At 72.6% G+C, this 47,141-nt stretch carries 32 protein-coding genes and 2 tRNA genes (1 of these 34 cut by a window edge); 20 read left to right on the top strand and 14 right to left on the bottom strand.

Annotated features, from left to right (window positions below; genetic code table 11):
• The 7 genes from WMF44_RS39565 to leuS form a co-directional block, all read right to left on the bottom strand.
• Positions 1–647, bottom strand: partial view of a hypothetical protein gene (locus WMF44_RS39565; RefSeq protein WP_437295221.1) — the 5' portion only. It extends 181 nt beyond the left edge of the window; the window shows 647 of its 828 coding nt (coding positions 1–647); the start codon lies at positions 645–647; its stop codon lies off the left edge, out of view.
• 63 nt (positions 648–710) lie between these two features.
• Positions 711–3,374 (bottom strand): MGH1-like glycoside hydrolase domain-containing protein, encoded by a 2,664-nt coding sequence (locus WMF44_RS39560; RefSeq protein WP_437295220.1) that lies wholly within the window; start codon positions 3,372–3,374, stop codon positions 711–713.
• 71 nt (positions 3,375–3,445) lie between these two features.
• Positions 3,446–3,973, bottom strand: a complete 528-nt coding sequence (locus tag WMF44_RS39555; RefSeq protein WP_437295219.1) for a peptidylprolyl isomerase — start codon at positions 3,971–3,973, stop codon at positions 3,446–3,448.
• A 59-nt stretch (positions 3,974–4,032) separates the two neighbouring features.
• Positions 4,033–5,409, bottom strand: a complete 1,377-nt coding sequence (locus WMF44_RS39550; RefSeq protein WP_437295218.1) for a hypothetical protein — start codon at positions 5,407–5,409, stop codon at positions 4,033–4,035.
• Positions 5,409–6,017, bottom strand: coding sequence for a penicillin-binding protein activator LpoB (locus tag WMF44_RS39545; protein WP_437295217.1), 609 nt, complete (start codon positions 6,015–6,017; stop codon positions 5,409–5,411). Before WMF44_RS39545 ends, WMF44_RS39550 begins: the two co-directional genes overlap by 1 nt.
• Before the next feature lie 67 nt (positions 6,018–6,084).
• Complete coding sequence (locus tag WMF44_RS39540) at positions 6,085–7,197, bottom strand: trypsin-like serine protease (protein WP_437295216.1); 1,113 nt, start codon at positions 7,195–7,197, stop codon at positions 6,085–6,087.
• Between the two features lie 189 nt (positions 7,198–7,386).
• The gene (leuS, locus tag WMF44_RS39535; protein WP_437295215.1) at positions 7,387–9,951 is read right to left on the bottom strand and encodes a leucine--tRNA ligase; all 2,565 of its coding nucleotides are present in this window, start codon (positions 9,949–9,951) and stop codon (positions 7,387–7,389) included.
• Positions 9,952–10,491: 540 nt separating this feature from the next.
• Between leuS and WMF44_RS39530 the strand changes: the two genes are divergently transcribed.
• Entirely contained in the window at positions 10,492–11,763 is a 1,272-nt protein-coding gene (locus WMF44_RS39530) for a hypothetical protein (RefSeq protein WP_437295214.1), read from the top strand.
• Between the two features lie 83 nt (positions 11,764–11,846).
• Positions 11,847–13,319 carry a UDP-N-acetylmuramoyl-tripeptide--D-alanyl-D-alanine ligase gene (locus WMF44_RS39525; RefSeq protein ID WP_437295213.1) on the top strand — a complete coding sequence of 491 codons (1,473 nt, stop codon included), beginning with the start codon at positions 11,847–11,849 and terminating at the stop codon, positions 13,317–13,319.
• A gap of 51 nt (positions 13,320–13,370) precedes the next feature.
• Here WMF44_RS39525 and WMF44_RS39520 read toward each other — a convergent pair whose 3' ends face one another.
• Positions 13,371–13,982 carry a peptide deformylase gene (locus tag WMF44_RS39520; protein ID WP_437295212.1) on the bottom strand — a complete coding sequence of 204 codons (612 nt, stop codon included), beginning with the start codon at positions 13,980–13,982 and terminating at the stop codon, positions 13,371–13,373.
• 163 nt (positions 13,983–14,145) lie between these two features.
• On the opposite strand from WMF44_RS39520, the gene WMF44_RS39515 reads away from it, so the two are divergent.
• From WMF44_RS39515 to WMF44_RS39500, 4 genes are all read left to right on the top strand, one after another.
• Positions 14,146–16,605 carry an MMPL family transporter gene (locus WMF44_RS39515; protein WP_437295211.1) on the top strand — a complete coding sequence of 820 codons (2,460 nt, stop codon included), beginning with the start codon at positions 14,146–14,148 and terminating at the stop codon, positions 16,603–16,605.
• A gap of 1 nt (position 16,606) precedes the next feature.
• Entirely contained in the window at positions 16,607–18,016 is a 1,410-nt protein-coding gene (locus tag WMF44_RS39510; RefSeq protein WP_437295210.1) for a hypothetical protein, read from the top strand.
• Positions 18,013–19,368, top strand: a complete 1,356-nt coding sequence (locus tag WMF44_RS39505) for a hypothetical protein (protein ID WP_437295209.1) — start codon at positions 18,013–18,015, stop codon at positions 19,366–19,368. The genes WMF44_RS39510 and WMF44_RS39505 overlap by 4 nt, the downstream gene beginning before the upstream one ends.
• Positions 19,369–19,706: 338 nt before the next feature.
• Positions 19,707–20,129, top strand: coding sequence for an RNA recognition motif domain-containing protein (locus WMF44_RS39500; RefSeq protein ID WP_437295208.1), 423 nt, complete (start codon positions 19,707–19,709; stop codon positions 20,127–20,129).
• Positions 20,130–20,243: 114 nt separating this feature from the next.
• Here WMF44_RS39500 and nhaA read toward each other — a convergent pair whose 3' ends face one another.
• Complete coding sequence (nhaA, locus tag WMF44_RS39495; RefSeq protein WP_437295207.1) at positions 20,244–21,650, bottom strand: Na+/H+ antiporter NhaA; 1,407 nt, start codon at positions 21,648–21,650, stop codon at positions 20,244–20,246.
• Positions 21,651–21,805: 155 nt separating this feature from the next.
• Between nhaA and WMF44_RS39490 the strand changes: the two genes are divergently transcribed.
• From WMF44_RS39490 to rpsI, 7 genes are all read left to right on the top strand, one after another.
• Complete coding sequence (locus tag WMF44_RS39490; RefSeq protein ID WP_437295206.1) at positions 21,806–23,152, top strand: MFS transporter; 1,347 nt, start codon at positions 21,806–21,808, stop codon at positions 23,150–23,152.
• A 58-nt stretch (positions 23,153–23,210) separates the two neighbouring features.
• A complete protein-coding gene (glmS, locus tag WMF44_RS39485) occupies positions 23,211–25,046 on the top strand; it encodes a glutamine--fructose-6-phosphate transaminase (isomerizing) (RefSeq protein ID WP_437295205.1) in 1,836 nt (611 codons plus the stop codon).
• Positions 25,047–25,197: 151 nt separating this feature from the next.
• Positions 25,198–26,958: a sensor histidine kinase gene (locus tag WMF44_RS39480; protein ID WP_437295204.1), complete on the top strand. Its 1,761-nt coding sequence runs from the start codon at positions 25,198–25,200 to the stop codon at positions 26,956–26,958.
• 188 nt (positions 26,959–27,146) lie between these two features.
• A tRNA-Ser gene (locus WMF44_RS39475) sits at positions 27,147–27,233 on the top strand.
• A gap of 104 nt (positions 27,234–27,337) precedes the next feature.
• Positions 27,338–27,422 (top strand) — tRNA-Ser (locus tag WMF44_RS39470).
• Between the two features lie 413 nt (positions 27,423–27,835).
• On the top strand, positions 27,836–28,285 hold the full coding sequence (gene rplM, locus WMF44_RS39465) for a 50S ribosomal protein L13 (protein WP_012240013.1): 450 nt from the start codon (positions 27,836–27,838) through the stop codon (positions 28,283–28,285).
• 8 nt (positions 28,286–28,293) lie between these two features.
• Positions 28,294–28,686 carry a 30S ribosomal protein S9 gene (rpsI, locus tag WMF44_RS39460; RefSeq protein ID WP_012240012.1) on the top strand — a complete coding sequence of 131 codons (393 nt, stop codon included), beginning with the start codon at positions 28,294–28,296 and terminating at the stop codon, positions 28,684–28,686.
• Positions 28,687–28,946: 260 nt separating this feature from the next.
• Here rpsI and WMF44_RS39455 read toward each other — a convergent pair whose 3' ends face one another.
• Complete coding sequence (locus WMF44_RS39455) at positions 28,947–31,034, bottom strand: peptidoglycan DD-metalloendopeptidase family protein (RefSeq protein WP_437295203.1); 2,088 nt, start codon at positions 31,032–31,034, stop codon at positions 28,947–28,949.
• Between the two features lie 117 nt (positions 31,035–31,151).
• Here WMF44_RS39455 and WMF44_RS39450 point away from each other — a divergent pair, with 117 nt between their 5' ends.
• Together WMF44_RS39450 and WMF44_RS39445 are read left to right on the top strand one after the other, a co-directional pair.
• Positions 31,152–32,012 carry a tetratricopeptide repeat protein gene (locus tag WMF44_RS39450; protein WP_437295202.1) on the top strand — a complete coding sequence of 287 codons (861 nt, stop codon included), beginning with the start codon at positions 31,152–31,154 and terminating at the stop codon, positions 32,010–32,012.
• Between the two features lie 3 nt (positions 32,013–32,015).
• Positions 32,016–33,272, top strand: coding sequence for a DUF2062 domain-containing protein (locus tag WMF44_RS39445; RefSeq protein ID WP_437295201.1), 1,257 nt, complete (start codon positions 32,016–32,018; stop codon positions 33,270–33,272).
• Between the two features lie 1,239 nt (positions 33,273–34,511).
• On the opposite strand, the gene WMF44_RS39440 is transcribed toward WMF44_RS39445, so the two are convergent.
• Together WMF44_RS39440 and WMF44_RS39435 are read right to left on the bottom strand one after the other, a co-directional pair.
• Positions 34,512–34,964, bottom strand: a complete 453-nt coding sequence (locus WMF44_RS39440) for a hypothetical protein (protein ID WP_012240008.1) — start codon at positions 34,962–34,964, stop codon at positions 34,512–34,514.
• Positions 34,965–35,495: 531 nt separating this feature from the next.
• Positions 35,496–35,627, bottom strand: a complete 132-nt coding sequence (locus WMF44_RS39435) for a hypothetical protein (protein WP_437295200.1) — start codon at positions 35,625–35,627, stop codon at positions 35,496–35,498.
• Between the two features lie 1,433 nt (positions 35,628–37,060).
• On the opposite strand from WMF44_RS39435, the gene uvrC reads away from it, so the two are divergent.
• The 3 genes from uvrC to WMF44_RS39420 all read left to right on the top strand — a co-directional run bounded on the left by uvrC (position 37,061) and on the right by WMF44_RS39420 (position 42,766).
• Complete coding sequence (gene uvrC, locus WMF44_RS39430; protein ID WP_437295199.1) at positions 37,061–39,289, top strand: excinuclease ABC subunit UvrC; 2,229 nt, start codon at positions 37,061–37,063, stop codon at positions 39,287–39,289.
• Between the two features lie 281 nt (positions 39,290–39,570).
• A complete protein-coding gene (locus WMF44_RS39425; RefSeq protein WP_437295198.1) occupies positions 39,571–40,917 on the top strand; it encodes a protein kinase domain-containing protein in 1,347 nt (448 codons plus the stop codon).
• Between the two features lie 64 nt (positions 40,918–40,981).
• Complete coding sequence (locus WMF44_RS39420) at positions 40,982–42,766, top strand: VanW family protein (RefSeq protein WP_437295197.1); 1,785 nt, start codon at positions 40,982–40,984, stop codon at positions 42,764–42,766.
• A 96-nt stretch (positions 42,767–42,862) separates the two neighbouring features.
• On the opposite strand, the gene WMF44_RS39415 is transcribed toward WMF44_RS39420, so the two are convergent.
• Complete coding sequence (locus WMF44_RS39415) at positions 42,863–43,891, bottom strand: tryptophan--tRNA ligase (protein WP_437295196.1); 1,029 nt, start codon at positions 43,889–43,891, stop codon at positions 42,863–42,865.
• Between the two features lie 321 nt (positions 43,892–44,212).
• Here WMF44_RS39415 and coaBC point away from each other — a divergent pair, with 321 nt between their 5' ends.
• A complete protein-coding gene (coaBC, locus tag WMF44_RS39410) occupies positions 44,213–45,553 on the top strand; it encodes a bifunctional phosphopantothenoylcysteine decarboxylase/phosphopantothenate--cysteine ligase CoaBC (protein ID WP_437295195.1) in 1,341 nt (446 codons plus the stop codon).
• The gene (locus WMF44_RS39405) at positions 45,550–46,353 is read left to right on the top strand and encodes a CPBP family intramembrane glutamic endopeptidase (protein WP_437295194.1); all 804 of its coding nucleotides are present in this window, start codon (positions 45,550–45,552) and stop codon (positions 46,351–46,353) included. The genes coaBC and WMF44_RS39405 overlap by 4 nt, the downstream gene beginning before the upstream one ends.
• Before the next feature lie 22 nt (positions 46,354–46,375).
• Here the strand turns inward: WMF44_RS39405 and WMF44_RS39400 are convergent, their stop codons facing one another.
• A complete protein-coding gene (locus tag WMF44_RS39400; RefSeq protein WP_437295193.1) occupies positions 46,376–47,125 on the bottom strand; it encodes a YebC/PmpR family DNA-binding transcriptional regulator in 750 nt (249 codons plus the stop codon).
• Between the last annotated feature and the right edge of the window lie 16 nt (positions 47,126–47,141).

Here is a 47,141-nt window from a genome sequence, read left to right as displayed (position 1 = left end):
CTCAGAGACGTCGCTGGGCCGCTTGCGACCGCCTCGTGCGAGAGCGCGTGCAAGAGGAGGCCCGCGACCGCGGAGAGCAGCCAGGGCTCGATCACCTCGAGGTGCTCCAGGTCGACAAGCCGCGTCGCGAAGGCGCCAACCACCGTGGCGAGCGCAATGCCCGCCAGCGCAGCGCTCATGGCGCGCTTGCCGCCGGCGTCGGCCTTCACCTCGAGGACCTGAATCGCCACCACCATGGCGAGCGGCACCGTGTGCGCGGCGATCACGAGCACGACAGGGAGCGAGAGCTGGCCAACCCGTGAGAGCGACGCCACCGCCGCGCCCTCGCCGAACTGATGCGCGAGCACCGCGGCGTACCCCATCGCGAGCGCCGTCGTCGGCGTCCGGTGAGCCCCAGCGTCCCCGAGCACGAGGCGCTCCAGCACCGCCGGCGCCACGAAGCCAGACGCCGCCGCGAGCAGCGCGAGCCAGCCGATCTCGCCGATCGCCTCCGGGAGCAGGTGAAGCAGCGCGATCGACGCCGCACCGACGAGGGCGAACGTCCGCAACGCAGACATCGCGTTCTCGCTCCGGTGACGGAACACCGCCGCAATGCCGCCCAGCATGACGGCCAACGCGAGGAGCGAGACGCCGAACGCCAGCGACACAGGCGCCCTCCTAGCACGGATCCGGGACGAACCGGTGATGAGCCGAACGCTATGTGGGGTGCGCTACGAACGCGGGTGGTCGTGCCGTTCCGTGCGCAGGATCAGGTCGCCCACGAGGGCAGTCCAGCCGGTCTGGTGCGAGGCGCCGAGCCCAGCGCCGGTGTCGCCGTGGAAGTACTCGAAGAAAAACAGGCGATCTCGGAACCGAGGATCACGCTGGAAGAGGGGGTGCTCGCCGTAGACAGGGCGGCGCCCCTCGCGGTCGCGCTCGAAGATCGCGATCAGCCGGCGCGCGATCTCGTGCGCCCCGTCGCGGAGCGTGCGAGGGCCGTGGCCGCCGAGCGACGGGATCGTGAGCACGTCGCCGAAGCCGTGGTCGAGCCGGAGGAGCGAGCGGTAGAGCAGGTAGCCGAGCGGGAACCAGATCGGGCCGCGCCAGTTGGAGTTGCCGCCCTTCATGCGCGTGATCGACTCACCCGGCTCGTAGCCGACCGTGTACTGCGCGTCGCAGGGCTCGAGCCCGAGCGAGACGGGCGCGGCCGCGTGCTCCTTGGAGAGCGAGCGCGGGCCGAACGGCGAGAGGAACTTGTCCTCGTCGAACAGGTGCGCGAGCACCCGCTCGAGGCGCCCCGGCGGCACCGCGGAGAGCACCTGGCGGCCATCGGGACGTACGGTGATCGCCTCGGCCAGCGCGGGGTTTTTGCGGAGGAACCACTCGGTCCGGCGCCGGAAATTCGCGAGCTTGCCGTAGATCTCCGGGGTGATCACGTGCACCGCGCAGAGCGGGATGAGGCCGACGGCCGATCGGATCTTCACGTGCCGCGGCTTCCCTCCGGCGATGAGGATGTCGAAGTAGAAGCCGTCCTCCTCGGACCAGAGCGGCAGCCGGCCGTCCGCCGTGTGGTGGAGCGCGTGCGCGATCCGCAAGAAGTGCTCGAAGAACTTGCTGGCGAGATCCTCGTACGCGGAGTTGTCGAGCGCGAGCTCCAGCGCGATGCGCATGAGGTCGAGGCAGTACATCGCCATCCACGCCGTGGCGTCCGCCTGCTCCAGGCGCATGCCGGGCGCGAGCCGCTCGCTGCGATCGAAGAGCGAGATGTTGTCGAGGCCGAGGAACCCGCCCTCGAAGACGTTGTGCCCCTCGGCGTCGCGCTTGTTGACCCACCAGGCGAAGTTGATGAGGAGCTTGTGGAACACCCGCTCCAGGAACACCCGATCGCCCTCGCCCCGCTGCTTCCGCTCGATCTTGTAGATCTGGTAGGTCGCCCAGGCGTGCACCGGGGGGTTCAGATCCGAGAACTCCCACTCGTAGGCAGGCAGCTGCCCGTTCGGGTGCTGGTACCACTCCTTGACCATCATCTTCAGCTGGGCCTTCGCGAGATCGATGTCGAGCGAGGCCAGCGCGACCGCATGGAAGGCGAGATCCCACGCCGCGAACCAGGGGTACTCCCACGCGTCGGGCATGGAGACGACGTCGGCGACGGAGACGTGCCGCCAGTGGGCGTTTCGGCCGCTCAGCCGCTCGGGCGGCGGCGCGTGCGCGTCGCCGCGGAGCCAGGTGTCGACGTCGTAGTGGTAGAACTGCATCGTCCAGAACAGCCCCGCCGCCGCCTGACGCTGGATGGCGCGGCGATCGTCGGACAGGGCAGGGCCCTGGACGGCGAGATAGTACTCGTCCGCTTCCCTGCGCCGCGCCCCGAGGAGCTCGTCCGCGCCGTCGAAGGGGCAGTCGACCGGCTCGGGCGCGAGCCGGAGCAGGATCCGCCGGCTCCCGCCTGCCGGCACCTCGAAGCGATGCCAGCTCGCGGCCTTCGTGCCGCGGCGCTCGGCGTTCACCCGCGCCTCGTCGCCGTGGACGACCCGGTGATGGAACGCGTCCTTGACGTACGGTGTCCGCGAAGGGACGCCATAGAGCCGCTCGCGGTTCGTCTCGTTGTTGGTGAAGAGCAGCTCCGGGCTGCCCTCGATGTACAGGTGATGCGCGCCGTGCTCGGGGTGCGCCGCGCGCAGCATCACATGACCGGCGTCGGTCTCCATGGCCCGGATCTCCGGGACCGGTCCCGGAGGCTCGGTCCAGGACCATGTGTTGCGGAACCAGAGGTGCGGGAGCACGTGGATCGGCGCGGCCTCCGGGCCGCGGTTCACCACGGTGATGACCATCAGGATGTCGCTCGGGCTCCGCTTCGCGTACTCGACGACGACGTCGAAGTAACGATCCCCGTCGAAGGCGCCGAGATCTGGCAGATCGGCCTCGCCCTCCGAGAGGCCGCGGTCGCGCGCGGCGGCGACGAGCGCCTCGTAGGGGAACGGCCGCTGCGGGTACCGGTAGAGATAGCGCAGGTAGCTGGAGGTCGGCGTCGCGTCCTCGTAGTAGTAGATCTCCTTGACGTCCTCGCCGTGGTTGCCTTCCGGCCCGGTCAGGCCGAAGGCCCGCTCCTTCAGGATCGGATCCCGCTCGTTCCAGACGGCGACGGCGAGACACAAGAGCTGGTGTCGGTCGCAGATGCCGCCGAGCCCGTCCTCGTTCCAGCGATAGGCGCGGCTCCGGGCATGGTCGTGAGGGAAGTGCGCCCACGCGTCCCCGTTCGCGCTGTAGTCCTCGCGCACCGTCCCCCAGGCCCGCTCGGAGAGGTAGGGGCCCCAGTGCTTCCAGCGCAGGAGGCGCTCGCGCTCTTCCTCGAGGCGGCGGTGCTCGGCGGTCGGCGCTGCGCGGACGTTCCTCGTCATGCGCGCCACGCTAGGCGACGAAGGCCGAGGCGTCGAGCCCGCGGCCGGCGGGCGACGATCGGGGGCGGGCGCTACTCGGTGCGCTGGATGATGTGGAAGCCGAACGGCGTCTCGATGATCTCGCTCACCTCGCCGATCTTCAAGGCGAAGGCGGCGTCGGAGAAGCCCTTCACCATCATGCCGCGCTCGAACACGCCGAGATCCCCGCCGCGCTCGGCGGCGCCCGGCTCGTCGCTGTACTCCGCGACCGCCTCCTCGAAGCTCGCCCCGCCGCGGATCTTGAGGAGCGCTTGCTGCGCACGCGCGCGGGCCTCGGCGCGCGTGCGGCGGAGGCCCTCGGGCTTGCTCTTCGAGCCCTCGTGCATGACGAGGAGATGCCGCGCGCCGATCTGCTTGGGCTGACTCGCGATCAGCGCGCGCTCCCGCTCGATCGCGGCGTCCTCCTCGGCCGCCCGGATCGGCGCGGAGACCGCGAGGCCGCCGCCGACCCACGACGGCGAGGTGGCGAGCGCCCCGCAGGCGGTCGCGCAGAGGAGCGCGAGGGGCGAGCACGCCGAGAGCGCGCGGACCAGCACGGCGCGGAGATGAGGGCTACGCATCGGCGCGGAGACTGCCGCGGGAGGAGTGCGCCCGCAACCCTCCCGTCCGCGCGCGCCGCTCAGCGGAGGACCATCACCGGGACGAAGGCCCACCCGCCCGCGGTGACGCTCACGCGGGCGCGCCTCGACTCGCCCCGGACGCCGACGACCACGTCGTGCGTGCCCGCGCGGACGCGGGTCCGCGCGATCGCGATGCGCGCGGGGAGCGTCGACCATCCGCGCGTGTCCGGCGTGTCGAGCGCGGTCAGCGTCGCGCTCGTCAGCAGGCCGACGAGCAGGCCCAGCGGCCCGGAGTCCTCCGCAGCCGCCTCGGTGGCGCCCTGCGCGGCCTCGCCGGCCGCGATGCGGGCGACGGTCCTCGTGATGGCCGACAGGATGACGGTGCCCTCGCTCTTCTTCCAGGCCGCGCGCACCTGCGCCTCGACGTCGAGCGCCTGCTCCATCGGCTGGGGGCGCCCGTCGAGCTTCAGCGTGGGAACCGAATAGCCGCCCTTGCCCCGGGCGAGCGTCGGGTAGTTGACCCAGGTAACGAGCCCCTTCGCCGCGAGCTCGCTCGCCCGCGCGCGATCCGTCGGGCTGATGTCGTTGGCCACGAGCGTGAGCGCGAGGCCGATCGGGAGGCGCTGCGGCACCTTCTGCGGGACGCGCCCGAACCCGACGACGACGATGAGCTCGGCCTCGCCGGCCTCGTCGAGGGGCGGCGGCGGGGCCTCACCCTCGATCAACGCGGCGATGCGGGGCGACCTGGGCTCGCCGCGCGTGAGCGCGCGGAGCGGGCGGCGGAGCGACGGATACGACCCGTGGCGGAGGGCGTCGTCGTAGTGGAGGAGCGCCTCGTCAGCCTGGCCGCTCTTCTCGAAGGCGAGGCCCGCGAGGTAGCTGCCGAGGCCGAGGAGCGCCGTCTCGCCCTCGTGATCGCGCAGGTATCTCTGCATGACCGCGAGGCGGCGCGCCTCGACCCTGGCCCCGCCGAGGTCGCGCTGGGCCAGGTAGTTCATCATGTTGATGGTGTTGATGAGCAGCTTCTCGTAGGCAGGCGCCTTGTACGGGCCCACGTCGTCCGAGAAGAGGTATTTGCCGAGATCGTGGGCGGCCCCGCGGGACATGTCGAGCAGGTCGATCGACTTGTCCGCGGCCCCGAGATCGCGCGCGGACAGCCGGTAGCTGTCCATGCTGAGGAGGACGTTGCCGCGGTCGAGCAGGAGGAGCGCGTTGTCGCCCCGGAGCGCCGGGAGCTGGGCCGCGGTCTCGACCTCGAGCTGCTCGTTCAGCGCGGCCACCGCCTCGGCGGGAGCGCCGCGATCGAGCGCCTGGAGCGCGGTGCGCACGCGATCTTCATGTCCGCCGCAGGCGGCCTGCGAGAGGCCGAGGAGCAGCGCGAGAGGAGCCAGGGCCGCACGCTCGCGCCCCGCGAGGCCCGCGTGCCGCCGGCGCATCACTCCTGGATGAGCGCCTTGGTGAAGGCCGCCCTGTTCTGCCAGGCCACCGCGCTCGTGGCGACCTCGATGAGCTGCATGAACATGAAGTACTGGACGCGGCGCTCGTCCTCGGTGCGCTCATCGGCGGTGAAGACCTTGCCGGTGAGGTAGTACTTCGCGCCGAGCTGGCGGTTGTACTCGGCGATGTGGTTCGGATCGAACCCGCCGCCGTGCTGCTTCTCGACCTCCGCGACCATCTGCTGCTGGCGCTCGACGCTCACCACGGTGACGAGGCTCGCCTGGGCCAGGTACGTCTCGATATCGGAAAGGAGCGCCTGGAGCTGGCTGTCGATGTGCTCGCTCGTCTGGTTCGACAGCGGATAGATGGCGAGCGTGGGCCGCGAGCCGTCGTGCGCCCACGCCTTGGCCACCGGAGAGGCCATCAGCGACGTCAGGTTCTCGTGGAGGAGCTGCTCGATGTCGCGCCTGTCGATCCCCGTGCTCATCGCCGCGTCGTCGAGCCCCTCGACCTGATTGCCGCGCACGTAGGTGGGGCCGCAGCCGATGGGGAGCGAGGCGAGCACGAGCGCCGCGAGCAGCGCGGCCGGACGGATGCTGGGCGACATGGGCATGGACACTCCGCAGGGCAGGACGCCCGCATCCTAGCAGGCGAGGTGTGCGCTGGAGCTTCGATCAGGCGGAAATCGTGCTCTGCGACGCGGCGCGCGCGTGGCGTGCGCGGTGAGCGCGGCACGTCAGCAGCGCGGACGCCCTGGCTCGCTTCAGCGCGAGCAGCGCGAGCAGCGCGAGCGCCGCCGCGGCCCCGCTGTCGTCGCCGACGAAGGGGCCGTGTGCGCACGAGAGCCAGCGCTCGTCGAGCGGCCTGCGCGAAGGCAAGCGCTCCGCGGGGGCCGACGCCGTGGCCCACCAGGGCGGGTCGTAGTCGCCGACGTCGGCGGCGCGCATCGCCTCGGTGACGAGCCAGTCGCGATGGGCGATGAGCCCACCATAGATGGGGTCGGCGCAGCCGGCCGGCCCGCGCGACGTCACGCCGATGATCCGCCCCGCGGCGTCGAGCGCCGGTCCGCCCGAGTCGCCGCTGCAGATGCCGTTCTCTCCGCGCCACTCGCCCCCTGTGACGCGCTCCTGCGTCCCGCACCCGTACCCGACGCACTCGACGTGGAGCCCATCGCGGCGCCTGCGGACGCCGCCGCCGCGCGATCTGCCCTCCGTGTCGCCGAAGCCCACCGCGGAGTAGACCTCGCTCTCCTCGGGCGGACGATCGAGGCGGGGCGCGAGCGGCGTGACCTCGCTGCCGCCGAGCGGGGAGGACAGCACGACGAGCGCGACGTCGCGCCCGCAGACGGCGTTGCCGTCGGGCGGGCTGAGCAGCGCGCGCGCGCCGATCCACGGCGTGTCCGCGGCCCACAGGGCCCCGCCGAGCGTGGCGTAGACCTGCGAGGCATCGACCGGCTCACCGAACGTCGCCGTCTTGCAGGCGATGAGCTTGGGAGCCTCCGCGATGCAGTGCTGCGCGGTGAGCACCAGGTTGGGCGCGATGACGGTACTCGAGCAGGTCCGCGCGACGCGCCCTCTGCGATCGGTGATGAGGAGTCCGGCGACCGCGCGGTCTCCAGCGTCTAGATACCCTCCCTTGATCTCCAGCGCGGCCTCGGCCGCGTCCTCCTCGTGCAGGTCCGCTTCGTCCGCGTCTCCAGCGCAGCCGGCCAGCGCGGCGGCGAGGAGGCAGCCTGCTCGGGTACACCGTGCGGTGCTGTTCCGGCACACGGCCAGCCGCCTTTGCACGGCACCTGCCAGCCTGGGCTGTGCACCGCCGCGCGCCCCGAGCGAGGAGAGGATTGCTTCCGGGGAAGCTCGCGCGCCGGGAGAGCCTCCCTCGCGCTGCTATCCCCCGCGTCCGTTCGCGACGTCGCCGCGCTGCGAGCGCTCGTTTTCTCCCGGCGGCGCCGGAGCTCTCCAGGCGGCGCCGGAGCGTCAGCCGACCACGATGTTCACGATCTTCCCCGCGACGTAGATGAACTTCTTCAGCTGCTTGCCCGCGGCGAGGGCGGCCACGGGCTCCAGGCCGAGCGCGGCGGCTCGCGCCTCCTCCTCCGATGCCGCCTTCGCCAGCATCACGCGACCGCGGACCTTGCCGTTCACCTGCACCGGGATCTCCAGGACGTCGTCGACGCAGAAGGCCTCGTCGTAGGTGGGCCACGGCTCGTAGCTGAGCGAACGCTCGTGGCCGGTGAGCCGCCACAGCTCCTCCGCGAGGTGCGGCGCGAAGGGAGAGACGAGGAGGATCAGCCGCAGGACCGCCTCGCGCGGCGGCGAAGGCAGCGAGCTCAGGTGATTCACGAAGACCATCATCGCGGAGATGGCGGTGTTGAACGCCATCCCCTCGATGTCGCCGGTCACCTTCTTGATCGTCCTGTGGAGCTGCCGGCTCGTCGCGTCGTCCATCGCGTCCGAGAGCGGTCGCGTGCACGTCGCGAACACGCGGTCCCGGAACCGGACCACCCCCTGGATCTGCCCTGATTGCCAGGGCTTCACCGCCTCGAGCGGGCCCATGAACATCTCGTACATCCGCAGCACGTCGGCGCCGTGGGCCCGCACGATGTCGTCGGGGTTGATCACGTTGCCCCGCGACTTCGACATCTTCTCGTTGTCCTCGCCCAGGATCATCCCCTGATGGACGAGCTTCGCGAAGGGCTCGGGGTGCTTCACATGGCCGAGGTCGTAGAGCACCTTGTGCCAGAAGCGCGCGTAGAGGAGGTGCAGCACGCCGTGCTCCGCGCCGCCGACGTAGAGGTCGACGGGCATCCACGCGTCGTACGCGGCCTCCGAGAACGGCTCCGCGTCGTTCTGCGGATCGAGGAAGCGGAGGTAGTACCAGCACGAGCCCGCCCACTGCGGCATCGTGTTCGTCTCGCGCGCGTACCACTTGCCGTCCCGCTGGAAGAAGCGCCAGTCGACGGCGCGCGCCAGCGGGCCCGCAGGGTCGTCGCCAGGGCGGAAGTCGGCGAGCGGCGGCAGCTCGATCGGGAGGCTGGCCTCGTCGACCGCGATCGGCTGATCGTAGCGGATCGTGTGCGCGGCGCCCTTCCTGGGATCACCCTGCGGATCGGCGAGCTCGACGGGGAAGTAGATCGGGATCGGCTCGCCCCAGTAGCGCTGGCGGGAGAAGACCCAGTCGCGCAGCTTGTAGTTCACCTCGCGCTTGCCTCGCCCGAGCGCCTCGAGGCGCGCGATGACCGCACGCTTGCACTCCTCCGTCGCGAGCCCGTCGAACTCGCCGCTCCGGACCGCGACGCCCGGGTCGACGTAGGCGGCCTCGAGCTGGTCGTGCAGGGTGCCGTCGGGGCTCACGACCTCGACGATGGGCAGCCCGTAGGTGCGGGCAAAGGCGAAGTCGCGCTCGTCGTGCCCTGGCACCGCCATCACGGCGCCGGTGCCGTAGCCGCCGAGCACGTAGTCGGCGACCCAGATCGGCACCTCCACGCCCGTGATGGGGTGGACGGCGACGAGGCCGGTGTCGACGCCGGTCTTCTCCCTCGCCGCCGCGGCGAGCCGCTCGCGATCGCTCTTGCCCGCCGCGGCCGCGACGTACGCGCGCACCGCCTCGCGGCGCGGCTCGGACGCGCCGCTCTCCGCGCTCGTGAGCCATGTCGTGAGCGGGTGCTCGGGCGCGAGCACGACGTAGGTGACGCCCATCAGCGTGTCGGGGCGGGTCGTGAACACGCTCAGCGCGCCCTTGCCCCATCCCTTGACCTCGAACGTGATGAGCGCCCCCTCCGAGCGGCCGATCCAGGAGCGCTGCATCGCCACCGTCCCTTCAGGCCAGTCGAGGAGGCGGAGATCCTCCGCCAGGCGGTCGGCGTAGGCGGTGATGCGGAGCATCCATTGCCTGAGCGGCGTCCGGTAGACCGGGTGCGAGCCGCGCTCGCTCTTGCCGTCGATCACCTCCTCGTTCGCAAGGACGGTCCCGAGCGCCGGGCACCAGTTGACGCTCACCTCGTCCTGGTACGCGAGCCCCTTCTTGAAGAGCTGGAGGAAGATCCACTGCGTCCAGCGCACGTAGCGCGGATCGGTCGTGGAGAGCTCCCGCGACCAGTCGTAGCTGAAGCCCAGCATCTTGAGCTGGCGCTTGAAGGTCGCGATGTTCCGCGCCGTCGTGTCGGCCGGGTGCGTGCCGGTCTCGAGGGCGTGCTGCTCCGCCGGCAGCCCGAAGGCGTCCCAGCCCATGACGTGCAGCACGTCGATCCCGCGCATGCGGAAGTAGCGGGACATGATGTCGGTCGCCGTGTACCCCTCGGGGTGGCCGACGTGCAGCCCCGAGCCCGACGGATAGGGGAACATGTCGAGCACGTAGCGCTTCCCGCGGGCGGGGTCCGCGCTGCGGACGGCGCGGAAGGTCTCGCCTTCCTCCCACGCGCGCTGCCAGCGCGGCTCGACGGCGGCATGATCGTAGCGCGCGGGCTCACGCGGCTCGTTGGGAGAAGGTTCGGTGGAGGCGCGGGGGTCCATCGTCTCGGCGGCCATATCGCGACGTGCCATAGCACTGTGCTGCCGCGGTCGACAGCCGCCCCGCGGCGGCAGACGCCCGCGCCCCGGCGGGAGCGCCGCGCCCGTCCACGGCGCGGCACGGCCATGTCGAGAGTTCCCGACAAGCGTGGACAGCGCCTCGGTCCGAGCTCTGCCGTCGGCGACGCCCGCGCCCGAGAGGGCTGACCTCGCGCGCCGCCTCGCGCTCTGGGGCCGCCCGCGCGCCGGAGCGTCGTGCGCGCGCCCTGCTCGCCGGTGGCGCTGGCGAAAGCGCGCGCCTCCTGAGCGCCTCGGTGGCGGGACGAGCTCGCTCCTCCTCGCGCCGACCCGAGGAGCGCACCCCTGGCGTCGCACTCCTGCGTCCGCGACGGGCGGTGTCGTCACGGCGCGGCGCTGCGTGGCGCCAGCGCCGACGAGCGGCAGCGCCTCGCGGGGCGGGGCGACGCGTCAGAAGGATGGCCGCACGCCGAGACTTGGGGGTAGATTGAGGGCGCTGTTCCGCTTCAGTGTGAGGCGGAGGGGTCGCGTGGGCGGTCCCTCCGAGGCGCGCGGATGACCGACAAACACGTTCCATGGGGAGCCCCCGAGAGTGAGAGGGCGGCGCAGCCAGGCCGGCCGCTCCCGTCGGCGCACGGCTCGGGGATCCCTTTCCGGCCGCTGCCCGTGCCGCCGCTGATGGCGCCCGGCGCCCTGCGCCCGCTCTCCGCGCAGTACGCGCTGAGCCCTCATCTTCAGCAGCAGATTCAGCAGCAGAGCCCGCCCGCGTTCTCAGGGCCGATGCCGTCGGCGCCCGCGTTTTCGGGGCCGGCGTCATCGGCGCCCGCGTTCTCGGGCGCCATGCCGGCGCCGGCGTTCTCAGGGCCAGCTCCCGCCGGGTACACCCAGCCGCCCACGGCGAGCGTCTCGGCGCGCGGAGGGACCCTTCCGCCCGGGATCGTCTCGCAGCAGGACGTGCTCTCGGCCAGCGGCGTCTTTTCTCCGAGCGCGCTCCCGTTCATCTCGGCGCCGCCGCAGTCGGATCCGGTGCCTCCGAGCCAGGCGGCCTTCCAGCCGGCGCCGATCACGGATCGGATGGGCGCGAGCGCGACGCAGCCGCCTGCGCCGGCAGCGCAGCCCGGGTTCGCGAGCCCTGGCCTCGGTGCGGCCGCGCCCGCTGCGCCAGAGGCCGCGCGCGCGCCGATGCCATCACCTCACGCCGGCCAGCCGCCTGCTCCGGCGGCGCCGCCCGGGTTCGCGAGCCCTGGCTTCGGCGCGGCCGCGCCCGCGGTATCAGAGGCCGCGCGCACGCCGATGCCCTCGCTGCATGCGGGGATGCCGGCTCAGGCCGGGCCGCCACCGGCCGCTGCGCCCGCGCCGGCGATGAGCGCAGCTCCCGGCGCGGCGGCGCACGGCGCGCCCCAGGCGGCCGGCGGGTGGGACGGAGCGGCCGAGAGCCCGTGGGCCACCACGTCGGCGCGCCTCGAGATGCCGGCGCTCCCGTCGACCTTCGTCCAGGAGCGCCCGGAACCGCAGAAGCCACCCGCCGCCGTCGCGCCGCGGCGGCGGGAGGGCGGCAGGACGCTCATCATCGTGCTCAGCGTGATCCTGGCGGTGGCCTTGCTGGCGCTCATCGGGATCACGCTGTGGCAGAGCATGGGCGGCGGAGGACCGATCGCGATCGACTACAAGGAGCCGCCGCCCACGGCCGCCGAGGCGTCGCCGGAGCCCACCGTGAGCGTGACGGCGGCCCCCAGCGCGCCCGCCGCGCCCCGCCCAGCCGCGCGCCCACGGCCGAAGAGCGACGACATCTACGACGAGGTCGAGAAGGAAAAGACCCGGCGCTGAGGCGGCGCGACGCCGCACGGACGGGGCGCGCCGCAGGCGATTCGTTGGCCCCGCGCCCGGTTCCGTGCTGGTGATCGCCCGCGATGGCGACGCCGATCCCGCACAACCTTGCCCCCTTCTCCCTCGACGAGCTGGCGCGCGCGACCGGCGGGCGCGTGCTGAGGAGCGGGCCGGACGCGCGGGGCGTCTCGACCGACAGCCGGACGATCGCGCCAGGAGCGGCGTTCGTCGCGCTCGCCGGCGAGAGCTTCGATGGCCACAGGTTCCTCGACGCCGCCGCGCAGCGCGGGGCGGCCGCGTTCATCGTCTCGCGGGAGGTCGCCCTGCCGCCCGGAGGAGGCGCGGTGCTCGTGAACGACGGCCTCGCCGCGCTCGGGGCGCTGGCCAGAGCGCACCGCGAGCGATGGCGGGCGGGCGCCCACCGCGACGGGCCGCGGGCGATCGTCGCGATCGGCGGCTCGGCCGGCAAGACGACGACGACGCGGACCATCGCCGCGCTGCTCGCGGGGGTGGGCCGCGGCGAGGTGCACGCGACGGCGGGCAACCTCAACAACGCCATCGGGCTGCCGATGACGCTGCTCGGGCTCGAGGACCGCCATCGCTTCGCGGTCGTCGAGATCGGCACGAACCAGCGCGGCGAGGTCGCGGCCCTCGCGCGGATCGCGGGGCCGGACCTCGCCGTGCTGACGTCCATCGGCGTCGAGCACACCGAGGGGCTCGGCACGCTGGAAGACGTCGCCGCCGAGGAAGGTGATCTGCTCGCCGCCTTGCCGGCCGAGGGCGTGGCCCTCGGCAACGGCGACGACGCGAAGGTGGTCGAGCAGCTCGAGCGCGCCGGCGCCGCGCGGCGGATCACCTACGGCTCCGGGGAGCGCGCGCGGATCCGGATCGTGGGGAGGCGGCCGGTCGGCGTGCGCGGCACCTCGGTGCGGCTCGAGCGCGGAGGCGAGGCGCTGGAGCTCGTCGTCCCGCTGCTCGGCGAGGCGGGGGCGCTGGCGGCGGCCGCGGCCGTCGCCGTCGTGGAAGAGGCGGTCGGCGAGCCGCTCTCGACCGAGCGAGCGGCACGCGCCGCCGCGGGGCTCGCGCCGCCGGGGGACGGGCGCCTGTCCGTCCGCGAGCTGCCGGACGGCACCGTGGTCATCGACGACAGCTACAACGCCAACCCGCTGTCGATGCGATCGTCCCTCAGGACGGCCGTCGAGGTCGCCGAGGCGCTCGGGAAGCGGCTGGTCCTGCTGCTCGGCGAGATGCGCGAGCTCGGCGCGCTCGCGGCGGCGGAGCACGACGCGCTCGGCGAGCAGGTCGGCGCCGCGCGCCCCGCCGCGCTCGTCGCCGTCGGCGGCGAGGCGGCGCGGATCGCGCGCGCCGCCGAGGCGGCTGGCGTGCGGGCGTGGTTCGCCGTAGACGCGGACGCCGCGGCGGCCCGAGCGCAGGAGATCGTCGAGCGCGGCGATCTGGTGCTCGTGAAGGGCTCGCGCGGGATCAGGATGGAGCGGATCGTCGAAGCCCTCGTCGCCAGCGCCGGGCGCGGCGCCGGCTCGTCGCCCTCGCCGTGAGCGCGCGTCCGCCGGTCGAGCGCGCTCGCCTCCCGGCGCGCTGGGCCGCGATCACGCGCCGAGCGCGGCCCGCGCCTCGGCGACGGACAGGCTGAGCAAGAGCTTCGCCTCCTCGTTGCTGCAGAAGGAGCGCGTGACCATGCGATCGATGTACAGCGTGCCGCGGAGGTGATCGACCTCGTGCTGGAGGATCCGCGCCGGCCAGCCCGTCGCTTCCCACCGGACCTCCTTGCCGTCCTCGTCCACGCCGCTCACCTCGACCGACAGCTCTCGCTCGACCAGCGCCATGTAACCCGGGACGCTCAGGCAGCCCTCGAAGAACGTCGCCCGCCCCGCGCCTGCCGCGTCCGGGAGCGACGGCGCGAGGACCCTCAGCGTCGGGTTGATGATCACCCGGAGCGGGAAGGGCACGCGTCCGCGCTCGGCGCGCTGGCCCGCTGTGAGGCGCGACATGAGCTCCTCGCTGTCTTCGAGCACGATCACCTGCTGGTCGACGCCGATCTGCGGCGCCGCGAGCCCCACGCCGGGCGCCTTGCGCATGACGGAGACCATCGTCGAGACGAGGCGCTTGAGCCGCTTCGTCCCGATCTCCTCGGGTGGGACGGGCGCGGCGGGCTTCCGCAGGACGGCTCTGCCTGCGAGGACGATCGGGGGGAGCTCCATGCTGCCGGGATGAATCGGCGCCCTCGCGAGCGCAAGCGTCGTGAGCTCGGGAGCATGGACCGTGTGGGGGGCCTCGCGGCGAGGCGGGCGTGAGGGTGGATGTCCTCGCGGCGAGGCGGGCGTGAGGGTAGAGGAGCGGCGCCGGGTACGGCCCGGCGCTTCCATGGCAGCACCTCTTCCGCCTCCGTCGGCTCGCGCGGACGCCCCCCGCCGGCCGCTCCGCCTCGTCGTCGTCGCCGCCCTCGCGGCGCTGACGCTCGCCGCGTTCGCCGCCGTGACGCTGCGGCTACAGCTCGAGCCGAACGTCGCCTCGCTCCTGCCGGAGCGCGGAGACGCCGCGGCGCTGCGCCGGTACGTGCGCGGGTTCGGGGGCGGTGACCTCGGCGTCGTGATGGTCAAGGGCGACGACCCCGACGAGAACGCGGCCGTGGCCGCGGAGATCGCGCGGGCCCTCGCGGCGCGCCCGACCGTGCAGCGCGCCGCCGATCGGATCGACGTCTCGCGCTCGCTCGATCCGTGGGTCGCGTTCCGGCACGCGGACGCGCGCGTGCGAGAGCGCCTCGCCGCCGCGCTCTCGCCCGAGGGGATGCGGGAGCGCCTCGCCGAGACGCGCGCCATGCTGCTCGCGCCGGGCGGCGGCGCCGCAGCCGAGACGATCGCGGCCGACCCGCTGCGCCTCTCGCAGCTCGTCTTCGAGTCCGCGGACATCGGATCCGGGGTGCGCACGCAGGCGGACGGCGCCTTCGCCACGGACGACGGCAAGGTGCACCTCGTCCTGGTGCAGCCGGCGGGGCAGGCGCTCCGCGGGGCCGACGCGCGGGCGTTCGTCGCGGACGCGAACGCCGTCCTCGGCCCGATCCGCGCGGCGCACCCGGGGCTCACGCTCGGGCTCACCGGCGGGCACGCCATCGCCGCGGCGACCGAGGCGATGCTCACGCGCGATCTCGCGATCTCGGGGTCGCTCTCGATGCTGCTCGCCTCCGTCGTCTTCGCGCTGCTCTTCCGCCGCCTGCGCGCCCTCGCCGCGGTGATGCCGCCGCTCGTGCTCGGGACCCTCTGGACCGCGGGGCTCGCCACGGCGCTCCCGGGAGGGCTCAGCGCGATCGCCGTCGCCTTCATGTCGGTGGTCGTCGGCGTCGGCGTCGACACCGGCGTCCACGTCTACGCCGCGCTGCTCGAGGCGCGGCGCGAGGGCCTCGATCCGGAGGCGGCCGCGCGCGCGGCGAGGGCGCGGACCTCCCGCGCGGTGCTCGTCGCTGCCGTCACGGCGGGGGCGGCGTTCGGGGCGCTCGCGCTGTCGGACATCAACGCGCTCCGGCAGCTCGGGCTCCTGTGCGCCGCGGGCGAGGTCCTGACGGCGATCGCCATCGTCCTCGTGACGCCGGCCGTGGGCGCGTGGCTCGAGCGGGGGACCCCGCCGATCGAGGCGCCGGCGCGCTGGCCCGACGTCCTTTACCGGCTCACCCGTACGCGGGGCCGCGCGCTCGCGCTCGCGGGGCTCGCCGCGCTCCCCATCGCGGCGGTCGCCCTCGGCGCCTCGCCGCCGCTCGCGGAGGCCATCGTCGCGATCAGGCCGGCCGAGCTCGAGCCCCTCAAGGTACAGCAGGAGATCTTCGAGGCGTTCGGCGGTCGGCGAGGGCAGTGGGTGGTGCTCGTCGCGGACGGCGACCAGGAGCGCGCCCGCGCGCGCGGCGACCGGATCGCGGAGCGCCTCGCCTCGATGAAGGCCGACGTGGAGGCCGTCGACGCGCTCACCGCGCTCGCCCCCGCCGCCCGGACGCAGGCCGAGCGCTTCGCCGCGCGCGACGCGCTCGACCTGCCCGCCAGGGCCGACGAGCTCGCGCGCGCGCTCCGCGACACGGGCTTCGCGCCCGAGCGCTTCTCGGCGGTGCTCGACGGGATGCGCGCGCCGCCCCGGCAGGAGGTGGCGCTCTCCGATCTCGAGCGCGGCCCCGCGTCCATCCTGCTCTCGCGCTACCTCGGGGCGGACGGGGGCGAGGCGCTCGTCGCGCTGTACGTGCGGCCCCGCGAGACCGGCTCGGTCGCGGGGATCGAGCGCGCGATCCGCGAGGAGGATCCGGGCGCCATGCTCACCGGCTACAGCCGGCTCGAGGCGTCGCTGCGCGAGACGCTCGCGCACGACATGCCGAGGATCGCGCTCGTCGCGGGCGCGCTCGTGCTGCTGGCGCTCTCCGCTTCCCTCCGCAGCGCGCGCGACATCGCGCTGGCCGCGCTCGTCGTCGCCTCGGAGATCTCCCTCGTCCTCCTGCTGATCCGGGCGCTCGGCATCCCCCTGCACGCGTACGACGCGCTCGTCATCCCGGTGCTGCTCGGGATCACGGTGGACGAGGGCATGTTCCTGCTCCACCGCGCCCGCGACATCGAGGCGGCGGGCGGCGGCGACGCCGTGATCCGCGAGACGCTGCGCCGCGAGGGGCCGGCGATCGCCGCCACGGCGCTGACCACGGCCGCGGGCTTCTCCGCGCTCGCGTTCTGCGGCTTCGACGGCCTCCGCGACCTGGGCCGGGTCGGCGCGCTGGGCAGCGCGGTCGGCCTCGTCGTCGCGCTCCTCGTGGTGCCTGCGGGGCTACGGCTCTGGCCCCGGGCCCATGGACGCGCATAACATGTCGCCGTTGTCGCCCCGGGGCCTCCTCCTCCTCGCTCTCCTCGCGCTCGCGCGTCCCGCCGCGGCGCAGCCGTCTCCTCCGCCCGCCGCGGCGCCGCCTCCCGCGGCGCCGGCGCCGAGGCCGCCGCGCTCGGCCGTGGCTCGCGCCGTCGACGCGCTCGTGCGCTCGCTCGACGCCGTGGACGGCCGCGCGCTCGTGGCCGCCGCGCCGCTGGTCTCCGACGCGCCCGCGCCGCGCGGCGCCCAGCTCGTGGCCACGCTCGCCGCCCACGTCGCCGGCAAGCTCGGCGCCGGCGTGCGCGCGCAGAAGGACCCGATCCCGCTGCCGCTCGCGCGCGAGGCGGCGCGCGACGACGCGGCGCTCGTCCACCTCGTCGTCGAGATCGCGGCGGGGAAGCTGCGCGTCACCGCGGACGTGTACCCGGTGCCGCGCACCGTCTGGGCGCGCATCCGCGACCCGGAGCCGGGGCCCATCGCCCACGCCTACGCCGAGGCGCCCATCGACGCGGAGATCCGCAGCTTCCTCGCGCCGATCCCGCTCGTCGCCGCCAGGGTCGACCGCGCGAAGAACTTCGAGGGCGACGTGGTCGCGCTCGCGTGCGGCGATCTCGACGCCGACGGGGCGCTCGAGCTCCTGAGCGTGAGCCGCCGGCGCGTGACGACGCTCCGCCTCCGCGGCGGCCGGGTCGTGCCGCTCGCGTCGCGCCCGTGGCCGGACGTCGTCGCCGTGCACCCGGCGCCGCTGCGCGAGCCGCTCGCGTTCGCCACGCTCGTCGAGCGCGCGAGGGACGGCGAGCGCCTGCCGCCGTTCGCCGACGTCGGGCTCACCGATCGCGCGCGCAGCATCCGCTTCGACGGCGAGCTGAAGGCGCTCGCCGAGCTGCCGGGGCTTTCGATCCCGGACGCGGGCGGCTCGGCCTGCACGACGGCGTGGGGGCCGCTCCTCACGGGCCCGCTCGGGCCGTGCGCCCCGGCCGATCCCCCGCCGGCGACCGCGTCGCTCTCCGGCCGGTACGACGCGCTCGCGTCCGCGCAGCTCCTGTCCGCGCAGGGCGAGCCCTTCGCCGTCTGGGCGACGCGCGAGCGCGGCGCGGTCGAGCTCCGGGACAGCGCGGGCCGCCGCAAGGTCGTGGGCAGCGCCGGGGCGCAGCTCGCGGTCGGCGATCTCGATCAGGATGGAGAGCCCGAGCTGCTCGCCAGCCTCGACGTCCTCGATCCGCTCGAGGATGCCGTCGTCGTCTGGTCGTGGCGGCGCCGGGAGGGCGGCCCGGCCCGCGCGGCGCCCGAGGAGATCCTGCGCTTGCCGGCGCCGGCGGGGGTGCGCGCCCTCGCGGTCTGTCCGCCCGACGGGGCCGGGCGCGCCCCGTTCGCCGTCGCGACGGCGGACGAGATCTGGGTGGTGCGGTGAGCCTCCCGCGCCGCGCCTTCCTCGGCGGCGTTGGCGCGCTGCTCGGCGCCGCCGCCCTCCCGGAGGCCGCGCGTGCGATGGGGCGCACCCCGCTCGGCGGCCGCCTCTCGATGCACCTCCCGTGGCCGACGAGCTCGCTCGATCCGCACGAGCTCAGCGATCCCGCCGCGGCGCTGTTCGCGCCGGCGATCGCCGACAGCCTCTACGGGCTCGATGCGTCCGGGAACCCGTACCCGACGCTCTCGTCCGCGCTGCCGTCACGCGAGGCGGAGGGCGCGGTCGTGCGCCTCCGCGAGGGGCTGCGCACCGCGCGCCTGCTCAAGCTCGACGGCCGCGACATCGTGAGCTCCGTCGAGCGCGCCCGCGCTCGCGGCGCCGCCGCGGCGCTCGCCGACATCCCGAGGCCCGAGCGGCACCCGAGGGATCCGCTCGCCGCGGTGTTCCCGCGCGCGGATCCCGCCCGCGTCGCCCGCGCGCTCGCGTCGCCGATGGTCGCGCTCCTGCCGCGCAGCTTCGACCCCGCGGCGCCGGATGGCACGGGCGCGTTCCGGGCCGACGTCGGCCCGGGGCAGATCACGCTGACGCGCAACGACGTCGCCGCGCGCGGCGCCGCCTTCCTCGACGCGATCGAGGTGATCCGCTCCGACGACCTGACGACCTCGCTGCGCGCGTTCGAGACCGAGCGCGACGACCTCGGCTGGCTCGGCGCCGGCCTGCACACGAACCGCCGCGGCGCCGTCCGCTTCGATCTGGGCGTCGCCGGGTGGATCGTGCTCACGACGGGCCCCGACGCCGGGCCCTTCGGTCAGCCTGGCGTCGCGCAGCGGCTGGTCGACGCGCTGCCGCCCGAGCGCCTCGCGCACCTCGGCCTCGTCGGTCTCCCGAGGGCGCACGGCGATCCCGCGTGGGGAGGGCCCGCGGCGTCGCTGCTCGTGGACGAGTCAGCCGCCCACCTCGTCGAGGTCGCCGAGGCGGTCGCGCCGATCCTCTCGCGGCCTGGGCACGAGGTCACCGCGGAGCCGGTGGCGCGGGCGGAGCTCGGGCGCCGCCGCGCCCGCGGGAAGGCGACGCTCGCGATCGCGCTGGTGCGCCCGCTCGGCCCCGGGCCCCTCGGCGCGCTGCTCGCCCTCGCGACCGCCGACGATCGCAGCCGCGCCCTCGACCTCGCCCGTCACCCGCCCCGCCTCGCGCCCGGCGCCGCCCCCCGCTCGCTCACCGCCACGCTCCGCCTCGGCGTGATCGCCGAGGTCCGGATCGCGGGCGGCGTGCTGCCGGACGTCGCGCTCGCGCGCGCCGCCAGCGGCGAGGGCTGGGATCTCGGCGCCACCTTCCGCCGCCCGGCGAGGCGCTGATGTGTGCCTACCCCCGCGTGGAGGCGAGCGCGACCGCGCGGCGGCTGTTCGGGACGTCCGGGCGAGGGTCGCGGTGATGGGGGCCGCTTCGAGCGCTTGCGCGGTGGGGACATTTGGTTACTATCGGCTGGTCACGAACGTCACTGGCACTCGACACGACGCTTCTCTTCTCGGGGATCGCGGATTGATCGCGGACTGGACGACGCAACGTGTGGCGCATCGGGGGCTCCTCCCCAGCGCCGCCCCCCCTCGATCCCCCACGGCTCCATCGGGGCGGCAGGGCACTGTTCGGCACCGAAGCTGACGCATCTCGCAGAGCCGTGAAGTGAATCAGTGTCATGGGTACTCGCCTCTACGTTGGTAATCTCCCCTTCTCCGCCACCAAGGCCTCCGTGCAGGCCGCCTTCGCCCAGAGCGGCGAGGTGACGGATGTACACATCGTGACCGACCGCGAGAGTGGGCAGTCGCGTGGCTTCGGGTTCGTCACGATGGGCACGCCTGAGCAGGCCCAGCAGGCGATCGAGAACATGAACGGCGCCATGATGGACGGCCGTCCGCTTCGCGTGAACGAGGCGGAGGAGCGCGTCCAGCGTGGTGGCGGCGGCGGCGGTGGCTACGGCGGCGGCGGCGGCGGCGGTTACGGCGGCGGCGGCGGCGGCGGTGGTGGCCGCGGCGGCCGTGGCGGTGGTGGCGGCGGCTACGGCGGCGGCGGTGGTGGCGGCCGCGGCGGCCGTGGCGGTCGCGGCGGCGATCGGTACTGAGCCGAGCTAGGCCGACGTTCCAGCGGCGGTGCCTCTCCCCAGAGGCGCCGCCGTTCTCGTTTGTGCGCTGCCCTGCGCGGCGACCGCCGTCACGCGCGCCGAGGCCCCGGTCGATCAGTACTCCGTCGATGCCTCCGCCTCATCGGCCGTCGCGGCGACCTGGCCTGCCTCCGCGGGGCGGAGCACGAGCTTGCCGACGGCCATCGCGACGAGGGCCGAGAGCAGCGACCCGAGCAGGACGGCGAGCTTCGCGACCCCGAGCCTTTGCCCCGTTCCGAACGCGAGCCCCGCGACGAAGATCGCCATCGTGAAGCCGATGCCCGCGACGCATCCCACGACGAGCACGCCTCGCCAGAGGACGCCGCGCGGGAGGGCGGCGAGGCCGAGCTTCACCGACAGGAAGCACGCGACCATGATCCCGAGCGGCTTGCCCATCATCAGGCCGAAGACGACCCCGAGCAGCAGCCGCGTCGAGCCCGCCGCGCCGAGGTGCACGTCGCCGAGGCGCACGCCCGCGTTGGCGAGCGCGAACGGCGGCATGATCCCGTAGGCGACCCACGGATGCAGCGCGGCCTCCAGGCGCACGACGGGCGGCAGCGCCTCGCGCCGCGCCTGCGAGAGCTGTGCGAGCGGCCCGGTGAGCTCGCGCGCGTCATGCCCGCCGGTCGCGCGCTCCTGGAAGTCCTGCAGCGCCCTCCGGGCCTCGGCGAGGAAGCCCTCCTCGCCGAACCAGGGATGCACCGGCGTGAGCAGGCCGAGCAGGACCCCCGTGATCGTGGGGTGCACGCCGGCGCTCAGCAGGCCGGCCCAGATGACGACGCCGGGCGCGGCGTAGACCGCCGGCGAGCGGACGCCGAAGCGCTGCAGCGCGAGCACGCCCGCGATGCCCAGGGCCACGAGCCCGAACCCCGCGGCCGAGATGCTCGACGAATAGAAGACGGCGATGACGAGGATCGCGCCGATGTCGTCGATGATCGCGAGCGCGAGGAGCAGCACGCGCAGCGCCGCCGGGACGCGGTTGCCGAGCAGCGCCAGCGCGCCGACCGCGAACGCGATGTCCGTCGCCATCGGCACGCCCCATCCGCTGCGCTCCGGCGGGCTCGGGTTCAGCGCGAGGTAGATGAGCGCCGGGAAGAGCATGCCCCCGAGCGCGGCCGCGACGGGCAGCACCGCCCGCTTCAGGACGGAGAGCTCGCCCTGATGGATCTCGCGCCGGATCTCGAGCCCGACGACGAAGAAGAAGATCGTCATCAGCCCGTCGTTGATCCAGAAATGGAGATCGCGCTCGACGAGGTAGGAGCCCACGCCGAGCCTCACCGGCGTGTGCCAGAGGCGCTCGTACGAAGCTGCCCAGGGAGAGTTCGCCCACGCGAGGGCCACCGCGGTGGCGATGAGCAGGACGATGCCGCTCGCCGCCTGGACGTGGAGGAACCGCTCGAGCGGCTGGAAGATCCAGAGCGCCAGGCGGCGCGCGGGCAACCAGGTTCCGGGCGGAGCGTTGCGGAGGTCCGAGGTGCCCATTCCGCGCGTACGGTAGGGCGCCCCACGGCGATCGAGAAGCGGCAATGACCCGAGCTCCGCGCTTCCGGGGCGCGGAGCTTGCTCCTTTGCCTGGCGGGCGTCAGAGAGCGGCACGCTGAACGCCCCTCGCGCTCGGGGCGGGCCGCTCACAGCCGATGCCTCCTTCCATCCCTTCAGAGCACAGGCCATCGCCGCGGGCGATCTCGCTTTACTACTTCGGTATCTTCGCCGTCCTCGGCGTGTACCTTCCGCTGTTCCCGAGCTGGCTGGAGGCGCGGGGGATGCAGGGGCTCGCGATGGGGGCGATCGCGGCGACGCTCCCGGCGATGGGCCTCGTCGCGCCGCCGGTGTTCGGCTTGATCGCCGACTCGCTCGGCGTGCGGGTGTGGCTGATCCGGGCGGCCTGCGCCGGCGCCTTCGTCGTGTTCGCGCTGCTCGCGCTGTCGTCGGCGCTCGGCGTGTCGCTCGGCTTCGCCGGCCTCTTCGTCGCGGCGCTCGCGTTCGCTTTCTTTCGATCGCCGATGTTCACGATGGCCGACGTCGTCGCGGTGGAGGCGTCGGCGAGCTCCGGCATCGCCTACGGCCGGCTCAGGCTCTGGGGCTCGATCAGCTTCGCGCTGATGGCGATCGCCAGCGGAGCCCTCGTCGATCCGGCGCGGCCGGCCGCGTTCCCCGCCACGATCGCTGCCTCCCTGCTGATCGCGTTCGCCATCTCGTGGGCCCTCCCGGCGCGCGGCGAGGCGCCCTTCCGTCGGTCCGGCGCGCGCGACGGAGCGGCCGACGCCGCCGGCGCTGCGCGCGCTCCGGCCACCGAAGGCGCCGCCGGCGCTGCGCGCTCTCCGGCCGCCGGAGGCTCCGTGCGGCAGCGCGCCCGTGCCCTCCTCCAGAGCCACGATTTCCGCCTGTTCCTCGCGGCGTCGTTCCTGGCCCAGAGCGCCACCTCTTCGTACGATCTCTGTTACACGCTGCACCTGCGCGACATCGGTTTCCCCGAGTCGCTGGTGGGGGTCGCGTGGGCCGTCGGCGTCGCCGGCGAGATCGCGCTCATGGCGTTCTCCGGCCCCTTGCTCAAGCGGTTCGCTCCGCCCACGGTGCTCGCGTTCGCCTTCGCGGGCGCCTCGCTCCGCTGGGCGCTGCTCTCGTATGTGCGCTTCTGGCCCGCCCTGCTGGCGATCCAGCCGCTCCACGCGGTCTCGTTCGGCATGATGTGGGTCGCCTCGCTCGCCTACACGCGGGATCGCTCCCCGCCTCAGATCCTCGCCACGGCGCAAGGGCTCTTCACTGCCAGCGCTGGCGCTGGATCCGTCGTCGGGATGCTCGTGTGGGGTGAGCTCTACAAGCGCGGGGGCGGCACCCTCACGTTTGGGGTCGCCTCGATCACGGCGTTGATAGCATTCGTCCTGGCTGTGACCTTCGCGCGATCCACGCGGCCAACGCGACCGACGCGGCGGTCACCGTCAGGGGGCTCGATTTTCTCTGTCAGCTCCCGGTGCCAGGAGTAACGTTCCATTTTCCGCCGCACGCGTAGGCGCGCGCGGGCACTACCTGAACGAGGCGAGCATGTGCGGGATCGTCGGATACGTTGGGTCAAAAAAGGCGGCGCCGATCATCGTCGAAGGGCTACGGAAGCTCGAGTATCGAGGCTACGACTCGGCCGGCATCGCCATTCATGACGGCAAGGGCATCGAGATCGTCCGGACGCTCGGCAAGCTGATCAAGCTCAGCGAGGCGCTCGAGAAGCGGACCCTCGACGGTACGACCGGCATCGGCCACACGCGGTGGGCGACGCACGGCCGCCCGAGCGAGGTGAACGCCCACCCGCACTCCGCGGGCCCGGTGGCCGTCGTGCACAACGGCATCATCGAGAACCACGTGGCCGTCCGGCAGCAGCTGGAGAGCCAGGGGGTCAAGTTCCTCTCCGACACGGACACCGAGATCGTCGCTCACCTCGTCCACCGCGAGCTCCAGAAGGGCGCGAAGTCGCTCTTCGAGGCCGTGCGCGGCGCGCTCCGGCAGGTCCACGGCGCCTACGCGATCGCGGTCCTCTCGCGCGACGAGCCCGACGTCATCGTCGCCGCCCGGTACGGCTCGCCGCTCGTCGTCGGCGCTGGCGAGAACGAGATGCTGTGCGGCAGCGACATCCCCGCGCTGCTCGCGCACACCCGCGACATGATCTTCCTCGAGGACGGCGACATCGTCGAGCTGCGCGCGAGCGGCGTCCGCATCGAGACCGTGGCCGGCGGCGAGAAGGTCGAGCGGCGCGTGAAGCGCATCGACTGGAGCCCCGTCCAGGCGGAGCGCGGCGGCTACAAGCACTTCATGCTGAAGGAGATCCACGAGCAGCCCGACGTCGTCGAGGCCACGCTGCGCGGCAGGATCGATCTCGCCGCCGGCGACGTGCACGCGACCGAGATGGGGGTCACGCCCGAGTTCGCGAAGGAGCTGCGCCGGGTCTACATCGTCGCGTGCGGCACGAGCCACCACGCCGGCATCGCCGGCCGCTACTGGATCGAGCAGCTCGCCAGGGTCCCCACGGTCGTCGAGCTCGCGAGCGAGGTCCGCTACCGCGAGCCGATCTTCTTCCCCGACGATCTCGTGATCGCCATCAGCCAGTCGGGCGAGACCGCCGACACGATCGCGGCGCTCAAGGCGGCGAAGGCGCAGGGCGCCAAGGTGCTGGCGCTCTGCAACGTGCTCGACAGCGCGATCCCGCGCCTCTCCGACGGCGCGCTCTACACGCACGCGGGCCCCGAGATCGGCGTCGCCTCGACCAAGGCCTTCACCACGCAGCTCGCCGCGCTGCTCCTGCTCGCCGTCTACCTCGGCCGCCGCCGCGACTCGCTGCCGGCGGAGCGCGGGCGCGAGATCCTCCAGGCCCTCTGGGAGATCCCGAGCCACATGCGTGAGGTGCTCGGCGACGCCGACTACGTGCACGCGATCGCGAAGCGCCTCGTCCACGCGAAGGACGTCCTGTTCCTCGGGCGCGGCCTCGGCTTCCCCATCGCGCTCGAGGGCGCGCTCAAGCTGAAGGAGATCTCGTACGCGCACGCCGAGGGCTACGCGGCCGGCGAGATGAAGCACGGGCCGATCGCCCTCATCGACGAGGCGCTCCCCGTCATCGTCGTCTGCCCGCGCGACGCGCACTACGACAAGACGTTCTCCAACCTGCAGGAGGTCCGGGCGCGCGAGGGACAGGTCGTCGCGATCGCCACGAAGGGCGACGAGTCGATCCTCGAGATCGCTCAGCACCACGTCTGGATCCCCAAGGTGCCGGACGAGGTCGGGCCGCTCCTTACCGTGCTCCCGCTCCAGCTCATCGCCTATTACGTCGCCAACCTGAAGGGCAACGACGTCGATCAGCCGCGCAACCTCGCGAAGACGGTCACCGTCGAGTAACGAGCAACGTCTCCCTCGCGGCGCGGCATCCCCGCCGCGGCGAGCGGCCTCCTCTGCCGCGCGCAGCGCTCCTCTGCGGTGCGCGCCCCTCCTTCTTCAGCGCCGGCGCCCCCGCGCCGCGCCCGCGCGGGGCCGCGGCTATGCTGCGCGCATGCGCATCCCCGGCAGGACGGAGCGGCGGGTCGTCGCGGCCATCCTCGTGACCGCCCTGATCCCGCTCGTCGCCAGCATCGTGGTCGCCCGGACGGTGATCGCGCGGGTGTCGGCGACGGCGTTCCAGCCCGAGTTCGGCGTCCACCTGGACAGGGCGCTCGGCGTGTACGCCGAGCTGGCCGCCGCCATCAAGCAGGGCATGCGCTCCGAGGCCGACGCGATCGTCGCGGCGGACCCGCTGCGCGAGGCCGCCTTCGCCGGCGGCGCGCAGCGCCTCGACGCCGAGCTCGCGCGCATCATCGCGGCTCACCCCGCGCTGGTCTCCCTCCGCGTCGAGCGCTGCGGCGGCGATCTCGTCGGGGCGCGCGAGCGCGGCCGCCCGGTGGATCCGGCGCACGAGAAGACGCTCACGGTCCGGAAGGCGATCGCGCGCGCGCCCGGCCACGCCGCCGAGCCCGGCGATCCAGCGCCGGGCGACGGCGGCTGCGACGGCGACGCGCGGACCCTCGTCGCGACGTTCGCCGCGCCGAGCGCGCGCTTCGACGAGCTCGACGCGGCGCAGGCGTTCGCGCAGGCGTACCACGCCCTCGAGCGGGAGCACCGGAAGGAGTACCTCGACGAGAGCTACGGCGACGCCTTCGCCGCCCTGCTCGGCGCGACGATCCTCCTCGCGATCCTCGCCGGCGTGCTCGTGGCGCGCCCCGTGGTCGACCGCATCGCGCGGCTCGCCGCGGCGACCCGGCCTGTCGCGGAGGGCGACCTCTCGGTGCGCGTGGGGCTGCAGGGCGACGACGAGGTCGCCGATCTCGGCCGCGCCTTCGACCGCATGCTCGAGGAGCTCGAGGGCAGCCGCGCGCGGATCGAGTTCCTCAAGCGCATGGGCGAGTGGCAGAAGATGGCGCGGCACCTCGCGCACGAGATCAAGAACCCGCTGACCCCGATCCAGCTCGCCGTCGAGGAGTGCCACCGGCGCTATGCGGGCAGCGACCCGGCGTACCAGCGCCTGCTCCAGACGACGCTGGAGGTCGTCGAGGAGGAGGTCGGCACGCTGCGCCGCCTCGTCGGCGAGTTCTCCAATTTCGCGCGGCTCCCGCGGGCGGAGCTCGAGCCCTCGGATCTCGCGGAGTTCCTGCGCGAGCAGGGCGAGCGCTTCGCCGCGGTCGAGGAGGCGGGGCGCGAGCACGCCTCGGACGAGGCGCTGCTCGGGCGCGTCGATCTCGAGTTCGACGTGCCGGATGTCCCGATGCCGGCCGCGCTCGATCGCGAGATGCTCCGGCGCGCCCTCGGCAACATCGTGCGCAACGCGGCGCAGGCGCTGCGCGACGCGCAGCGAGCGGCGCCCGGCGGAGGGGCCCGAGAGCGCCCGGGCGCCGCCGTGTGGGGCAGCGTTCGCGTCTCCGCGCGGAGCGAGGGGCAGAGCCACCTCATCGCGATCGACGACGACGGCCCGGGCATCGATCCCGCCGTGCGGGACTCGGTGTTCGATCCGTACGTCACGACGCGGTACGACGGCACGGGGCTCGGCCTGAGCATCGTGAAGAAGATCGTCGTCGATCACGGCGGCACCATCGACGTGCTCGAGTCCCCGCTCGGCGGCGCGCGCTTCGTCATCCGGCTCCCGCGCGCAGGCACGCCCGCGGCGCGCGCCGCGCTCGGGGCCGAGGCCTTCTCCGACGGCGATCGCGAGCCTGCGTCCGAGGGCGCCGCTCCGACGCCGCCAGCCGCTCGCGGAGGGCAGGCGCCGCGCGGGGCGGGGTAGGGCCGCGCCCGCGGGTGCGGCGCCGCGGATCCTGCAGCGCCAGAGCGCCGCTGGCCGGACGACGAGCGCAGCCCGGGAGCGCGCTCCGGGCTGCTGGCGGGGGTCTCGGCGCCGAAAGCGCACCTCCGGACCGGTCGGTGGTCAGGAGATGCTTGACCAGCCGGCCCCGCTTTGCCATGTTCGCCGGCGGAGAGGTGACCGAGAGGCCGAAGGTGCCTGATTCGAAATCAGGTGTACCCGCAAGGGTACCGCGGGTTCGAATCCCGCTCTCTCCGCTACGCTTGGCTGCTTGCCCCCGTTGAAGCAGGTGGGCTCTGACCGCCCGCTCTCTCTCGAGCGGCGCCGGTCCGGCAGAAGCGGACGCGTTGAAGTTGTATCGGGAGAGGTGACCGAGTGGTCGAAGGTGCACGACTGGAAATCGTGTGTACGGCAACGTACCGCGGGTTCGAATCCCGCCCTCTCCGCTGAGCTGAACCGTCGTCGATTCCTTGCCGTGATGAGCTCCTTCAAGCGAGCCAGCAGGACGCCGGCGAGCGATGTGACGTGAACGATGAGCGATGAGGCGGATCGGCCGGTCGCTCGACCGCCGCGTCCGCTCGCCGCAGTGTTGCCTGGCGCGGCGGTGCGCGCGGGACGAACGGAGCCGACGAACGGAACCGACGGAGCCGACGAACGGAACCGACGGAGCCGACGAACGGAACCGACGGAGCCGACGGAACCGACGTAACCGACGGCTTGTCGACAAACCCCGCTTGACCAACCCTCGTCCGACGACGACGATGCCCCCGCAGAAGCCTGAGACGCTTGACAGGCGAAGGGCCGCCTTGTAGAAGTGGCGCCCCTTTTTGGCAGGCGCCCTTCCGGAGTTTTTCGCCCAATGAATCCTCAGCCCAAGTCCTTTTCCGCCAAGCCTGCGGAGGCCCGCAACGAGCGTACGTGGTGGGTGATCGACGCGGAAGGCAAGCCCCTCGGCCGCCTTGCCAGCCGCATCGCCACGGTGCTCCGCGGCAAGAACAAGCCCACGTTCACGCCGCACGTCGACACCGGCGACTTCGTGATCGTCGTGAACGCCAAGAAGGTCCTTCTGACGGGCCGCAAGCTCCAGCAGAAGAACTACGTGCGGCACAGCGGCGAGCCGGGCGGCTTCCGTTCCGAGTCGTACGGTCACCTGCTCGAGCGCAAGCCGGAGCTCCCGATCCAGAAGGCCGTGAAGGGCATGCTCCCGAAGAACGTGCTCGGGCGCGAGCTCCTCACCAAGCTCAAGGTCTACGCCGGTCCCGATCACCCCCACGCGGCGCAGAAGCCGCAGCCCCTTAGCTACAGCTGAGCAAAGCCATGACGGAAACGAGAACGTACGCCACTGGTAAGCGTAAGACCGCCGTTGCGCGCGTCTTCCTCTCGCCGGGCACCGGCAACATCAAGGTGAACCAGAGGCCCGCTGACGATTACTTCGTCCGCGAGACCTCGCGCATGGTGATGCGTCAATCGCTCGAGCTGCTCGAGCTGCTCGATCAGTTCGACGTGAGCGCGACCGTGGTCGGTGGCGGCCACAGCGCGCAGGCCGAGGCGATGCGGCACGGCATCGCGCGCGCCCTCTGCGAGCTCGATCCGGAGCGCAGGCCGTCGCTCAAGCGCGCGGGCTTCCTCACGCGCGACGCGCGCAAGAAGGAGCGCAAGAAGTACGGCCAGCCCGGCGCTCGCAAGCGCTTCCAGTACTCGAAGCGGTAGCACGCCTGGGCCGCCGCCCATCGGGATGGACGGCACGGCAAGGACATCGAGGACGCGAGGGTTTCCCCCTCCGCGTCCTCGGTGCGTTTTGTCTGCCCGACGCCGCGAAGGCGTCGAGGACGGGACAGCTCGTCCCTCGGCGTCTGCTCTCCATCGAGCGGACCTCTCGGCCCGCTCGGCGTCCTCTGGTTTCATCGAGCGGACCTCTCGGCCCGCTCGGCGTCTGCTCTCATCGAGCGGACCTCTCGGCCCGCTCGGCGTCACATCGCTTCCGGCGGGCTCTTGAGATCGGCGCCTTCGATGAGCTCGCCCTCGTCGTCCCCGGCGCCTTCCGGCGGCTGCGCTTCTTGCTCGTTCGGTCCGCTCGGTCCGACGTCCGGCGCCGCGGCGGCCGAGGCCTCGCTGCCGGTGGCCGCGAGCGGCGGCGAGGGAGGCTCTGCCGCCTCCGGCTTCGCCGGTTCGGGCGGCGGCTCGGGCAGCGGGATGGCGTCGAGCCGCTTGTCGAGCGCTTCCTTTGCCGCGGCGAACGCCGCGCGATCGATGGCGGGCATCACGCGCTCTCCATCGAGCTGGAGGGTCTCGGCATCGAAGTACTTGCCGTCCCTCTTGGCGCTGAAGTGAAGGTGAGGGCCCGTCGAGCGGCCCGTCGACCCGACGTAGCCGACGAGCTGATGGGTACCCACCTTCATGCCGGCCTTGATGCCGGGGGCATACCTCGACAGGTGCGCATAGCCGGTGGTGACCCCGTTCGCGTGCGTCACCGTGACCAGGTTGCCGCTCGGACCCGCCGGGCCGACCCAGTCGACAACGCCGCGATACGCCGAGTACACCGGCGTTCCCATCGGCGCGCCGAAGTCCGTCCCGTTGTGGGGCATCTTCTTCTTCAGCACCGGGTGCATCCGCTGCGGGTTGAACTTCGACGTCACGGGCGCGCCCGGGACCGGCGCGCGCCAGCCGCCGGCGTGCGGCTGCCGGCCGCGCTCATCGAACGTGCCGCGGGCCTCTTGCCCCTTGAAATCGTAGATGCGCACCGGCTTCTCCGCGGGATCCGCGGGCCGGTACTCGAGCGCGATGACCTTCTTGTACCGGGAGAACATCCCGAGCGCCGTCTCTTCGACGGCGATCAGCCGGACCGTGCTCCCCTCCTCGAAGCTCTCCGTCGAGAGGCGCCCGTTCAGCGCGTCGTCGATCGCGTCGAGCACGCCGGGCTCCAGGCCCCCCGCCCGGATCGCGTTGGCGAGATCCTTCCCCACGTAGAAGGAGGCGACGACCTCCTCCTCGGCGATCTTCATGTCGAGCGCGGCGCCCTTGAGCAGCCCGGCCGCGTCGTCCCTCGCCTGGTAGATCTCGCTCGCCGAGACCTCGTATTCGAAGGCGCGGACGCGGCGCGTGGAGCGATCCATCGCGACCGTGAACCGGTCCTTGCGGCCGCACTTGTCGAACTTCCGCAGCCCGTCGAAGGCCTTCATGATCCGGTAGATCTGCGCCTTCGGTACGCCCTTCTCGTCGAGGGCCGTGATGAACGACCGGCGATCCATCACGTCGCTCACCAGGAGCATGGAAGGATCCTTCCCGAGCTCGGAGATCCGCCATGGGCCGGGCAGCGGGGTGCGCTGCTTGGTCTTCACCTCGGGCGCGGAGGACGGCCTGGCGGCCCCGTCCGTACCTGCTGCCGAGGCCGTCGGGCTCGCCGCGACCAGCGCGCGCTCGTCGCGCACCGGGACGCCCTGGATCAGCAGCGCGATGAGCGAGGTGAGCGTCGCGAGGCCGAAGATGCCGCCGAAGACCGCGGTCATGCGCGGCGACAGGTGCGGTCCTGGAGGGGGCCGGCTGAGGCCGGGAGGAAGCCGCGGACCGTCCGTCGAACCGGGGCCCGCGTGGGGACCGCCGTCCATGAGCGACGGCGATCGCAGGGGCTGCACGCGCGGATCGCTGCCGCGCGACCAGGGCGCCGATGCGCGCCCGCGAGAAGAAGGAGGAGGGAGCTGCGGCGGCCACGTCGACGCCGCGCGCGCGCGCAGCTCGCTGCTGCGCGACCAGGGAGCAGCCGGAGCGCCCTCGCCCCGGCGGCCGCCCTGCAGCGGCGCGGTCAGCGGCGGCGAGGGCGGTCTGCTGGGGGCGTCGAGCGCGTCGTCCGCGACGTCCTCGGCCGCGCCGGCGCGCACGATCTCCGCGCGCCGCGCGTCCTGCGGGACAGCAGCGCCGGGCTCCACGCGCGGCCCGTCTTGCGGGACAGCGGCGCCAGGCTCCGCCGCGCTGCCGGCCTCTCCGCTCCGCCCCCGGGCGCGGTCCTCGGCGTCCGGCGCTCCGGAGGCCTCGAGCGGGTTCTGGGGTACTGCACTCGGCACGCCGACGTGCGTACCAAGGCATCGACGGGGTTGCAACCGCGCGACTCCTTGCCCGACGCAAGGGTTGCGCGGAAGGCAGATCCCATCGTACGCCGGTCGCGTAAGCTGACGGGCCTGATGGACGACCGGCTGAAGCAACTCCTGGTTCTCGGCAGGGAGCACTACGAGCGGCGCGAGTACGATCTCGCGGAGCACGCCCTGCGGCAGATCATCGAGAAGACCGACCGCTTCGCGGACGTCTACAACATGCTCGGCGTCATTCTCCACGAACGCGGTGATTTCCTCGCGGCCGAGGCCCACTTCGAGCGCGCGGTGCAGCTCAACGAGCACTACACGGAAGCGCTGCTGAACCTCGCCGTCACCTACAACGACCTCGGCAAATACGAGGCCGCGCGGCATGTCTACTCTCGCATCCGCCGCGGCGAGGGGGGAGGCGGCGTCCTCGACCCGTTCGCGCGCGGCAAGATCGCCAACATGCACGCCGATCTCGCGCAGGCCTATGCCGACGCCGGTTGCGCGCAGGAAGCGATCGCCGAGCTCACGCGGGCTGTGGCGCTGTGTCCGACGTTCGTGGATCTTCAGCTGCGCCTCGGGACGATGTACCGCGACGCCGGGAATCTGGCGCTCGCTCGCGAGCATTACGCCGCCGCGCGCGACGCGAACCCGAAGTACGCACCAGCGCGCGTGCTGCTCGGCGTCGCGCTGCTCTCCCTCGGCGCGCCCGATCAGGCGAGCGCCGAGTGGCGCGAGGCGCTCGCCATCGATCCCGAGAGCAGGACGGCGAAGATGTACCTTCGCACGCTGGAGGCGCAGCGGAGCAAACGCGCTGCGGGCGCCGTGTCAGGCGAGCCGGCGGCGGGCGGTACGTGGGACGCGCTCGACGAGGCGACACCCACGACCGTGAGCGACATCCTCTCCAAGACGACGGCCGATGCAGCGGGTGAGACGGATCGTGCTGCACGGGAAAGCAAACCCTGAACGTTGGCGAAATACTCTCTCCTCCGAGAGGAGGCGCGCCGCGCGTGGCGTGAGCTCCGTGGCAGCGAGCTGTCCGCCGGCCGGACCGCCGTGGCGGTCGCGATCGGCCTGTTCATCGGGTCGCAGCCGATCTTCGGCTGCCACACGCCGCTCGTGCTCCTCCTCTGCCTGTGGTTCCGTCTGGATGCAGCGATTGCCTGGGTCGCTGCGAACATCTCCAACCCCTTGTTCGCGCCAGCGCTCCTCACGGCCGAGGTCCAGGTCGGAGCGTACCTCCGCACGGGTCGCTGGCTGCGCCTCTACGAAAAGATGAGCTGGGCGCAAGCGCTTTCGGACTTCCCCGAGTACATGTTCCTCGGCGCCCCGGTGGTCGGGCTCGCGCTCGCGGCGCTCGGCGGCGGCCTGATCTTCGTCCTCGTCACGCTGAAGCGGCGCCGCGCTCCCTCGCAGCAGAGCAGCAGGATGGAGCCGTATCGGCTCCCCGGCGATGCGCCGCCCTGGGTCCACGCGGTCGAGCGCGTCGCCGGGAGGTACAGCCCGCCTGAGGGCGCCACGCCGGCGCAGCGTACCCGCTTTCACTATGTCCGCTTCAAGCTGCTCGGCGACCCCATCGCCCGGTTGATTGCCGACATCGCAGGCGACCGCCCCGGCGCGCTCGGGGAGGTCCTCGATATCGGGACCGGGGCTGGCCAGCTGCCGATTCTCCTGCTCGAGCTGGGGAGGGCCGAGCGCACGCGTGGGTTCGACTGGGACCGAGCCAAGATAGAGGCCGCCCGGCGCGCGGCCGGCGAGGGCTCCGGCGCATCTCTCCCGCGCTCGTCCGAGTCGTCCGGCCCGCCCGGCCCGCAGCGCGCGGCCCACGCCCGCCCTCCGCTGGACGCCGAGTTCTGGTGCGCAGATGCGCGCGAGGCCGAGCTCGGAACTGCAGACACCGTGCTGCTCATCGACCTGCTCCACTACTTCCGCGTGGAAGAGCAGGACGCGATCCTGCGGCGCGCGGCGGCCGCGGTTCGTCCGGGCGGGCGCCTGCTCGTCCGCGAGGCGGACACCGAGCGCGGCTTGAGGAGCTCGATCACGCTCCTTGAGGAGCGTGTCTTCACCGCGCTTCGATTCAACCGGGGCGAGCGTGTGCGCTTCCGTCCCGCCCGAGAGATCGCGGCGCTCCTCGAGCAGCTCGGCTTCTCCTGCGAGACGGTGCCCGCCTGGGGGAAAACGCCCTTCTCGAATGTCCTCATCGTCGCGAGCCGAGCCCCGCGCTGAGCCCGAGTCGCCCTTCCCTGCGAGCTCTCATCCTCCCGCCGCCGTCATCGCGCCCCGAGCGTCAGCGGTCGTTGCCGGGGTGTCCGGTCCGGCGTGCGGCCTCTTGTGCATCGCCGAGTTGCTCGAACACCGCGGATGGTTAGAACCTGTCCAGTAAGTTGACGGGTCGCTCTCGCGGCTCCTTTCGGTGGACGAGCCGCGCTATCGGGTGGAGCGATTGCCCTGATGGCACAGACCATGCTTGTCCCATGGGCCTGGCGAAGGAGCCCTGCTGCCCATGTCCCTTCCTGTTCGCCAGAGGTCGATAGGCCTCCGGTGGCTCCCCCTTGCCAGGCGTCAGGCTCGCCCACGTTGCAAGCCCGCGATATCCGCCTGGGGCGTCCTGTCCAGGTGTCCGTGAAGGTGCGTTGAGCTCCGGGCCGGCCAGGTCCAGCGCGGCTCCGAGGGCGCCGCGTCATCGTCGAGAAGGGCGCCGGATGGGCGGAGCGGGTCGGGCGTTCACAGCAACGAGGCTTGCGCGGCGCCGATCGTGCTCTGCCATGTCGGCAGTTCCGGCCACGCTCACGGCTCCACGCAGCGAGCACCGCCCGGCGGGAGTCCGGCCCCGGATGACCGGACTCCTGCGCCGCGTCGCGCCGGTGACCCTCCCTTTCGTGTCCTTGGAGCTCCGCCCCGGCTCACGCCCCAGCGTCCGTTTCGAGGCCGCGTCAGCGCCGCGTGACAGAGACCCGAGGCGATCGCGGATGCACGAAACTAGATGTGGTGGTCCTTCGATGATGCCCCACGATATGTTGGGGCTCAGGGGGTCATGACGTGGTGGTCTCTCCCGATCCGACGTCGACAAGAGCACGGGCATGGCGGCTCGGTAACCCGGCGTCCTGGGCACCAGAGCGGACATGTGTGCACAGACGCGATCGCGGAGCGGCGCCGCCTGCGTCGTGTCACAAGGCGGCTCCGCTCAGCAGCGGTCGGGCGGCAGTTGACGCGCCTCACGCGCGGATTTCGCCGTCGTCCTACGGGTCGTCCTACGAGGAGACGACATGGCTTGGCGGGACTTCCTGAGGGGCATCCAGCGGCGTGTACGCCTGCGGAGCTTGCTCCGCGCCGAGGTGCGACGTCTCCGCGCCTGCCGGGACAGCTCCCGGCTCGCCGCGATTTCCCCTGCTGGGCTTGCGGGAAGGCGGGACGTCGACCTCGGTCGGTCTGGCCCGACCCCTCTGGAGAGCGTCGATGCCGGCTTCAGCGGGAAAAGTACTTGGTAGCCCGCTTCTCTCCTTTCGACGTGATCTTCTTCTCGACGAGCAGCTTCCGAATCGGGAGGGTCAGCTCCTTCGTGGTGGTGCCCAGATCCTTGGCGATCTGCTCGACGCCCTGGCCGCTGTTGCTCCGGATGTGCTCCAGGACCTTCTGCGTCATGGCGGCGAGCTCTTCCTTCGAGCGCTTCTCGCCCTTCTTGCGGGTGGGCTTCGCAGCGCGAGCGGGGCGACCGACCGCCTTCTTGACCTCCGCAGGCTGCTGGGGAGCGGCCTTGGCCCGACCCGCCTTGCGCGGCGCGGCGGCCGCAGCGGCCGGCTGGCCCTCGCCTCGCAGGGCGTTGGCGACGGCCTCGAGAGCCGCTTTGCGGACAAGTCCGCTCAGCTGAGAGACGAATGCATCAACGTGGCTTTTGATCTCGGTTTCGACGTTGTTCATTGGATCTCGCGTCCCATGAATAGCTAGAGTTGTCAACTGCTGAACAGCACCTTGCTTGAAAATAATTCGAGAGGTGTCCCCCTCTCCCCTCAACGCGCGTCAAGAACCCGCGCTCGCCACCTCCCCGTCGGTCATCGGGTGCTGGGGGCGACCGGTCGAGCCGGACTCCAGCCACCTCGTCTCCCTGCCGACGTCGCGCGACGTCGCGCCGCGAAGCCAGGCTCCGCCCCAACCCAAGAGGGTGCGATGGACAGCGCCGTGCTCCTCTCTGCACCGCGCTCCCGCTTTGGATGCCGCGGCGCGCGTGCCGTGGGCAGCCCCGTAACCGAGGGGAGCCAGCGACATTCCCATGAAGATCTGCTTTCCTGTGCTCCGGACACACGCGCCCCACCGCGCAGCGGCCGAAGCGGGCGCCTGACCGAGGGACCGTGGAGGAGCCCGACCCCCCGGGTGGAGCGCCCGCGACGAGGAAAGGTGTCATGGCCGAGGTCGCCGTTCCAGGCGACCCCGGTGAGCTGGAGCGGCAGCCTTTCACTTCTGCACTCCACCCTGCTCCGGCGGCGTAACCGTATGCCCGAGCTCTCGTCTCCCGACCGAGCCGCTCTCCGCGATCGACCGCAACGTGTCGGCCGCCGAGCCGCCCTCCGGCGGTGTCGACGTCATGAGGGCTACCCCACCCACCTGCCAGGACATCCCCCTGGCTGATCGGCGCGGCGGCCCGACGCGGTTGCTCCCACCCACGTTGCAGCCCCCAGGCCATGTCGCCTCCGGTCTGGCTGCGTCTTTTTGCGGCTGTGCTGGAGCTGCCCAGCCTCCGGCCGAGTCCCCCAAACCGCTCGCCGTGCCCGAGCTCCGACGGCCGCCCCGGCAAGCCGGAAGTCGCCCTGCGGGAGGCCACGAGGCCGCCGCTCCTGCTCAGCCGCTCATCCTGATTCAGGGGGTGACACTCGTGCTGGGCACCAGGGTGACGCTCGCCCGCGGCTCGCCCCCGTGCGAGGGGGCAAAGCTCACCGTCGCCGCCGAGGGCGACATCGATCCCCCGAGCGGGGCGGCGGTGATGGACGCTGGTGGACAGTTCGTCACTCCTCGGCTGTTCGACGCGCACTCCCACCTCGGGGGCCGCCCGACACCAGGCGCGGCGGCGCACCTGGACGGCAGCGAACGGGAACCAGACACGGGGCCGGTGGCGCCGCAGGCTCAGTTCGCCGATGCCTTCTGGCCCCAGGACCCGGGTATCGAACGGGCAGTCGCTGGTGGTGTTACGACCATACAAGTCCTTTCGGGTTCAGGCAACCTGATTAGAGGGTGCGCGGTAACGATGGAGCTCCGACCGGGCATCAGCCGTCCCATCGGCCCTCCGAGCTTCCTCCCAGGTTCCTCCCTGATTCCTGCCAGATGCTTCCCAGACGCTCGCCACCGTGGCGCCCGGCGGGCTGAAAGTGGCTTGCGGGGAGAGCCCGAAGCGCAGCTACGGCGGGGACAAGCGGGCACCGATGGCCGGTACGGGCAACCTCGCTCTCCAGCGGGCGACCTCTCTCAAGGCCAGGAAGCTCCAGACGGACTGGGCGCGATGGAGCGACCGGGAGTCGCGCCGGATTGCGACCGAGGCGAAGACGCCGTCGTCCGCCAGGCCACGAAGCAGGAGCGCTCGACACCCGAGACCTCCTCCCGCGAAGATCCTGCCGTCGAGCCTACTGCCTGCTCGAGGGCGTGTCTCGCGTCGACGTGGGCGCGGCGCGCCATCACCGCAGTCGCCAGCGCCGCCTCGTACACGGGCGATCGCGCGACGCTGACGGCGGCGCACCGTGATCGGGTGGCCTCACGAGAGCCGCGCGTCGACGCGCGGCGCGCCCGGCTCTCGTGATCAGGGCGCTCGCGCGCGCTGCGCGGCTCTCGTGATCAGGGCGCTCGCCGCCCGACATCTCGACCTGGGCGTTCTGCCCCGTCGCGCCGAGGCGAGCGGCGCCGCGTCTCATGACGGCGTTTTTCTAGATGTAAAGGAGAACCGGCGCGGGCCGCGTCGGCCGCTCTCCACGGGAGCAGCCGTGATCGCGGCGCTTGCTGCCGGCGCGCGCGACTTCTAGATCGTTCCGGCCGTGGTCAACCCGAGCGCCAAGCAGGATCCCGAAGCCCTCCTCGCCGCCAAGCTCGCGTCGCTCCCGACGACGCCGGGCTGCTATCTGTTCATCGACAAGGCCGGCGCCGTCGTCTACGTCGGCAAGGCGAAGAGCCTGCGCTCGCGCGTCCGCAGCTACTTTCAGGAGAGCGGGAGCGACGCCAGGTACTTCATCCCGATACTCCGGAAGATCGTGGCCGATCTGGAGACGGTGGTGACCGCCACCGAGAAGGAGGCGGCCGTACTGGAGAACGAGCTCGTCAAGCAGCACAAGCCGCGGTTCAACGTCAAGCTGCGTGACGACAAGGACTTCCTTTGCCTCAAGCTCGACACGCAGAAGGCGTGGCCGATGCTCGAGACGGTCCGCCGTCCCGCCCCGGACAAGGCGCGCTATTTCGGGCCCTACCACTCGGCGACGAGCGCGCGGCGGACGCTCCACCTGGTCAACAAGCACTTCCAGCTCCGCACCTGCTCCGATACCGAGATGGCGTCGCGCCGGCGCCCCTGCCTGCAGTACCAGATCAAGCGTTGCCTCGCGCCCTGCGTGATGGATGTCGACCGGGAGCTCTATACGGAGATGGTCCGCTCGGTCGCGCTCTTCCTCGAAGGGCGCCACGACGAGCTCACGGGGGAGCTCACCACGCGAATGCGGGACGCGTCGCGGGAGCTCGAGTTCGAGCGCGCCGCCATCTACCGCGATCAGCTCCGGGCGGTCGAGGCCGTGCGCGAGGCCCAGCGCGTCGTCTACGTGAAGGACGTCGATCAAGACGTGGTGGGCATCTACCGCGAGGGGACGCTCGTGGAGGTCGAAGTGATCTTGGTGCGGAGGGGGCGCGTGACAGACACGCTGTCCTTCTCGCTCCGCAACATGGAGCTGCCGGACGACGAGGTGCTCGGCGGCTTCTTGAACGAGTACTATGGCGTCGCGTCCACCACGATCCCCGATGAGGTCCTCGTGCCGGTGTTGCCCGACGGCGCGGAGGGCGTCGCGGAGTGGCTCGGCGATCGGCGCGGCCGCAAGGTGGCGCTCTTCGTGCCTCAGCGCGGGCCCCGCGTCGATCTGCTCAAGATGGCGAGCGAGAACGCGGCTCACGCGTTCCGGGAGAAGCAGCGGAGCTCCGACGATCTCGAGGCCCGGCTCGAGGAGATCAGGGAGCGCCTTCGTCTCCCGACGCTCCCGCGTCGCATCGAGTGCTGCGACATCTCGCATCTCGGCGGCGGCGACACGGTGGGATCGATCGTGGCGCTCCTCGATGGTCAGCCGGACAAGAAGCGCTACCGCAGCTTCAACGTGAAGAGCGTGGCCGACGGCGACGACTACGCCGCGATGTACGAGGTGCTCTCACGGCGCTTCCGCCGCGGAAAGGCCGCCCGGCAGGCGAGCCCCGCGTCCACCGCAGACAGCGAGGCCGCGCTCGGCGCCGAAGGCGCGCCCGAGAGCGACGTGATGGAGGGCGTCACCGAGAGCGACATGATGGAGAGCGATCCGGCGGAGAGCGGCGCGCTCGAGAGTGATGCGACGGAGGGCGACCTGGCTGATGAGGAGATCGGCTCGGCAACAGCGAGCGACGCTCCGCCGGAGACGGAAGGGACGCCGGTGTCCGCGGCCGCGGAGCGAGAGAGCGCCGGCGCGGGGGGTGATGTGTCGAAGCGCGCCGAGGCCGGCGGAGGTGAGTGGGATCTTCCGGATCTGTTCGTCGTCGATGGTGGGCGCGGCCAGCTTCAGGTGGCGCTGTCGGCGGCGCGCGATCTCGGCCTGCACGGCCTCCCGATCGTCGGTCTGGCGAAGGAGCGGGAGACGCAGACCGGAGAGAAGCTCGTCGACCGCGTCTACCTGCCTGGCCAGAAGAACGGTATCCCGCTCCGATCCACGAGCTCCGCCCTCTTCTTCCTGGCGCGCGCGCGCGACGAGGCGCACCGCTTCGCAAACCACGCACGCAAGCGGCTCGGCAAGGCGCGGCGCCTCCGGTCCGAGATCGAGGACATCCCCGGGCTTGGCGGCGCGGTGAGGACGGCGCTCCTCCGGGAGCTCGGTTCCATGGAAGGAGTGCGTCGCGCGACCGACGCTCAGATCCTGGCGGTGACAGGGGTCACCAAGCGACACCTGTCAGCGCTGCGCAAGGTCATCCCGTCTCCCGAGTCCTCGCAGCACGACGCGCCGGCCGAGGACACCGGCGATCTCTCCAAGGCACGGGGGCTCACGCGCTGAGCGCGACCGGCCCGTTCCGCGATGGATCGGTGAAAGATCACGCTGCGACCTGAACGGCGTTCCGGGTTGAGCGCCAAGGCGTTCTCTGCGACGATCCGAACACCAGGCGCCCGGTCGCATTCCGGGCGCACGCGGTCATTTTTCGATCAAGAGCACCACCTGGCACACCGAGCGCTTCTTGCGGACCCGACGTAGCGGGCGGGCCGCGGCGGGCCGCGCTCGGCGGGCTCGATTCCCGGCGGGCGCTGCCTCGCTCCGGGGTTACGCGGCACGTGAGCACCATGGGAGAAGTACGCGCTGGCCACACGCTCGGTCGCTATGAGCTCCTCGTCCCCATCGCGCTCGGGGGCATGGCCTCGGTGTGGGCCGCTCGAACGGGCGGCCAGCTCCCCAGGATCGTCGCCGTCAAGCTGCTGCGCGCCGAGCTGAGCGACGATCCCGACTTCGAGGCGATGTTCCTCGACGAGGCCACCCTGGTCTCGCAGATCCATCACCCGAACGTCGCGGAGACCATCGATGTGGGTGAGGAGGACGGCGTCCTCTACCAGGTGATGGAGCTCATCGACGGCGAGCCGCTCAACCTGGTTCTCCGCGAGAGCAAGGCGCGCGGCGGCCTGCCGCTCCCCTTCGCGCTCCGCATCGTGGCCGAGGCGGCCCTCGGCCTGCACGCCGCGCACGAGCTGCGCGGCGGCGACGGCAAGCCCGTTGGCCTCGTCCACCGCGACGTCTCGCCGCAAAACATCCTGGTCGGATACGACGGGTCGGTGAAGATCCTCGACTTCGGCGTCGCCAAGGCCGCCTCGAACCTGCAGCGAACCCAGGTCGGCCAGGTGAAGGGCAAGTACGCGTACATGTCGCCGGAGCAGGCGGGCAGCGAGCCCATCGATCGGCGCACCGACGTGTTCACGCTCGGGATCGTCTTCTATCAGCTCGTGACGGGCAAGCACCCCTTCCACGCCGAGAACGATCCTGCGACGGTGCGCCGCATCTGCGACAAGGCTGCAGCCGAGCCGCCGCGCACCCTCGTCCCGTCGCTCCCGGAGGACGTCGGGCGCATCCTCATGAGGATGCTCGCGAAGCCGAGGGACGAGCGCTTCGCCACGATGGCCGAGCTGCGCCAGTCCATCGAGCAGCTGTCGCCAGCGACGCCCATCGCCACCTCGGATGAGCTCGGCGCGCTGATGCAGCAGATGCTCGGCCCGCGCGGCGAGCGGCGGCGCGCCGCGATCCAGGAGGCCATGCAGATCGCGCGCGAGCGCGCGCTCGACTCCGACTATCCGCAGTCACAGCAGAGCTCGCCGCAAGCCGCCGCTCAGCCCGGGCGCGCGGGCGCGGAGCGCGGCGCCGGCCCACCGCAGGGCGCTCGGCCGGCGCCGCAGACGCCGCCGACGTCCGACGAGGGCCGCGCGCGGCGCTGGCTCGTCCCCGCGACCGTCGGCCTCGTGGTCCTCGTGGTGCTCGCGGGCGCGCTCCTCCTGCGCTCCTCGCCGCACGGCGGCCCGGCGCGGCAGCGGGGCTCTCTGCTCGTGCCCGGGGCGGGCTCGATCAAGGAGCCGCTCCTCAGGGCGGCGCGCGCCGCATCGAAGGCGCCGCGCGACGGCTCCGATGTGACGCGGGCCGCACCGTAGCCGCGCCGCGCGCCCGCGTTCGCTTGACGGTTCGGGCAACGCTTTTCAAGATGGCCGCCCTCGCATGGATCTTCGCCGCTCGCCGGAGCTCTGGCGGTTCGCCGCGCTGGTGGCGATCTTCGTCACGAGCGGCCTGGCCATCACCTACCTCGTGCTGCCGCCCCCGCCGGACGACGGCCCCAGGCCCCCGCCGGTCCTCCGTGTGGCGCAGGTGCCGGTGCCGACGGGCGGCGACGTGGTGGCGAACGCGCTCGACCTCGTGCGCCGCTACGCCACCGGGGAGATCCGGATCGTGCTCCCCGACGGCTCCGCGCGCGCGCTCCGCCGCAACGATCTCGGCGTCGAGATCAACCGGGTCCGCCTCGCCGAGTTCGTGCGCGAGGCGCTCCGCCCCGAGAGCGCGCTCCGCCGCGCGCACGAGCGGGCCGGCGGTGGCGACAAGCGCGACGAGGACGCGCCGCTCGACATCCCGATCCCGCTCCTCCTCGACTCCGAGCGGGCGATCAGCAAGCTGCTCGACCTGAAGGTCGAGCTCGACGCGCCCGCGGTCGACGCGTACGTCGACCTCGAGGCGAAGCAGCTCAAGCCCGAGAAGATCGGGTATCGGCTGGACGTCTACGGCACGCTCGCGCGCATCGACGCCGCCCTCCGGGCGGGCGAGGACACCGCGCAGGCCAGCGTCGAGACGATCGCGCCGAAGCTCGTCGCCGAGCAGCTCGGCAACGTCAAGTTCGATCAGGTGCTCGGCTACTTCGAGACGCGCTACGCGACCGGCGCGAAGTCCAAGGAGAGGACGTACAACCTCAGGCTCGCCGCGTCCAAGCTCGACGGCGTGGTCGTCATGCCGGGCGAGATCTTCGACTTCAACGAGACGGTCGGCCCGCGCGACGAGGCGCACGGGTACCGCGTCGCTCCGGTCATCGCCCAGGGAGAGCTCGTCGACGGGCTCGGCGGCGGGACCTGCCAGATCTCGGGCACGCTCCACGGCGCCGCGTTCTTCGCGGGGCTCGAGATCGTCGAGCGCTACCCGCACTCCCGCCCGAGCTACTACATCAAGCTCGGCCTCGACGCGACCGTCGTCTACCCGACGATCAACTACCGCTTCAGGAACCCGTTCGACTTCCCGATCGTGCTCCACGAGACGGTGGCCGGCGGCGTCGTGCGCGCCGAGATCCTCGGGCCCTCGCGCAAGCTCACGGTCACGTACTTCCGTCGCATCGACGAGGTCGTCCCGTTCGAGGAGCTGGAGCGCCCGACGCCGAAGCTGCCCGAAGGGAAGCGGGCGCTCTCTCAGCGCGGCATCCCCGGCTTCAAGACGACGAGCTCGCGGGTCGTCCGCGACGGCGCCTACGCCGTGCGGGAGAAGTGGAGCGACAGCTACCCGCCGACCGCGCAGATCGTCCATGTCGGGAGCGGCCCGCGCGACCCCGAGGCCAAGACGGCCGACGACAATCACCCCGAGTACGTGGCGGACGAGTACCTCGTCGTGACGCAGGGGCCGGACGTCCGCACGCCAGGCGTGACAGGCCCGGAGCCGGGCGGCGGCACCGTCGAGAGCCGCGAGCCCGGGCTCACGGGCGAGCGCGGCTGGACCGAGCGCGCGGGGTTCGGCACGTTCCGCGCGAAGGGGGAGGAGCGCGCCGAAGGGGAAGGCGGCCGCGCGCGCGGCGAGGACGCGCCGCCCGCAGAGGGGATCACCGTCGCGCACGCCCCGGGCGCGGCGGCGCCGGAAGCCCGTGGCCAGCGGGACCCCGCGGGGGACGAGGCGAAGAGCGGCAAGGGCAAGAAGCGACGCCAGAACCAGAACCAGAACCAGAAGAAGAAGACGACGACGAGCGACGGCGGCTGAGCGGGCGGCCTCGAACGACGCCGGCGGCGGCTGCTCGGCGGCGCTCGCCGCGCGCTGGCCTCGGCGAGCTCCGCTCGTCCTCCGCCGCCGCGGCCTTCAGCGAGCGCCGATCGCCCGGCGCACCTCGTGGAGCGTCGGGCCCGCGAGCGCCCGCGCGCGCTGGGCGCCTTCCGAGAGCAGGGCGTCGACGCGGGCCGGGTCGGCCATGAGATCGGCGAAGCGGCGCCGCGGCTCCTCGAGCGCGCGGTTCAGGACCTCGAACACGGCCTCTTTCGCCTCGCCCCAGCCGATGCCGCTCTGGTAGCGGCCGCGGAGCGCCTCCGCCTCTTCGGGCGTGGCGAACTCCCGGTAGAGGTGGAAGAGCGGCGAGGTGTTCGGATCCTTCGGCTCGCTCGGGGGCGACGAGTCCGTCTTGTACTTGAAGATCGTCTTGCGCAGCTTCTCCGGCGGCAGGAAGAGCGCGATGGTGTTGTCGTAGCTCTTGCTCATCTTGCGGCCGTCGAGGCCCGGGATCACCGCCGTCTCGGCGCTGATGCGCGCCTCGGGCAGGACGAGGGTCGGGCCGTAGATCGCGTTGAAGCGCTGCGCGATATCGCGGGCGATCTCGATGTGCTGGACCTGGTCCTTGCCCACCGGCACGACATTCGTCTTGAACAGGAGGATGTCGGCCGCCATCAGCACCGGATAGCCGTAGAGGCCCATGTTGATCCCGGCGTCGAGGTCGTCGCTGTCCTCGGCGCCCGCGGCGCTCGACGCCCCGGCCCGGGACTCCATGTTCTTGGCGACAGCGGCCTTGTAGGCGTGGGCGCGGTTCATGAGCCCCTTCGCCGTGAAGCACGAGAGGATCCAGCTGAGCTCGAAGATCTCCGGAACGTCGGATTGCCTGTAGAAGATGACCTTCTCGGGATCGAGGCCGAGCGCGAGCCACGTCGCGGCGACCTCGTGGACCAGGCTCCGGAGCTTCTGCGCGTCGTGGATGACGTTGAGCGCGTGATAGTCCGCGACGAAGTAGAGCGCGTTCGACGCGGTCCCTGCGAGCGCGAGCGCCGGCTTGATCGCCCCTACGAAGTTGCCGAGGTGCGGCGTTCCGGTGGGCTTGATGCCGGTGAGGACGGTGCTTGCCATCGTTGTCGTGTTCCTCTGAGGGAGCTCATCCCAATACGCGCTCCCGGCGGGTGATGCCACTGCCACGCCCCAAAAATCAGCCGGGTTTCTTGCTGCGCGGGCGCGTTGGCGCGTGTCGGCGCGCGTGTCGGCGTGCGCGCGCGCGTGCGCGCGCACGCGCGCCAGCGCGAGCGCTCTGCCCGCAGCGCGGCCCCGGAGCATCCGCCCGCGGTGCGGCGTGTACCGTGTCGTGGCCGTGTACGGTGTACGGTGTACGATTGGCGATTTTCGTGCCACGGTGGACGCCGGACCGACCCCACGACCCACGCTGGCACCTGCGCCATGTCTGGCCGAACGCCGTCATCTCCCGCACCTCGCCCCGAGGCCTCCGCCCCGCCGCCCGCTGGCCAAGCCCCCGAAGGCGCGCGGCCGACCGTCGCGCTCGCCGTCTCGGGCAGCATCGCTGCGTACAAGGCCGCCGAGGTGGCCCGGCTGTTGATCCAGGGCGGCGCGCGCGTGCTCCCGATCATGACGCGCGCGGCGCAGCAGTTCCTCGGGCCCATGACGCTGAGCGGGCTTTGCGGCGAGCCGGTGCGCGACACCATGTGGGATCCCGGCTTCGCGGGCGAGCTGCACGTCGCGCTCGCCGCCGAGGCCGATCTCGTGCTGCTCGCGCCCGCGACCGCCGACGTGATCGCCCGCCTCGCCGCGGGGCGCGCCGACGACCTCGTGACGGCGCTCGCCCTGTGCGCGCGGGGGCCGGTGCTCGCCGCGCCGGCGATGCACCCCCGCATGTGGGCTCACCCCGCGACGGCGCGGAACGTCGCCACGCTCGAGGCCGACGGGCGCGTGCAGCTCGTCGGCCCGGTCTTCGGCGAGGTCGCCTCGGGCGAGCGCGGCCTCGGGCGCATGGCCGAGCCGGCGGCGATCGCGGCCGCGGCGTTCTCGCGGCTCGCCCCGCGCGACCTCGCGGGCCTCCGCGTCGTCGTCACGGCGGGCCCCACGCTCGAGGACCTCGATCCCGTGCGCTTCCTCGGCAACCGCTCGACCGGCAAGATGGGCTTCGCCGTGGCGGAGCGGGCCGCGGCGCGGGGCGCGCAGGTCACGCTCATCGCCGGCCCCGTGTCGCTCTCCACGCCGCCGGGCGCGCGCCGGGTCGACGTGCGCGGCGCGCTCTCGATGCGCGGCGCGCTCTGGCAGGCGCTCGGCGAGGACCTGCGCGGCGCCGACGCGCTCATCATGACGGCCGCCGTGTCCGACTACCGCCCGGCCGAGCAGCACGCGACCAAGCTGAAGCGGACGCCCGACCTCGCGTCGCTCCCGCTCGTGCCGAACCCTGATTTGCTCGCGGAGATCGGCGCGGCGCGCGGCGGGCCAGCGGACGCTGCCGGCGCCGGCGGAGCGCGCTCGCCGGTGCTCGTCGGGTTCGCGGTCGAGACCGCCACGGACGAGGGGGTCATCGCCTATGCGCGGCACAAGCTCGCCAGCAAGCGCGTCGACATGATCGTCGCCAACCACGCGGCGGACTCGTTCGGCCGGGACGACAACCGCGCCACGATCGTGACCCGCGACGCCGCCGACGCGCTCGGCGTGTTGCCCAAGCCGGCGCTCGCGGACCGCATCCTCGACCGGGTGTTGCAATTGTGTCGGACGAGTCGGACGGGTCAGGCGAGCGCGCGATGAGCCCGGGCGAAGACCGCGCCGCGGCCCCTTCCGCCGCGGCTCCTCCGGCTGCCTCTGGCTCGACCGCCCCGGCCTCGTCGCGCGATCCGCGGGCGATCGATCCGCGCGAGCCGCCGCGCTCATCGCGCCGCGAGGCCGCGCTCATCGCCGCGTCCGTCACCGCCTGTGTCGCGCTCGCCGTCTCGTTCGCGTTCGATCCTGGTCGCGCGGGCGCGCCTGCCATGCTCGCGGCGCTCGGCGCGCTCTACGCCGTCCTCGCGGCGATCACCGTGATGTGGCTCCGCCGGCGCGGCGAGCTCCGCGCCGCGCTCCGCCCCCTGTCCGGCGATCTCGCGCGCGGCGCGCTGGTCGCGGCGGGGCTCTACGGGCTCGCCATGGCGGTGCAGCTGCTGCTCGCCCCGCGGGGCTCGCCGCGCGAGGCGTGGGTCCTTCGCCTGTACCTCCAGCTCGGCGACCCCTCGGCCGACGCGCGCGTGTTCGTCGGCGCGCTCGTCTTCGTCATCGCCGCGCTGGAGGAGATCGTCTGGCGCGGGCTCGTCCTGCGCGCCCTGGAGGGGCCGCTCGGCCGGGGCGCCGCGTGGCTGCTGTCGAGCGCGCTGTTCGCCGCCGCGCACGCCCCCACGCTCTTCCTGCTCGGTGATCCGGTGGCCGGGCCGAACCCGCTGCTCGTCGCGGCGGGCTTCGGCTGCTCGATCGTGTGGGGTCGCGTTGTGCACCGGACCGGGCGCCTGGCGCCGGCGGTCTTCGCCCACGCGTTCTTCTCGTGGGCGATCGTGAGCTTCCCGATCTGGCGGCCGTGACGGGCTCGCGCCTGCCGCGGGATCAGCCCTCGAGCTTCGCGAGCTCCTCGTCGGGGACGTCGAAGTCGGCGTAGACGTTCTGCACGTCGTCGTGGTCGTCGAGCGAGTCGACGAGGTTCAGGCAGACCTCGGCGTCGCGGCCCGCGACCTCTTTCTTGTTCTTGGGGACGTAGCCCGCGGAGTTCGACTTCACCGCGATCTTCGCGTCCTCGAGGGCCTTCACGACGGTGTCCATCACGTCGACGCTGGAGAGCACCTGCCACTCCTCTCCCTGGTCGCTGTAGTCGTCGGCGCCCGCGCCCACGGCGGTGTCCATCAGCTGATCCTCCGTCGCCGCGTCCTTCGCGAGGAGGATGATCCCCTTCCTCTCGAAGGCCCACTGCGCGGAGCCGCCGGCGCCGAGCTGCCCGTTGTTCTTCTCGAAGATCTTCCGGATCTCGGCGACGGTGCGGTTCCGGTTGTCGGTCATCGCCTCGCAGAGGAACAGCGTGCCGCCGGGCCCTGTCCCTTCGTAGAGGATCTCCTCGTAGTTCGCGCCCTCGATCTCGCCGGTGCCGCGCTGGATGGCGCGCTTGATCGTGTCGGCGGGCATCGCCTGGCCCTTGGCGTCGTTGATCGCCTTGCGGAGGCGCGGGTTGCCGTTCGGGTCTCCGCCGCCCATGCGCGAGGCGACGGTGATCTCCTTGATGAGCTTCGTGAAGAGCTTGCCGCGCTTCGCGTCGAGCGCGCCCTTCTTGCGCTTGATGGTGGCCCACTTCGAATGGCCGCTCATGCCTGTCTGCTCCGTG

The organism is Sorangium sp. So ce426 (assembly GCF_051475585.1).
In the GTDB taxonomy this organism is placed as follows: Bacteria; Myxococcota_A; Polyangia; order Polyangiales; family Polyangiaceae; genus Sorangium; species Sorangium cellulosum_B.
The sequence above is the reverse complement of the archived record's forward strand: the minus strand, read 5'-3'. Positions and strand labels throughout refer to the sequence as shown.

Excerpts from the sequence above, each read along its gene's own strand:
- WMF44_RS39400 (WP_437295193.1), bottom strand. The coding sequence starts at position 47,125 with ATGAGCGGCCATTCGAAGTGGGCCACCATCAAGCGCAAGAAGGGCGCG.
- WMF44_RS39560 (WP_437295220.1), bottom strand. The coding sequence starts at position 3,374 with ATGACGAGGAACGTCCGCGCAGCGCCGACCGCCGAGCACCGCCGCCTC.
- WMF44_RS39480 (WP_437295204.1), top strand. The coding sequence starts at position 25,198 with ATGCGCATCCCCGGCAGGACGGAGCGGCGGGTCGTCGCGGCCATCCTC.
- rpsI (WP_012240012.1), top strand. The coding sequence starts at position 28,294 with ATGACGGAAACGAGAACGTACGCCACTGGTAAGCGTAAGACCGCCGTT.
- nhaA (WP_437295207.1), bottom strand. The coding sequence starts at position 21,650 with ATGGGCACCTCGGACCTCCGCAACGCTCCGCCCGGAACCTGGTTGCCC.
- WMF44_RS39425 (WP_437295198.1), top strand. The coding sequence starts at position 39,571 with ATGGGAGAAGTACGCGCTGGCCACACGCTCGGTCGCTATGAGCTCCTC.
- rplM (WP_012240013.1), top strand. The coding sequence starts at position 27,836 with ATGAATCCTCAGCCCAAGTCCTTTTCCGCCAAGCCTGCGGAGGCCCGC.
- WMF44_RS39510 (WP_437295210.1), top strand. The coding sequence starts at position 16,607 with ATGTCGCCGTTGTCGCCCCGGGGCCTCCTCCTCCTCGCTCTCCTCGCG.
- glmS (WP_437295205.1), top strand. The coding sequence starts at position 23,211 with ATGTGCGGGATCGTCGGATACGTTGGGTCAAAAAAGGCGGCGCCGATC.
- WMF44_RS39555 (WP_437295219.1), bottom strand. The coding sequence starts at position 3,973 with ATGCGTAGCCCTCATCTCCGCGCCGTGCTGGTCCGCGCGCTCTCGGCG.
- WMF44_RS39545 (WP_437295217.1), bottom strand. The coding sequence starts at position 6,017 with ATGTCGCCCAGCATCCGTCCGGCCGCGCTGCTCGCGGCGCTCGTGCTC.
- WMF44_RS39415 (WP_437295196.1), bottom strand. The coding sequence starts at position 43,891 with ATGGCAAGCACCGTCCTCACCGGCATCAAGCCCACCGGAACGCCGCAC.
- WMF44_RS39520 (WP_437295212.1), bottom strand. The coding sequence starts at position 13,982 with ATGGAGCTCCCCCCGATCGTCCTCGCAGGCAGAGCCGTCCTGCGGAAG.
- WMF44_RS39435 (WP_437295200.1), bottom strand. The coding sequence starts at position 35,627 with ATGACGTCGACACCGCCGGAGGGCGGCTCGGCGGCCGACACGTTGCGG.
- WMF44_RS39550 (WP_437295218.1), bottom strand. The coding sequence starts at position 5,409 with ATGCGCCGGCGGCACGCGGGCCTCGCGGGGCGCGAGCGTGCGGCCCTG.
- WMF44_RS39420 (WP_437295197.1), top strand. The coding sequence starts at position 40,982 with ATGGATCTTCGCCGCTCGCCGGAGCTCTGGCGGTTCGCCGCGCTGGTG.
- WMF44_RS39525 (WP_437295213.1), top strand. The coding sequence starts at position 11,847 with ATGGCGACGCCGATCCCGCACAACCTTGCCCCCTTCTCCCTCGACGAG.
- WMF44_RS39440 (WP_012240008.1), bottom strand. The coding sequence starts at position 34,964 with ATGAACAACGTCGAAACCGAGATCAAAAGCCACGTTGATGCATTCGTC.
- WMF44_RS39515 (WP_437295211.1), top strand. The coding sequence starts at position 14,146 with ATGGCAGCACCTCTTCCGCCTCCGTCGGCTCGCGCGGACGCCCCCCGC.
- leuS (WP_437295215.1), bottom strand. The coding sequence starts at position 9,951 with ATGGCACGTCGCGATATGGCCGCCGAGACGATGGACCCCCGCGCCTCC.
- WMF44_RS39500 (WP_437295208.1), top strand. The coding sequence starts at position 19,707 with ATGGGTACTCGCCTCTACGTTGGTAATCTCCCCTTCTCCGCCACCAAG.
- WMF44_RS39490 (WP_437295206.1), top strand. The coding sequence starts at position 21,806 with ATGCCTCCTTCCATCCCTTCAGAGCACAGGCCATCGCCGCGGGCGATC.
- coaBC (WP_437295195.1), top strand. The coding sequence starts at position 44,213 with ATGTCTGGCCGAACGCCGTCATCTCCCGCACCTCGCCCCGAGGCCTCC.
- WMF44_RS39530 (WP_437295214.1), top strand. The coding sequence starts at position 10,492 with ATGACCGACAAACACGTTCCATGGGGAGCCCCCGAGAGTGAGAGGGCG.
- WMF44_RS39405 (WP_437295194.1), top strand. The coding sequence starts at position 45,550 with ATGAGCCCGGGCGAAGACCGCGCCGCGGCCCCTTCCGCCGCGGCTCCT.
- WMF44_RS39450 (WP_437295202.1), top strand. The coding sequence starts at position 31,152 with ATGGACGACCGGCTGAAGCAACTCCTGGTTCTCGGCAGGGAGCACTAC.